The sequence below is a fragment of the Cryobacterium algoritolerans genome (genome assembly GCF_004402785.1).
In the GTDB taxonomy this organism is placed as follows: Bacteria; Actinomycetota; Actinomycetes; order Actinomycetales; family Microbacteriaceae; genus Cryobacterium; species Cryobacterium algoritolerans.
In genome coordinates this window covers 1-49,484 of the sequence record NZ_SOFP01000008.1, presented here as the reverse complement: position 1 = coordinate 49,484, position 49,484 = coordinate 1, and the positions used below count along the sequence as shown (strand labels likewise).

The following is a 49,484-nucleotide window of genomic DNA, read 5'->3' as shown; positions in this document are numbered from 1 at the left end:
CGCGTTGTCCTTCCACAGCACAGCAGTTCACCAGCGCCAGCGCTACCGTGTTCCCGGAATTCTGCTACCGGGTCGCCGGACTAGCGCTACCATCAGGGGCTACTCGTCAGCGGATGTTCGGCCTATTTTTATGGCTCTCCTGACGTAACGGTGGGTGGTTTCCGAGCGCCTTAACGAGTCGACAAAACCATTGTCGAAGCGGTCGATCTTGACGTGGAAACAGGCATTCTGGTCGCGTCGGTGCGTCCAACGGCATCGATGCGCAACCGCTGCGGGTCCTGCTGGAAGCGATGTCCCCGCCACGACGCTGGTGACGGGCGTCGCCGCTGGCGGTCCCTGGATGCGGGCTCGGTGCAAATCCAGGAAGCAATACGACCAGTTCGCCGACCTCACCCGGATCGGAATCGACGAGATCAGCTACAAGCGCGGCCACAAGTATTTGACCTGCGTCGTCGACCACGATTCTGGCCGCCTCGTCCGGGCGGCGCCGGGCCAAGACAAAGCCACCCTCGCGACGTTCTTCGACGCGTTAGGCCCGGAGCGTTCGGCGCAGATCACTCAGGTGTCCACGGACGGTGCGGCCTGGATCGCCAGCGTCGTCGAAGGAAGGCCTCCGCGTGATCTTCAAACTGCCTCTCGACGAAGCGACCGAAGCGCTCAACAAATGGGTCGGTCGGGCCCGCCGCTGCCGCATCGCTTCCTTCGTCAAACTCCAAAAAAGCATCGTGAAGCACCGCACCGCGATCCTCGCCTCTATCGAGCACAGCCTCTCCAACGGCCACGTCGAATCCATGAACACCAAGATCCGACTCATCACCCACATCGCCTTCGGCTTCAAAACACCCGACACCCTCATCGCCCTCGCGATGCTCAACCTCGGCGGGCATAAACCAGTACTCCCCGGCCGGGTTTAACCCACGGTTACGTCAGGAGAGCCAGATAAATCAGCAGTCTCCCAGCCCGTGCCACGACCGCCACCATTAGACGAAAACTCGTCCAGATTCCGGCACGGATCGCATCGTCCGCCCGCCGTATCACCCTGCACTTACCCGAAAAGTGGCCGTGGGAAGCCGGCTGGACCTACCTCTTCGATCACAACTTGGGACCCCTGGAGTAGCCGCCCTCTGACCGTCAGCCAAAAACCGGCACGACTCGGACACTCCGTGGAACTACTGGGCAGCGAGGCCCGCAGATCAAACGCGCCACAACGAGCGACCGCGCTCAAAATCCGAAACCGCCACCCACCCCCAGCGGGTCGGTGCATCGAGGGTGAATGGCCATCGACCAGACCTCGACCATCAGGGTCGACAAGTCGATGACGGTCGCCGAATACCTCCACCCCGACCCGGTCATTGGAACGACAGCTTGAGTGGCCCAGAACCTGACCGAAGCTGCCTCAGCCGACGAACAGGGCGATTAGCAGGGCAACGTAGACGACGACGAACACGGCCGGCGTCACGAACCGCACTACGTTCACCCAGGGTGCCGCCGACAGGATGCGCCGCGTGACGGCGGACATGCCACCGATGGCCCGTAGATCGGCAATGACCGCCAGAGCTTCATTGGCGGCGTTGATCTGCACCAGCGCGCCGAGGACACCAGAGGCCAGCAGCACGCCGGCGGCAGCGACCCGCACGCTCGGGTCTGCTGTCGCCAGGCCCAGGGCCAGGAAGCCCACCAGCGCCGTGAGCAGGAAGGTGGGGGCGACCTGGGACACGATAATGTGCCAGCGGGTCCTGATCCACAGGTTGACGAGCTCGGATTCAGTCATGCGGTGCTCCACTTCGGTCGCCGCGGACGGACGACATGCCTCCCATTCTTGCGCGGCCTCGCCCAATCGACCTGGCGACGGCAACTGCGAGCAGGTGTGGGTGTCGTGGCATCATGTCCGCCGGTCTGCCACTCGACGTCGAGCGAGGGATCGATACGCGCCACCCGGTGCGGCGGACGGCCAAAGGGCGGCTGTTCCAGCTGATCCGAAGTTGTGGTCGAAGAGGTGGGTCCAGCCGGTTTTCGAGGACTATTTTCGGGAAAGTGCAGCGGGGAACGGTCTCACTCAGGTCGGAAAAGTGCCGCGCTTTCGCCATCAGCTAGGCTGCAACCGAAGAGGTGGGTCTGTTGAGTCGAGTGCCTGGGCGCGGTGCATTTCTCCGTCGAACTGCGAGCGCGTTTCGTTCCGTCGCACGGGCGGGTCTGACAGTCATGCTGGTTCTTTTTGATGCCTTCAACACTGGGCCAGGCGGAGGAAGCTTCCCGCCCGTCGTCCTGCCCGGTCCGGAGCGGGAGTCCCCGTCGGGACCACCATCGCCAAAGAGAAGGCCCTCTGCCAAGCGCCGGTTTGCCAAGCGTAGATCATGACCGCGCCGAGGTGTGCTTTGATCGCCGATCCTGCCGTTGGGCAGAGGATTCGCTCACGCTTCCCGAGTGAAATCGATCAGGTCTCCGTGAACCGCCGGACGTCTCACCCCGGCGAGGTTCGATAGCGTGGGCTGATGAACGAAGAAGCCCTTACCGGCGGCAATTCACACTCGGTGGTACGCGTGGGAGACACCGTGCGGCGGCCGACGGGTATGTGGACGCCCGCCGTTCACCGGTTCCTCACCACCCTCCGGGATGCCGGCATCGTCGAAGTGCCGGAGCTGTTAGGACTCGACGAACACGGACGCGAGGTCCTGGCGTTCCTGCCCGGCGAAGTCGGCAACTACCCGATACCCGCGTGGATGTGGTCGCCGACGATCCTGCAGGAAGCCGGTGCACTTCTGCGCCGCGTGCACGACGCGAGCGTACCCATCGCGCACCTGCCCGCGCACTGGCAATTGCCCACACACCATCCCGTTGAAGTTGTCTGCCTGAACGACGTGGCTCCCTACAACATGGTTTTCCAGGCAGGTCACCTCACCGGTCTGATCGATTTCGACACCGCCTCGCCAGGCCCTCGCATCTGGGATTTTGCATACCTGGCCTACCGGCTCGTCCCGCTTGGCGAGTACGCTGACGATCACTCGCCAAGGGCCGACGCGCGGACTGATCGGCTCGAGGCGCTCATCCGTGCCTACGGTCACCCTTTTGAGCCGGAGGCTGTGCTACGGGTGGCAGCGGAGCGTTTGGATGACCTGGCCGAGTTCACTGATCGTCGAGCGGCCGATACGGGCCGCACCGAGTTCATCGGGCATGCGGCGTTGTATCGCCGCGACCGCGACTTCCTCCGTGGCCTTGTGTCGGAAGGTCACTGAAACCCTGCACTCATTCCGCTGGAGATTGCACCCCGGACACGGCGGTCCGGGGATGCGACGAACGAGTGGTCAGGGCCATCGAATGGATGGGAGCGAACCGGGCCGCGGCCGCCCGGTCCTGGCTGGTTGTGGTCAGTGGCCGAGCTGTGGATCACTCGTGAGCGGACGCCCATCCTCGAGACGGCCTGCGAGGACGCGGAGGAGCGCGGGGTCCGCCGCGGACGTGACGGTGAGGTCATACCAGCCTCCCGACGTCGGGATGACGACCGTTTTGCCCTGGCCGGTGTTGAGCGCGAGGCTCTGCGATTCGCTTCCATAGGCGTCCGACAGTGTGAGGGAGACCGGTGCGGTTCCGGCGTTCGTGATCTGGAGCTGGGCATGGGAGGCAGCCCCATCCCCGGCGACCGAAACGCGGACATCGCCTCCTCCCGTCCTCCCCGCGAGTCGGCGGTACCAGCCGGCGGGGCCGTGCATCTGCACCTCGTACTTCTCCCCGAGTGCCCAGGTCGCCTCCAGCGAGGCCCCTGCCCCGATTGTGTATGAGTACGGCGCGGCCGGGAGCAGGTTGGAGCGAACCTGGACGTGCGCGCCCAGGGTGCCCCGGTTCGCCCAGCGAGCGGTCAGTTTGCCGCCGTCGACCTTCGCATCGACCTCCAGCGCATAGCCGAGCGGGCGGGACGGGCGCGTGCCCGGCTCTTGCTTGGGCATACTGTTCGCTGGCGGCGGGAAGGGGATGTAGCTGGGGTGGCGTTCATGGTCGACCGGCTTGTATGCCGAGGTGTCGGGCAGGGCCGTGTTCCCGACGCCCGTTCCGGAGAAGTCGAACGCACTGGTGAGGTCTCCGCTGACCGCCCGGCGCCACGGGGAGATATTCGGCGACTTCACGCCGAAGCGTGCCTCGAGGAAGCGGATGATCGAGGTGTGGTCGAACGTTTCCGAGCAGACCCACCCGCCCATGCTCCACGGCGACGCCACGACCATGGGAACCCGCATACCAAGGCCGAAATGGCCCGGAACGTCGTTGCGGCCAGACGGCGTCATTCGTCCGTCGTACCACTCGCCTGCCGTGGAGACCGTTGACGCGCCCGGAACCTGCGGCGTGTTGGGGTGAGGAGGGACGATGTGGTCGTAGAACCCGTCGTTCTCGTCGTACATGTGCAGCACAGCCGTCTTGCTCCACACCTCTGGGTTCGAGGTCAGGATATTGAGGATATTGGCCGCGTACCACGCGCCGAAGTTCGGCGGCCAGTTGGAGTGCTCGGTGTACGCCTCGGGGCCAACAACGTAGGAGACCGAAGGGAGCGTCCCCTTGGCGACGTCCTCGCGGAAGATCCGGAACAGGTCGTCCCCGGCCTTCGCGCTCGTACCCGTACGCGCCTTGTCGTACAAGGGACTGCCCGGCGCCGAGTTCTGGAATTGCTTGAAGTATAGGAGCGAGTTGTCGCCATAGTTACCGATATGCGCGTCACTGGTCCAACCCCAATTGCCGACGGCATCAAGGCCATCCCCGATGTCCTGGTAAACCTTCCAGCTCACCCCTGCCTTTTCAAGCTCCTCAGGATATGTGCTCCACGAGTAGCCCACCTCGGCATTCCAAAGATCCGGCCCCCCACCCGTGCCATCATTTCCGTCCCAGCCCGTGAACATGAAGTATCGGTTCGGGTCCGTCGGGCCAAGGAAGGAACAGTGATACTGGTCGCAGACCGTGAACGCGTCCGCGAGGGCGAAGTGGAACGGGATGTCGTTTCGCTCGTAGAACGCCATCGTAGCTTCGGACTTCGCCGGCAGCCACCGATCGTACTTCCCGTTGTTAAAGGCCTCATGCGTGAGCTTCCAGGAGTGGTCAAGGTCCTCCATGAACTGCATGCCGAGGTTCGGAGCCTCCGGGTGGTACGGGAGGACGTCCCGGCTGCCGTTGTTCTGGTGCCACACGTCCTTGTCGCTGGGCAGGATCGCAGGATGCGGATCGCCGAAACCGCGAACACCCTTCAGCGTGCCGAAATAGTGATCGAAGGCGCGGTTCTCCTGCATGAAGATCACCACGTGCTCAACGTCCATGATGGAACCGGTGGCCCTGTTGGCCGGGATCGACGCAGCGCGCGCGACGCTTTGGCCGAGCATTTCGGCGAGCGCGGTGCTCGCGGCACCAGCACTCGCGAGCTGAAGAAAACGTCGACGATTCAGGCCTGGCATGAACTGCTCCTAATACTTCGTGTTGCTGGCGAACCCCCCGACGGAGTTTTCCAGCACCACGTGAAGAACAGGTATCGACGAGGCAAACCTTCGGTGACACGCTCGCCCAACCGCTTCTGAAGGTTGCAACCATGGATGTTACATTTCTCCGTTCGAGCGGCTGGTGCGCGACGGCGCCGCCGACGGCACCCTGGCCGAACAGCCGTGCCCGACACGGTCGATGCGAACTCGAGCGCCTCGGCACGCAGGGCCCGAAAGATCGCGTGATGCTCAGGATCACCTCCGCCTGACGCCCCACCGCGCCGATCTTCGGCCGGGAGCGTGATCATCACGATCTCGTTCGGCTTGGCGAGTCTGCCCGATCTCGGCGTGTGGAGATTCAACCCCTTGCCTCTGCAGAGACTGATCCGCAGGAGGTTCTTTTCAGATGATGTTGCGGCGGGCTCTCGGCGCTGCCAGCATGAACTTGATGACCTACCCCGCGGAATACCTTCAGGCCTACGACGATCAACTTCGAACCGACGCGGAGACGCCGAGCGCGCTCAGTGTGACCCGACGAGGCCCGTTGCGTCTCGTGACGTTCGCCGGAGGCCGCGGCTTCGTCACGTACCGGGATCTTGGCCAGGCAGACCACCGCACGATAGCCGAGTTGGTCGCTGGCGCACTCGATCATTTCCGTGCCGACCCGCAGACCACCCGCGTCGAATGGAAAACCCGCGGCCATGACCACGCGCCAGGATTGCACGGGATACTGCTGGAGAACGGGTTCGAGCCTGAGGACCCTGAATCGATCATGATCGGGTCGCTTGAGGCCCTATGTAAGGGCGTCCCCACCCCGGACGGTGTCACTGTGCGACGCGTCACCTCCGAGGACGAGGTGCGTGCCATGAGTGCAATGGTCGACGAGGCGTTCGGTGACGCTGTCGACACTCGCCTCGCTGACGCGTTGCTCATGCGCGTCGCCAGCGACGACGGCATGGAACTGTGGGTGGGCGAAGCGGATGGCCGCATGGTTTGCGGGGGTCGACTCGAGCCGGTGCCGGGCACCGATTTCGCCGGCATCTGGGGCGGTGCCACCCTCAAGGCATATCGCGGCCGAGGCATCTATCGTGCGGTGACAGCCGCTCGGGCCCACTCGGCACTCGCCCAGGGTAAGCGCCTCGTGCACAGCGACTCCACGGAGTATTCGCGCCCCATTCTTGAACGTTCCGGCCTTCTCAAGGTATCGACGACCACGCCGTACAATTGGATACGCTAGTTCTTGGATGGGGCATGTGCTCGGCCCATCTGGCGAGTCAGGGCGTCCACCACGGCCGTAGCGGCAGGTCGCCGACCCTGCCGCCGCCATCGGGCTTGACGGCCAGCACCTGGTGCAACTGGATGCCACCGGTCTCGAACGCGAGCCGTGACCCGGCCATGTACAGGCCCCATACCTTCGCGGTGGGCAACCCCGCCTCGCCGACCGCCTCGTCCCAGTGCTCGACGAGGTTGGCGCACCAGTCACGCAGCGTCATCGCGTAGTGCTCGCGCAGGTTTTCCTCGTGCAGAACCTCCAGACCGACATCCTGTGCAGCGCTGATGATGCGACCCGAGCTGGTGAGCTCCCCGTCAGGGAAGACATATCGGTCGATGAACCCACGAATGAAGGGTTCGGATCTGTTGTCCGGCCGAGTGATGCAGTGGTTGAGCAGCAGCCCGGCGGGGCGCATCCGGGATTGCAGGAAGGCGAAGTACGCTGGATAGTTGTGCACTCCGATGTGCTCGAGCAGCCCGATCGACGACACGGCGTCGAAGCCGGTCTCCGCGATGTCGCGGTAGTCGCCGTAGCGCACCTCGGCCAGATCGGCCAGGCCCGCGTCGGCAATTGCCCGCTGCGCCCACGCGGCCTGCTGTTCCGACAATGTCACGCCGGTGGCTGTGACCCCGCGGCGGGCGGCGTAGCGCACCATGCCGCCCCAGCCGCACCCGACGTCGAGCAGCCGGTCGCCGGGCTTCAGCCGCAGCTTTTCGAACACCAGCCGGTACTTGTTCTCCTGCGCCTCGTCCAGCGATGTGTCGGGGCGCGGATAGCATGCGCAGGTGTAGGTCATCGACGGCCCGAGCACCCACTCGTAGAAGGTGTTCGAAACGTCGTAGTGGTGATGGATCGCTTCGGCGTCTCGGGTTTTGCTGTGCCGGAGTCCCCCGGAGACGCGGCGCCAGCGCGGCGGTGCCTCCTGCGGTGGTGGTGCGATCGGGCGCAGGTGCAGGGCTCCGATGGAGCGGATGATACTGATCGTCACTCGTGGCGGTGGCAGCGTGAAGACCAGCTGGTCGGCGAGCGCCTTGAGGAGTTCGTAGGGGTCGCCGGGGTGCACCCCGTGTACGTCGAGGTCACCGGCGATGTATGCACGTGCAAGGCCCAGATCGCCGCGGCCGGTGGCCAGGTAGGTAGTGCCCCGCGGCGTCTTCAGCTCCAGCCCGAGCGGGGCGTCGGACGGACCGGCCGAACTCCCGTCGTAGGCGGTGAATCTCAGTGGGAGCCGCCCACCGGCGAGGATCTCCAGTATTTCGGCGAGGGTGAGCTTCCTGCCCGTGTCCGCCTTCGCTGCCGCTTCTGCAAACTCCGCCGAACGTTCCTTGAATGTGGTCATCGTCGTTGCACCGCCTTCGCATAGAGATCGAGCAGACGAGAATTAGGGTCGTACCGCTTCTTCACGTTTCGGTACGATTCTCCGCCATAGAGTTCCCCGAATTCCTCCGGGCTGTAGTAGGAGTCGGAATATAGCGACTTGTGGCCCTGCAGCTCGCTGACCTTGCGTTCGATCAGACGGTTCGTCTCCCCTTCGGTCGACCCCACCGGCACCGTGGACCAGAAGCCGACGTTGACGTAGGGCTGCTGCGGCGGGATCGGGTAAAGCGGCCAGCCGCCGCCCTGCAACCGCAGTGGGCACAGCCAGATCGGCGCGATCGGCACGTTGGCAAGGAACCAGTCCAGGAACTCCGCACACCGCCAGATCGGCACCTCGACGTCCTGCACGACCCGTTCGCGCGGCGGACGACCGTTTCGTCGCTCGATGCGATCGCCGATCTGGAATCGCTGCTCGTAGCGCATCAGCTTCGAGTAGAAGCTGCTGCGGCGGTAACGACGCGGCCAGAGCCGGCGGATCCGCGGACGTTGCGCGCCGAATGCCTCCGAACACCAGAACCAGTCCGTGTCCCACCGCCACAGGTAGTCGTGAATCGTGAGCCGGTCGTGCGTGATGCCTTCCTCGTGCTGGATGGAGCGGTAGTAGATCTGCCGGCCGGTATAGTCGCTCACCGGGCCGGATGTCGCGGTCTGCGTTCCCACGCAGAGGTAACTCTCGTCGGCGCTGAACACCACGCCGTCGAGGTAATCGACGCGGTCACCGTCCAGATGACCGGACGCGATGATCTGGTCCATAGCCGCGACCAGATCGGTAAGCGTGTGGAAGCGCAGATGCCCGAGGGCGACGAACGCACTGACCGGCTCCAGTTTGATCCGCAGGCGCACCGCGTAACCGAGCGTTCCGTACGAGTTGGGGAAGGCACGGTAAAGGTCTTCGTGCTCGGTGGGCGAGGCGGTCACCACTTCCCCCGCCCCGGTGAGGATGTCCATCTCCAGCACCGATTCGTGCGGCAGGCCGTTGCGAAAGGATGCGGACTCGATGCCGAGGCCGGTGACCGCGCCGCCCAGGGTGATCGACTTCAGTTGTGGCACCACGAGCGGCGCCAACCCGTGTGGCAGCGTCGCGGCGACAAGATTCTCGTAGGTGCACATGCCGCCCACGTCGGCCGTTCGCGCTTTCGGGTCGACAGCGATGACGCTCGTCAATCCCGTCGTTTCGAGGCCCCGGGCGTTCGGCTTCGCTCGTGACCGGAATAGGTTTGACGTGGGCTTGGCAAGCCGAACGGAGGTCCCGGGCGGCACCGCTCGATAGCTCTCAAGGAGGCGCTTCACGCCGGCGGCGTGAGCGCTGCGTGCGTCGAACGCGGGAGGGGACACGCCTCCAAGCTAGTCCTCGGTCGCCGCGACCGCACCGAGGAAGGCTAAGAATTGACGTTCGATACGTTGACTTCCCAGACTTAACCACATAGCGTCCGTGTAGCCAGTTGAGTCATCATCGATGTTGCAGACGACTGGTCCATAACCCCAGCCGAGATCGGGCAACTCATGAATACAGAATCATCACCCCTTGCGAGTGACTCGGTGCACGCCGATCACCATGACGCCAGCGACCTGATCGACGAGTTCCGGCGGCGCCAGCTCAACCTGTTCCGTGAACGGCAGAACGACCTTGACGCGGACGAATCGACTTCAGCTCACTAGGAGTCAGCTCCGGGCGCGCCCGACCACCTGGCTCAACCTGGTTGAAGCCGCGGCGGAAGCGGCCCGGATTCCACCTCGCAATTCCACACCGAAGGATTCGCCTGGTTACGCACGCCTGCCATGAATGGCCTGTGATCGGTAAGGAACCTGTACTCTGAAAACAGACTTCCGGGAGCAGCTCTGCTGTGACCGGACGGGCGCTGGTTGAGACAGTGCATGAGGCCCCGGCGTTCGTCGCCGGGGTCTTTCTCGTACCTGTGCCGCGCCCTGCCTGCTTGCAGTGTGTTGCACGATGTCCGCGGAATCGGCGTCGATGGGAATGCCGGGGTGGATCCGCAGCTTGCAGTGAAGGTGGTCGCTTGACCAGAGGGAAAGGGTTCCTGTGAGCGAGAACGACGTGGGATTCCGCTCCGAACGCGGCCCTGTGTTGATCGCGTTGATGATGACCACCGGGCTGGTCGCGATCGATGCGACCATCCTGGCCACGGCGGTGCCGACGATCGTGAAAGACCTCGGCGGATTCGCACAATTCCCGTGGCTGTTCTCGAGCTATCTACTCGCCCAGGCCGTGTCCGTTCCGGTGTACGCGAAACTCGCCGACACACTCGGGCGAAAACCGATAGTGCTCGTGGGAATCGGTCTGTTCCTGCTCGGATCCGTGCTGTGCGGGCTGGCCTGGAGCATGCCGGTGCTGATCGCCTTCCGCGCGATTCAGGGCCTCGGCGCCGGGGCCGTGCAGCCGATGGCCGTAACCATCGCCGGGGACATCTACACCGTCATCGAGCGTGCCAAGGTACAGGGCTACCTGGCCAGTGTGTGGGCCGTCTCATCCGTCGTCGGGCCCACCCTCGGCGGGCTGTTCTCCCAGTTCCTGTCCTGGCGTTGGATCTTCTTCGTCAACATCCCCTTGTGCATCCTGGCAGCGGCGATGCTGCTGCGCACCTTCCACGAGACCGTCGCGCCCAGGCGCCACCGGATCGACTACCTCGGCGCCGGCCTGCTCACCGGCGCACTCAGCCTCCTGATCCTGGCCGTACTCGAGGGCGGCCAGACCTGGGCTTGGAACTCACCGGCGAGCGTCGGCGCCTTTGGCCTGGGTGCTGTTCTGCTCATCGGTTTCGGGTTCGCCGAGCGACGGGCCGCCGAGCCGGTCCTGCCGCTCTGGGTGTTCGGTCGGCACCTCCTGCTCAGCAGCGCCCTCGTCTCGGTCGGTGTCGGCGCGATTCTGACTGGGCTCACCTCCTTCGTGCCGACCTATCTGGAGGGGGCACTCGGCACCACGCCGCTCGTTGCCGGCCTGGCCCTTGCCGCACTGACCATCGGCTGGCCGATTTCAGCGTCGCTGTCCGGGCGGCTCTACCTTCGGATCGGCTTCCGCAACACCGCGCTCAGAGGGATGGTGCTCGTGATGCTCGGGGCTGTCGCGTTGGCCGTAACAGCGGGTGCACCGTCGGTGTCCGTAGTGGCGACCAGCTGTTTCACCGTCGGGCTGGGGCTCGGACTGGTGGCGACGCCCACGCTCATCGCAGCCCAGTCGAGCGTGGAGTGGGACGAACGCGCAGTGGTGACCGGGGCCAACCTGTTCTCCCGGTCGGTGGGCAGCGCGGTCGGCGTCGCGATCTTCGGCGCTGTCGCCAACGGCATCTTCCTGGCCGCGGGGCCGACCGCCGGGCGCTCCTCAGCAGAATACCCGGCCACGGTTGAGATGGCATCCGGCGCAGTCTTCCTCGCCGTGGTGGTCACCGCGGCGTTCACCATTGCGGCGGCCGTATCGATGCCGCGCACGCCCCGGCGGAACCGCCCGGCCTAGTCGCGCAGCCCGAACCGGGCGTGCAACGGATGCATCCACCGCGGCGCCCACCACAGGATCCGTTCCAGCGATGTCATCACCGAGGGCACGAGCACGGCGCGTACCAGGGTGGCGTCGAGGAGCACCGCGACCGCCAGCGCGGTTCCGATCTGTTTCAACTGCAGCAGGTCCCCCGTGGCGAACCCGGCGAATACGAGCACGATGATCAGCCCGGCCGAGGTGATGATCCGGCCGGAACTCTGCAGGCCGGTCTCGATCGCAAGCCGGGTGCTTTCACCCCGGTCATAGTGCTCCTTGATCCGGGACAGCAGGAACATCTCGTAGTCCATGGCCAGGCCGAAACCGAAGGTGAGCACGAGGGTCAGCACGAGCGGGTCCACACCTGAGATGGTCGCTGGTTCGAAGTTGAGCACGCCGGAGAGGTTGCCCTCTTGGAAGCCCCAGACCAGCACCCCCACCGAGGCACCGAGAGAGATCGTGCTGATGACCAGGGCCGTGACCGGAATGACCACCGACCCGGTCATCAGGAACAGGAGCAGGAAGGTGGCGACGGCGACGATGAGCGCCGCCCACGGCGCCCCACGGAGGAGCGAGTCGGTGTAGTCGACCGACGCCGCGTCTGACCCGCCCACCCAGTTGGCGAAGCCGGGACGGTCCGCCCGGACCTCCCTCACAACCGCCGGACCTTCGTGGGTATCGACGCTGACCCGGGAGACCCAGTGGCCGTTCACCTCGGCGGGCGGTGTGACGTCGGTGACATAAGGCCGCGCCGCGACCTGGTCGGCCCAGGCCGCTGCGGAGGTCTCGTCCGTGTCGGCGACCAGTTGAACCTTCGCCCCGGTCGCGAGCGGGAAGTGCGCGTTCAGGGCGGTCACGAAGCCGTACTGGCTGGACGACCTCGGGATGGCGTCCGAGCCGCTGTTCGTGACATTCATGCCGAGCACGGGGCTGCCGAGCAGGAGCAGGGCGGTGATCCCGACGAGGGCGATCAGCGTCGGCGCGCGCTGGACGCTCCGGGTGAGTTTGGAGAAGACACCCTCCTGGGGCGCCACATCACCGAACCTGGTGAGGAGGCTGCCCAGGCCGGGGATGAGGGTCAGCAGGCCGGGCTGCAGCAACCGCTCACCGAAGTACCCGAGCAGCGCCGGCACGAGCACGAGCGCGGTCAGGATCGCGATCAGCACGACCGAGACGGCGCCGACGGCGATGGCACGGATGATCGTGGGCTCGAAGACGAGCAGGCCGACGGTGGCGTTGGCGAAGGTCAGGCCGGAAAAGAGCACGGTTCGCCCCGCCGTGTCGATGGTGATCCCCACCGCCTGAAGCATGAGTTCGTGGCGGTCGTGCCGGCCCCGGCGGTCGTGCTCATCCCGGCCGTGGTGCGCCGTGGCATTCTGCGCATCGTGGGCAGACGGGGGTGTTGCCGGCGTGCGGAGAACGAGCGCGCGGAACTCCTCGCGGAAGCGGCTGACGATGAGCAGGCCGTAGTCGATGGACAGGCCGAGGCCGATAACCGTGATGACGTTGAGCACTGTCGTGTCGATGTCCATCAGGAAACTGAAGCCGTAGAGCGTGCCGAGGGCTCCGACGATGGAGGCGATCGCGCCGATCAGCGGGATTCCGGCCGCGAGGAAGCCGCCGAAGATCAGGAGCATGACCAACAGGGCGATGGGGAGGGAAATCAGCTCGCCCTTCTGCAGGTCGGCTTCGGCGACGGCGACGAGGGAGTCCACGAGCAAGGGGGTGCCGCCCACCTCGACGGTCGCATCGGGTGTGGTCTTTCGCAGCTCGACGGCGGCCGCGTCGAGCCTGGCCCGGACGGGCGCGAGCACCGCGTCGCCCAGCCGCCCGTTGCTAGTTGTCATGGCGACGTTCAGGAGCAGCCCCCTGCCGTCCTTGGCGAACAGCGCCGCTGCGGCCGGGCTGGGCTGGCCGTTCGACTGCGGAGGGAGCTCCAGCGGGTTGACCACCTCGCTCACGCCGTCGAGTTTCCGCAGGTCGGCCGCGGCCTTGGCCAGGATTGTGGCGGGCCCGGCCTCGCGAGCCCGGGCCGGGGAGAGCACAACGCCATAGATCAGCAGGGACAACGATTCGGTGTCCTGGTTCCGGCTGCCCCGCAGCAGCTGCTTCGCCTCGCTGGCCTCGCCCTTCACTGTGGGGCCGGCGCTGGAGAGCCGCTGGAACAGGGTCTCCCCTGCGACTCCGCCGAGCGCCGTCGCGACGAAGGTGGCGAGCAGGATCGCCCAGGCGATGAGCACGATGAAGCGGTGGCGGGCGATGAAGACGCCAAGGGTGTGCAACATGGTCAGTCGTCCTTCTGGCTGTGAGCGTCTGACGCCAAAGTACTCCCCCCGGGGCGCCAGGCACGAGGCGCACTGACCTGGCTCGGGATCGATGCCGTCGCGGAATCGCCGCCGCGCCTACTTGAAAGCGGCCTGGAGCGCCGTGACCGCGACCTTCGGGTCGCGCAGACCCCTATAGATCGGCGGGATTGGCCGCTCCACACCGAACAACGTGTACACGGCGTGCATCGCTCCGTGGATCGAGTACTCCACGGTGAACACGACATCCCGCGGGAGCTCGGTGAACTGACCGAGGAACGCAAAGTTCTGCGATCCTTCGGGAACCACCTTGGGGCGGTCTCCCGGCACTCGGCGGCTGAACAGGGCCGACGCGTATGGCATCATCACGGTGGTGACATCAGTGGTGCTGAGGACCTCGTCCAGGAGGTCCTCGAAGCCGAGTTGGTGGACAAGCTCGGTGAGGATCTCCGTGCCGGTCGCCTGAGACATCTTCTTCTGGACGTAGTCCCCCACGTTGTCGATCTCGAAGCCATAACCCCACAGGGTGTAGGTGTTCTCGGGCAGGTTGGGGAAGTGCGGCTGCGCCGGTACGACCATCGACAGGTGCCAGCCCGACTCGATGAACGTGGTCAGTGCTCCGGTGCCTGGTTCGTTGCCGGTGTACTCGGTGATGCGTTTGAGTAGCACGTCGCTGTGCATCGTCAGCGTGAAGGACTCCCACTTGTTCTCGTCGATATTGCCGAAGAAGGTGTTGGGTCGGCCGAAGTCCGGCGCCTTTTTGGCAATCTCCTCCCACAGCGACCAGCCGTGGTCGACGCGGTCACGAACCAGCGGCGGCACGGTGTCATTGCTCCCATAGGTGCTGTCGGCCGTGATGGAGCCGATGGTGATGAACGTGAAGTCGTTACCGCCCAGTTTGATGGTCGAACTGCCCCGTGGGTCCTCGAGATGCAGGCGGGTGGCGCGGCGTTCCGGGCGGCCGGTGAAGTCGACATCAGTGACCCGGGTGCCGAAGCGAACGTCGACGCCCTGATCCACCAGCCAGCGCTGCAGCGGCAAGATCATCGAGTCGTACTGGTTGTACTTCGTGCGGCAGATCCCACCGACGGTGTCGAGGAGGTCGAACTCCTGAACGAAGCGCAGGAAGTATCGGCGCAGCTCAGTGGCCGAGTGCCACTTCTGGAAGGCGAACATGGTCCGCCACATCTGCCAGAAGTTGGTCTCGAAGAAGTGCTCGCCGAATATCTCGTCGATACGGCGAGCCCCGAGGGTGTTCTCGCTCATGGCCAGCATGCGGGTCATCGCGAACCGGTCGCGGTTGCTGAGGCCGTAGCTCGAGGCGTCCAGGATACGGTGCTGCCCGTCGACCAGGCGCGCACGGGCCCGGGTCTTGAACGTCGAGTTGAAATCGAGGATCTCCTCCCGGACCGTGACGTCCGGGTCCTCCAGGGACGGGATCGTAGCGAAGAGGTCCCAGGTGGTCTGGTAAGCCTGCTCCTCGAACATCCGGCCGCCGCGAGTCACGAGGGCGTCGGGCACGTCGGGGAACTTACTCCCGTCCATGGCACCGCCCGTGATCTGGAGCTCCTCCAGGATGTGGATGTTTTCGCCGGGGACCCCGGCGTCTCGGATGGCGAAGGCCGCGGTCGCCATGCCCGCGATGCCCCCACCCACGATCCACAGGTGTGCCTGCTTCGGGTCAACGGTCATGGCTGTTCCTCTTTTCGTTGTGGTGCGGGTGCGGCCGGCAGTGAGCTGCCTGTGTGCCGTCGGATGGATCTGTCAGCGGAAGGCCGGACTGGAGCGCCCTGACCACGACCTTCGGGTCATGCAGGCCCCGGTAGATGCGGTGCCGCGCATCGGCCAGTCGTGTGTTGCCATGGGTCTCGTGCATGTCGTTCCAGTCCAGCATCTCCTGCCGAACGGTGACATCCGGATCCTCGAGCGAGGGGATCGTGGAGAACAGGTTCCACGTGAGCTGGTACGCCTCGTCGTCGAACATCCGAGCGCCGCGCGTCACCATTACGCCGCGAATTGCGGGGGCTGCGGTCGCCATACCGGCGATGCCACCTCCGACGATCCATAGGTGAGCCTGTTTCGGATCGATGGTCATGGACGTTCCTCCCGCCTCGGCTTGCCGTATCGATTATTCGGAGTGGACTCATTTAGGAGCGTACTCCGTATGATAGTTTTACAACAAGTCGGGGAAGAACAAGGTCTTCCGTGATGGAACAAGACGTGGAAGGACGACCTGCCGTGGAATCCAGTGCCGTTCCCCGCGTGCTCGCCCTCAGCGGTCTGCGAGCACGAAACAAGCACGACAAGCACCAGCGGATCTTCGAAGCCGCCTCCGCGCTTTTCACCGGGCAGGGCTACTCATCGGTGACCACACAGATGGTCGCCGACCGGGCTGATGTCGGCACTGGCACCTTGTTCAGGTACGCCAGCTCAAAGGCGGAACTGCTGATGATGGTGATGAACGAACAGATGCGACTCACCACACGCCAGGGCGTCGCCGAGTCCACGGCCGCAGACTCACCGGACGACGCGATCATGGCACTGCTGGAACCCCAGATCCACCTGAGTCTGGCCTTCCCGGAGAACACCGCGGTCTACCAGCGGGAGATCCTCTTCGGCACCGAGCAGGGCAAGTACCGCACCGAAGCGCTGGCCCGCATCTCCGAGCTCGAGGACGCGGTCGGCAACATCCTGACGCGGTTCGCGCAGGCGCACCGGATCCGGGACGACATCGACCTCAACGGGGCGGCGCGAACGGTCTTTTCCACGCTGCACATGGAACTGATACGCGTCAGCCTTGGCCGCCAGGACCCACAGACCTTGACCGCGACCCTCGGCTCCCACATCGACGTGCTTCTTTTCGGGATACTCGATCCAGAGTAGGAGTGTGCAGCCGACCAAGCGGGCGGCGCCCGCCTGGTCGCCTGGACCATAACGATGGACCTACTCGGTATCGCGCCGACGGACCTGATGAAGAACGTCGAACTCGGCGGGATCGCGGCCTTCCACGGCTAAGCCGCGGAGTCCGACACAACCCTGTTCGTTTGAGCAGACTCTCCTCTTCGACGTGAGGGGCGGTCGCGGACCAGCGGCGCGCCCGTCAGGTCAGGGTCAAACCACGATCAGGGAGCCTCGTCGACGATGCCGATGAACCGGCTTCCGATCCCGTCGACCTCGGTGCGGCTCATGCCGTCGGCGGGATCGGGCAGTTCATCCGAACCGTGGTAGTCGCAGGTCAGATAGGTGAAGGCCGGCCACCACTTCTTCGGGCGTGCCGCCTCGGAGAAACCGCAGACGTCACAGTGAAGCTCCACCCAAACCGGCTTCTTGCCGGTGCGATTGGCACGCGACTGCACCAGCCAAGCCGGCGGATTGCGCTCGATCGCGCTCAGCTCGGCCTCGGTCATCCGCGATGGGAGCTCGTGCCGCTGCGCCATTTCCAGCGGAATATCCAACCGCAGGGCGGCCATACGTCTCGTAATCATCAGGGTTAAGGATAGGCGCTGCGTCGCCGGCGTGTGGTCCGGTGTGCTGTCCGAGTCGCCCCGGCGGCACGTGGAAGAATGGGGTCATGCCCGAACCTCTCTCCCCGCTTGGACTTCTGCTCGACGTGGACGGGCCGATTGCCAGCCCGGTGACCCGCACCATCGCCACCCCGAGCATCATCACCGACCTGATCACCCTGGCCGGAGCCAACGTTCCAATCGCCTTCGTCACCGGCCGGTCGGTCGCGTTCATCCGGGACGAAGTCGTTGTTCCCCTCCGTACCGCGGGGCTGCCCGAGACGATGCGCATGTACGGCGTCTGCGAAAAGGGCGCGGTCTGGTTTCCGATCACCGTGGACGGCATCGGCGAGGTCGTCGTCGATGACTCCGTCGCCCTCCCGGCTGCGGCCGTCGACGCGGTGCGCCGACTGGTGGTCGATCGGTTCGCCGACACCATGTTCTTCGACGAGACCAAACAAGCAATGGTGTCCGTGGAGCAGCGCACGGATGCCGACCACGGCGCCTACCAGGCCGCCGCAGCCGAGTTCAACGAGGCCGCGTTCTCGGCGCTCACCGGCCTCGGCCTGGGCGTGCGTTTCGGCGATCGCGTCGCCGCCGACACGGACGGCGCGGTACCGTTCAGGATCGACCCGACGATCATCTCGACCGACATTGAGTCGGTCACCCTCGACAAGGACCGGGGCGCCGAACGTGCGCTCGCATTCTTCGCCGAATCCGGACCGCTCCCCAACGTCTGGCGCTCGGTCGGCGACTCCCGCAGCGACTATCTGATGGCCGACCACCTGCACGCGGCAGGCTATGACGTCTCGCACGTCGACGTGCGCCCCGCCGACGGCATCCTCGACCGGCCGTACCCGATCATCGTCGAGGGCGACCTGATCCACGACGAGGCCGGGGCGCAGTTCCTCGGCTTCTGGGTGGACAAACTGGGCCTGCGCTAATCCGCGATGAAGTGGATGCCCTCCTGCAGGCGGCTGCGTAGCTCGAACACCTTCTCGAAGCTGCCTCGCTCCATCCCCGGCAGGCCATCGCGCAGCAGCCCAACCAGCCGTGACCGCGGAACGGTGATCATCGTGGGGCGCCGCCCGCGACCCGGAACCGTCAACGGCTCCGAGACGGCGTCGTCGGGCAGCACGATGACGATGGCGGTGAATCGCACCCGGAGCGACCTGGCGAGCGCGCGCGCGGCATCCGTGAAGTTGTCGACGGGGTGGTCCTCGTCGTGAAGGGCCTCGCCGACGAGCTCGCCCCGCCGGAGCTGGACGGGCGAGCCCCAGTCCTCGGAGAGCACGCCGAACAACCCGGCCGGTCCCAGGACGACATGGTCGATCTTGTCGACCTGTCCCCCGGCCGCGACGTCGTGCCAGGCCGTGAAGCCGATTCCGAGGCCGCTGATCTGCTGGGCTGTTGCCTCCTCGGCTAGGGCCTTGGCCAGGCAATGGCGGATCTCACGCGGCGCGGAGCGCACCAGCGCCGGCGCGTAGGGGTCGTCGAGCGTGGTGCCGCGGCCGGCCCACTCGCGCAGGAGGTCAAGGTAGCGTTGCCGGGCCAGCCCACCCGGGTGGCCATACATCCGCGCCTTGAGCCCGGTGCGGGTGGTCTGCCCGGCTGCCTGCGCCGAAGCGTGGGCGGCATGCACCGGCTGCTCCGTGGATTCCGGGTACCGCCGGCGGTCGTAAGCGGCCCGGTTGTCGGGAGTGCCCACCCGCTCCCAGGCTACCTGCACCGCGTGGAACTGCACGGCGCTGCCGCCGACATCGGGGTGGGTCTGACGGAGCAGTCGTCGGTAGGCGCGACGAAGTTCGTCGTCGCTCACCGATGCGGTGACTCCCAACACCTCATACGGTGAAGCCGCGGCCGGGCTTTCTGACATCCTCGCGGTCACTTTCAGGTTCAACGATCGGGTTCTCTTTCTTCACCCTACCGATCCTTGCTGGAATCTCGCCGGACGCGCCACGCCGGCCGCGCCCTCTCAAGGCGCATTCTGTGCAACGATCAGCGTGTGAAGCCGATCATGCCCCTGACCATCCACCGTTCGAGCACGCGCCTGACCGTGATGGCAGCGGTCGGGCTCTCTGCCGCCGTGCTCACCGGGGTCACTGCCGGCTGGGAACTCGCGCCGATCCTCGGTTGGGCGGCCGCCTGCGTGATCTACGTCACCTGGGTGTGGCTGACGGTCGGCCCAATGGACGCCGCAACGACCGCCGGCCACGCCACCCGGGAGGACCCCTCCCGCGGCGTGGCCGATCTTCTCATCCTCCTCACCAGCCTGGCCAGCCTGGGTGCCCTGGGCGTGTTGCTGATCGGGACCCGAACCCCCGCCGGTGGCCAACAGGGCGTCCTGGCCGGCATCGTCGTGCTGAGCGTTGCCCTGTCCTGGGCTCTGCTGCACACTCTCTTCACCCTCCGCTACGCCTCGCTCTACTACTCGGGCGACGACGGCGGGATCGACTTCAACCAGGCCGAGCCGCCGAGCTATGGGGACTTCGCCTACCTGGCGTTCACCCTGGGCATGACCTTCCAGGTCTCCGATACCAATCTGCAGGACCACGCGATCCGGATGACGGCGCTGCGCCACAGCCTGCTGTCTTACCTGTTCGGTTCGGTCATTCTGGCGACCCTGATCAACCTCGTCGCCGGGCTGCTGCACTGAGTCAGCCGGCGAACTCCCGCACGGCCCGCCCGGTCACTCCGACATCGGCCACGAACAGGGACCCGGCCAGTGGGTCTTCACCGGGCACGAGGTCTTCCCTGGACGTGGTGATGAACAGCCGGTCCAGGCGGGGACCGCCGAATGTGCAGGCCGTCACCCGGTGGGCGCCGACCTCCACCACACCGTCGAGGGTGCCGTCCGGCGTGTAACGCCGCACGGCACCGCCGGCGTAGAGCGCCACCCAGACGCAGCCTTCGCTGTCGACGGTCAGTCCATCGGGGTATCCGGCCTCGGCGGGGATCTCGGCGAAGGTGCGCAGTCCGGTCAGCCCGAATTCTTCGTCGTAGTCGAAGACCGCGACTCGGCCGGTGCGGGTGTCGTTATAGTAGGCGAGCGAACCGTCCGGGCTCCACTCGAGCCCGTTGGAGATGGTCAGGTCATCCTGGACGACGGTGACCCGGCCGTCGCCGTCGAGCCGGTAGAGCGATCCGGCGCGCGCTCGTTGGTCCCAGGCCATCGAGCCGCAGTAGAACCGGCCGTGCGGGTCGCAGCCGCCCTCGTTCATCCGCATGCCGGCGATGTTCCAGAGCTGGTCCAGCCGGGTCAGTTCACCGGCGGCATCCTCGAGGGCGAACCCGCGTTCGAGGGCGATAACCGCGCCGCCCGACTGGCGGGGGCGCAGCGTCGCGACGAACGGGCCGACATTGCGGCGGTTGACCGTGTCGCCGTCGAGGGAGAGAATGTCGCCGGCGAACATGTCCACCCAGCGCAAGCCGCCCCAGGAATCCGACCAGACCGGGCCCTCGCCGTGGAAGGCGACCGGGTCGGTGAATTGTTCGGCGAGCATGACGGTCTAGTCGCGCAGCAGCTGGACGGGGATGAAGACGGCCAGGGCGACGCAGAGGATTCCACCGAAGAAGATCGGCAGCTGGCCGGCGGTCACCGCGAAGGCGAGCCCGAAAAGCCAGAATCCAAGGACAAAAATCGCCATTGCGACGATGAAGGCGACGACATTCATGGGGTGGTCCTCTCGAGCGGTGCCCGCACAGGTTCGCCGGGCCAATGAGTCGAGCGTACCTGTTGGATGTCCCCCGGACGCAACAGCGGCCGGTCAGCGAGCGGCGTGCTCACCGACCGGTTCGATCAGCTCGGGGCCGTTGCCGGTCACCGGGGCAACCTCATGGAAGCGCAGGGCGGCGCTCGCCCCCCGGGACGCTTCGACCGCCGCGTCGACAAGGGCCTGGTCGCCGACCGTGTGCGGGTCGAGCCACTGGTCCCACCATTCCTCCGGCAGCACCACCGGCATCCGCTCGTGCAGACCGCGCAGCAGACCATCCGCGTCGGTGGTGAGGATAGTGGCCGTCAGCACCCAGCGCGCCGGATCGTCGGCGGCGAGAACGGGATTACGCCACCAGGAATAGAGGCCGGCGAACGCGAGCGGAAGGCCGTCATCGGAGTGGACGAAATAGGACGTCTTCTCCGTGCCGACAGTGTGCCACTCGAAGTAGCCGGTCGCGGGGACGAGCGCGCGCGTGGCCACGACCGAGGCGCGGAAGGTGGCCCTCTCCGCCGCCGTCTCCGCCCGTGCGTTGAAGGTGGGGTAACCGAGGGCGAGTTCGGTGGAGGCGGACGGTACGAGGGACCAACGGGCGGATTCGAGGCGACGCACGACGGACCCTGACTTGGCCGATTCGAGCACGATCGGTATCTGCTCGGTCGGTTTGATGTTCCACGAGGGCTCGGGAAGGTTCTCGCCTTCGTGCTCGACGTCGAACATGGCGGCGAGGTCAGGCGCCGTATCCGTGATGATGAATCGCCCGCACATAGCGACAGGCTACTACGGCCGACCGGCGGTTCTCTCGGCACCGGGGCACTGGCGGGCGGGCGTCGGCGGGAGCAGAATCGGGGTATCGGCACTTCCGTGCCGCGGAAGCGAGTTCTACATGTTCCTGTTCTTCCTGGTTCTGGCGGTCGTGCTCATACTTGCTGTCATCGCCGCCTCGAATTCGATCCGAGTGATCAAACAGTACGAGCAGGGTGTGGTGTTCCGGTTCGGCCGTCTGATCGGCACGCGCGCGCCGGGCCTGACCTTCATCATCCCGTTTGTCGATGTGCTGCATCGGGTGGCCCTGCGGATCGTGACCCTGCCGATCCAATCCCAGGGGATCATCACCCGGGACAATGTCAGCGTGGGGGTGTCTGCCGTCGCCTACTTCCGGATCGTCGACCCGGTGAAGTCCGTGATCGCGATCGAGAACGTGCATGCTGCGATCGACCAGATCGCCCAGACCACCCTGCGGAAGGTCGTCGGCCAGCACACCCTGGATGAGACGCTCGCCGAGACGGACATCCTCAACATCAACATTCGCGAGATCCTCGACGTGCAGACGCTCGACTGGGGCGTGGAGGTCACCCTGGTCGAGCTCAAGGACATCCTGCTCCCCGACACGATGAAGCGGGCCATGGCCAGGCAGGCGGAGGCAGAACGCGAGAAACGGGCGAAGATCATCAACGCCGAGGGTGAGTCCCTCGCCGCCGCCGCCCTCGGTGAGGCGTCGGACACGATGATGGCGCATCCGCTCGCGCTGCAACTGCGGAACTTGCAGAGCCTGGTGGAGATCGGGGTGGACAAGAACACCGTGGTCGTATTCCCGGCGCCCCTGATGAGCACCATCGGTGAACTCGGGGCCTTCCTCGCCCGCGAGGCCGCATCGGCGACCGGAAAGGGAGCCGAGAAGGACTCGTGACTTAATCGGAGATAAATTCGATAATAGAGCTGTGTCCAGCGCGCAGCCACGGCGTCGCCCTCTTCCCGGCGGGTCTGCGCCCGGGCTGCGGGAGCAGATCGATATCGTGCAGGCGCCCGGGCTCTGACCGGGATCGGCCAGGATCTCGCGCGCCGACTGGTCGCCGAATGCGCCGAGAACGGGCCGGACCGGTCGATGGCGGATGGCATTCCTCGCCGCCCGGGGGGCGATCCCGATCGACGCCCTGCGGGAGCGTGAAAGCGGCCGCCGCACCGAAGTGGGCGGCGGCGTGACGCACCGGCAATGCCCGGCAACCGCGGGCGGGGTCACCTTCATCAATCTGGAAGACAAAACCGGAACCCTCAATGTGATCGCCGGTCTCGGGGTCTGGAATCGATTCCGCCGGGTCGCCCGGGAGTCACCGGTCCTCATCGTCCGGGGCATCCTCGAGCGCTCCCCCGAGGGTGTGACCAACCTGATCGCGGACCGGTTCGAGCCACTCACGGTTTCGCGACCACGGGCTCACGCGACTTCCGCTAGCGTCGATCGAGGCGGAATCCGGCGCCGGGGTCGATGCGCCCCTGGACCGACGATCAGGAATGGACGACCGAGACATGCACGATGAAAACCCAAAGTACCGGTACGGCGCGGACGTGCTCACACCAGGCTGGCGGGACGTCGGCCGCACCGTCATTGCCTCCCAGGAAGCCACCGTCGGCCTTGTTGTCGAAGAGATCGCCACGGGCTTCTGCGGCGCCGTGGTGCGGATCGAGAAGAACATCGTGACGCTCGAAGACCGCCACGGCAAGCTGCGTCTGTTCCCGCTCGGCGGCGGCTTCCTGATCGACGGCCGGCCCGTCGTGCTCGGCGTTCCCGCCCGTGCGGCATCTCGGAAGCCCGCCCGCACCGCCTCCGGCTCTCTGGCCATCCCGGCTGCCCCGGCCAGGGTCGCGCGCGGCAGCCGGATCTTCGTCGAAGGGCGCCATGATGCCGAGCTGGTCGAGAAGGTCTGGGGCGCCGACCTGCGGATCGAGGGTGTCGTCGTCGAGTACATCGAGGGTGTGGACAACCTCGAGAAGCTCCTGGCCGAATTCAGGCCGGGACCGACCCGCAAGGTCGGGATGCTGGTGGACCACCTCGTCGCCGGCTCCAAGGAGAGCCGGATCGCCGATGCTGTGGCGCGCGGACCGTACGGCCGGCACGTGCTCATGGTCGGCCATCCGTACGTGGACGTTTGGCAGTCCGTGAAGCCCGAGCGCCTCGGACTGGCGGAATGGCCGACCATTCCCCGCAGCATCGAGTGGAAACACGGGATCTGTGAGGCGCTGGGTTGGCCCCATGACGACCAGGCCGACATCGCGAGGGCCTGGCAGCGGATCCTCGCTCGAGTGCGGACCTTCGCCGACCTGGAGCCGCAACTCCTCGGCCGGGTCGAGCATCTCATTGACTTCGTGACCGTGGATTAGTGCCGGCAGCGCCGACTTTGTGCGTGACTTTCAGGAAACGTAACGCTTTAGCCTCAAATTCTCAGAGAATTCAGTTTGCGCGGGGCGACGTGAGCTAGTGTTATCTCAGTAGTTGTAGTGCTTGCACGTCTTAAAACGCGGTAATCTCGGTTCCCGCGGCGTATTCCTTTCGGAAGCGGACGACGAATACCGCGACGAACGGCCTCGAAAGTCGAGGTCCTTCTAACACTCCTGGAGGAGTTTCAAAAATGGCAACAGGTACCGTGAAATGGTTCAACGCTGAAAAGGGCTTCGGCTTCATCGCTCCCGACGACGGAAGCGCCGATGTTTTCGCGCACTACTCCGCGATCGCATCGAACGGCTACAAGTCGCTCGACGAGAACCAGAAGGTCGAGTTCGAGGTAACCCAGGGCCCCAAGGGTCCCCAGGCCGAGAACATCCGCGCCCTCTAAATAACAGCCACATAAGCTGCTTCAACGCTCCCCCGCTTCGGCGGGGGAGCGTTGTTTTTTTCGCCTGACCTGAGACCGCGCGTCGGCGCCGCTGTCTCCCCCGCACACTCCCCCGCGGCGCAGCAACGAACCCCTCGGCCCGGCCCAGCTGCCGCGAGTCTGCTCTTGTTCATGCCGTATCCGCACTGGCGACACAGTCATCGGGCTGGCGACTCCTCGCCCGGCTGGGCCCTACTTCACCAGGTCCTGCCAGCCGTCACCGTCGACGTACTCGAAGATCAGGTTGGTCTCAGTGTGGGCGACGGCCGGATGCTCCGCGAGGTGCTCCAGCACGAAGTCGCGCAGGTCGGAGGCATCCGCAGCGGCCACGTGCAAGAGGTAGTCGTCGGCGCCGGCCGTGTGGAACAGGCCGATCACACCGGGCCAGTGCGGCGCCGCGTTGCGGAAGTCGTCGATCTGCACCCTGGCGTGTTTGACCAGCCGGACCGAGATCAACGCCTGCAGCGAGGCGCCGAGCGCCGCCAGGTCGATGTTCGCCCGGTAGCCGCGGATGTGCCCGAGCTGCTGCAGTCGGCGCAGCCGGAGCGACACGGTCGACTCGGCGACGCCGATCTCCGCAGCAAGGGCCGCGCCGGAGGCCCTCGCGTTGACAGACAATGCTCGGAGGAGCGCACGGTCGACCCGGTCGATTTCGGATTTCTTCGGTTCCATGGACCCACTCTTTCCCTCTCGAGAAGTTTATGCGATATTCCCCGTGCACACGGAAGACTCTGCAGGAGCTCTTGCGTGCGGGAACAGAATCTGTTTTGGTCTGAGGATGATGCCAACAACGCCGCACCTGGAAACCATTGCCGTTCATGCCGGGATGGACGGACTGACCGAGTCGGGGGTGCACGTTCCAGGGATAGACCTGTCGACAACGAACCCGCTCACCGGGGTCGAGTCCGGTGGTGATTCGTATGAGAATCTCGCGACGGGCGGCACGCTCGTGCCGGGCGAGTCCGCCGTCTACCAGCGGCTCTGGCAGCCGGGCGTCGCCCGGTTCGAGACGGCGCTGTCCGCCCTCGAAGGCGCGGAGGGCACCGTCGCTTTTGCCAGCGGGATGGCCGCCCTCGCGGCTGTGCTGATCGCGACGGTGGCGGCCGGCAAACCGCACGTGGTGGCGCTGCGGCCGGTCTACGGCGGAACGGACCACGTGCTGGCCACGGGGCTGCTTGGCACGACCGTGACCTGGGTCGACGTGGCCGGCGTGCACGCGGCGATCCAGGCAGATACTGGGCTCGTGATCCTCGAGACGCCCGCGAACCCTACCCTGGAGCTGACCGACATCCGGGCGGTGGCGGATGCCGCCGGCACGGTCCCCGTGCTGGTCGACAACACCTTTGCGACCCCGGTACTACAGCGGCCGCTCGAGTCCGGGGCGACCCTGGTGCTGCACAGTGCGACGAAATTCCTCGGCGGCCACGGCGACGCGATGGGAGGGACTGTGTCCGGTGCGGCCGACTGGATCGTGCGCCTGCGCCAGGTGCGCGCGCTGACGGGCGGGATCCTGCATCCGTTCGGAGCGTACCTGCTGCACCGGGGGCTTCGCACTCTGCCCGTGCGGGTTCTCGCCCAGCAGGCCACGGCGGCAGAGATCGCCGGGCGGCTCGTTGGCCACCCGGCCCTCGCCCGCGTGCACTACCCCGGCCTGCCCGGCCAGGACCCGCTGGGGATGCTGGGCCGACAGTGCAGTGGCGCCGGGTCGATCATCGCCCTCGAACTGGCCGGCGGCTTCGACGACGCCGTTCGATTTACGCAGGCCTGCCGCCTGATCACCCACGCGGTCTCGCTCGGCGGGGTCGACTCGCTCGTGCAGCACCCGGCGTCGCTGACGCACCGTCCGGTCGAGGCCGGTGCCCGGCCGGCCGCCGCGGTCGTGCGGCTGTCGATCGGGCTGGAGCACGTCGACGACCTGATGGCGGACATCGTGGCCGCCCTGGACCAAGCCGCCCCGGGGATGGATCCCGTGTCGATAAACGAGCTTGTCGTGGCCCTGAAAAGCTGAGCGGGCCGCCGGACGAAGGGGGCACGCCGGGTGGAGCCGGTACCCGAATTCAGCTGCGGCCGAGGCGGCGGCGGAGCAGGTCGATCCGTTTCTGCAACTGGGTGACGCTGGCCTGGGCGACGGCCGGACCGCCGCATTCACGCCGCAGTTCGGCGTGCACAAGGCCGTGGGGCTCGCTGGCAAGCTTTGACCACATGCCGACCAGGCTGGCGAGCAGGGTGCGCTGTTCCTTCAGTGTGCGGTAGAGCGGCGGCGGTTCCTCCGGCGCGATCTCACCGGTCACCGGGTCCTTGCGCCGGTCCGTTGAGCGCTTGGCCTGTCGGGTCTGCCGCTGGCGGAGAAGTTCGGAAACCTGCTCGGGTTCGAGCAGGCCCGGGATGCCGATGAAGTCGAATTCCTCGTCAGTGCCGGGCTCAGCGAGTTCGCCGAACTCGTCGCCGTTGAACATGACCATGTCGAACGTGGCCTGGGAGTCGATGGCCTGCCAGAGGAACTCCTCGCCAAGCTCATCGGATCCCTTCTCCTCCTTGTTCGCGGCGGAGACCATGGCGTCTTCGGGGTTGTACATCCCGTCGTCGCCGTCGTCGCGGTTGCTGCGGTCGAGGGCGTGGTCCCGCTCGAGTTCGAGCGCGTTGGCGAGGCTGAGCAGGCCGGGCACGTTCGGCAGGAAGATCGAGGCGGTCTCACCGCGGCGCCTGGCCCGCACGAACCGGCCGATCGCCTGGGCGAAGAACAGCGGGGTGGACGCGCTCGTCGCGTAGACGCCGACGGCCAGGCGGGGCACGTCAACGCCCTCGGACACCATCCGCACGGCCACCATCCAGCGCCGGGTGTTGTGCGAGAACTCGTCGATCCGGTCGCTGGATTCCTTCTCGTCGGAGAGCACGACGGTGACCGGCTCCCCCGAGATCTCCTCGAGGATCGTGGCGTAGGCGCGCGCCGTGGTCTGGTCGGTCGCGATCACCAATCCTCCGGCGTCGGGGATGCCGTGGCGCACCTGGGTGAGCCGGGAGTCGGCCGCGCGCAGCACCGCCGGGATCCACTGCCCGGTGGGCTCGAGGGCGGTGCGCCACGCCTGCGAGGTGATGTCCTTTGTGTTGCCCTCGCCGAGCTTGGCCTCCATCTCGTCGCCGGCCCTGGTGCGCCACTTCATGTGTCCCGCGTAGACCATGAACATGACGGGACGAACCACGCCGTCCTCGAGGGCGCGGCCGTAGCCGTAGTTGTAGTCGCTTTGGGAGAGCCGGATTCCGTGCTCGTCAGGCAGGTAGCTCACGAACGGGATCGGGGAAGTGTCGGAGCGGAACGGGGTGCCGGTCAGGGACAGCCGGCGGGTGGCCGGCTCGAAGGCCTCCCGGATCGCGTCGCCCCAGCTCAGTGCGTCGCCGCCGTGGTGCACCTCGTCGAGGATGACCAGGGTGCGACTCGACTGGGTGAGTTCTCGGTGTAGCGCCGCCCGACTGGCCACCTGCGCATAGGTGACGGCGACGCCGTGGAAATGGCTCCCGTAACGCCCGTTCGCGTTCTTGAAGCTCGGGTCGAGCCGGATACCCGCCCGGGCCGCGGCATCCGCCCACTGGCGTTTGAGGTGCTCAGTCGGGGCGACCACGGTGATCCGGTCGATCAGCCGTCGTGCCTTCAGCTCAGCCGCCAGTCGCAACGCGAAGGTCGTCTTCCCGGCACCCGGCGTGGCCGCGGCCAGGAAATCGCGGGGCTGGTGCACGAAATACGCCTCGAGCGCCTCGGCCTGCCAGGCCCGGAGCTTGTTCGCCGTACCCCAGGCTGCTCGCTCAGGGAAGGACGGGGACAGGTGTTCGGCTGCACTCGTTCCCTGGATTGGTCCGAAGGCAGGCAATGTAGTCACTCCCTAAAATGTAGCAAGGTGCGCCGACAGTTTGGTGCGAACGGGGACAATGGGAGCATGACGACGCCGATGCACCCCTGGTCCCGCTACGTCGCCCTCGGCGATTCCTTCACGGAGGGTGTGGGAGATCCTGAGCCGGCAAGCCCCGGCGGACACCGCGGCTGGACGGACCGGATCGCCGAGGTTCTCAGCCAGGGCACTGAGGATTTCGCCTACGCGAACCTCGCGGTCCGCGGAAAACTGATCGGCCAGATCATCGACGAGCAGATCGAGCCGGCGCTCGCCCTGCACCCCGACCTGATCACCATCTCCGCGGGCGGCAACGATGTGCTCCGTCCCGGCTCCGACCCTGACCTCATCGCGGCCCGGTGTGAGGTGGCCGTGCGCCGCCTCGCCGCCGACGGCGCGACCATCGTGCTGTTCACGGGCGCCGACGTCGGTTTCTCCCCGGTCTTCCGCAGCATCAGGGGCAAGGTCGCCATCTACAACGAGAACATCCGGGCCATCGCGGCGAATTACGACTGCGTGGTGGCCGATCTCTGGTCGCTGACCGAGATCCAGGCGGCCGGAATGTGGGCTCCCGACCGGTTGCACCTGAACGCGCTCGGCCACCACACCGTGGCACGAATGGTGCTGGACGTGCTGAACGTGCCGAACACCCTCGAAGCGCTGGTGCCGGAGCCGATGCCGGGCACCACCTGGCGCAAGGCGCGCAGTGAGGACATCCTCTGGGCGAGGGAGTACCTCATGCCGTGGGTGCTGAGGCGCATCCGACACCAGTCCTCCGGCGACCACGTGCTGCCCAAGCGTCCTGAGGCAGGGCCGTTCAGCCACACTCCTGCCTAACGGGCCGGCCCGGTGGCCGGGCTTCTACTGCTCGGCGGCGGCGAGCTCGCCCGGATGGCTGAATCGCCACTCGGGGCCCGGATCGCTGATGGTCTTATCGAGCACGAGGGGCACGGTGACAATCTTGCCGCCCACGGCGAAGTCGATCGCGCCGACCGTGTCGCCGACGTCGCCGAGGGTGATCGGACGTGCAGTGGCCACGGCGGTGACCGGGGTGTCAGACCACACGAGAACGGATGCCGCCTGTGCGGCGACCGCGCGGCTTTCCTGGCCCCATTTGGTGCCGTAGGTGGCGTACGCGGCCCCTTTGTCGGTCAAGGTGACCTCACGGAACCCGGGCTTCACGCTCTCGATCAGAGCGGAGATGGAGGCGTTGAGCTCGGTGTGGTCCCTGCCACCGAGCACAACGCCGACCAGGGTGACGGTCTCGGAACCGACCACGAATTCCGCGGAAAAAAGCAGGCAGGCCCCGGCCTCGTCGGTGGTGCCGGTCTTCAACCCGGTGACGCCGTACTTGCCCAGGAGCTTGTTGGTGTTGGTGACCGTTCCGATGGTTGGCAGGTCGGCCGTGCGTTCGGAGACGATCGAGGCGAGGGCCGGCTCGGCGACGACGAGTTTGCCGATCTCGATCAGGTCGGATGGGCTGCTCCTGCTCCCCGGGGAGAGCCCGCTCGTGTCCGCCACGGCCGTGTGGGCCAGTTCGTGTGCTGCAAGCCAGTCGTGTGCCGCGGCAAGGTAGGCGTCGACCGAACCGAATGCCCAGACCGCGAGGGAAATGCTGTAGTTGTTCGCCGAAGGAAGCAGCATCGCCTCCATGGTCTGGCGCTGGCTGAGCACCATCCCTGCGGAGACGGGTGCGACGGAGCCGTTCTCGGCGATCACGTTGTAGTAGATGTCGACGTCCTTGTCGGTGAACGTGATCTCGGGGCCGGCCTCCTTGCCGGTCAGGGGCTTCTTGTCGAGCACGACGAGCGAGGTGATCATCTTGGTGATGCTCGCGATCGGTACGGTGCCCTGTTCTCCGCCGGAGCCGAGCAGGCCGGGATAGCCGATGGCGCCGATGGCGCCGGAGCCTTTTCCCGGCCAGGTCAATTGGACGGCGGGTTGGGTCAGGGCGGCCGGCTGGCTGAGGCTCGCGGCGGCCTCGGGTACCGGGGCCAGACCGGTGCCGGCGAGGTAGCCGAGGCCGCCCAGGACGACGGCGAGAACCCCGATCACGGCGAGGCGACGACGGCGGAAGGTTTGGCGTCGGGTCAGCGGCATCCGTCGATTCTACCGTCGGCCGGCGCCCGGACGCGCAGTGCGTAGAGGGCGACGGCACTGGCAGAGGCGACGTTGAGCGAATCGACGCCGTGCAGCATCGGGATCGTGACGACCGTATCGGCGGCAGCGATGGCCCGGGCACTGAGACCGTCGCCCTCGGTACCGAGAATGAGGGCGAGCCGCTCTGGCGGGTTGACGGCGAACCGGTCCAGGCTCACCGCATCGTCCGACAGAGCCAGGGCCGCGAGGTGGAAACCGGCGTCGCGGAGCAGCGCTGCGGCGTCTCCCCACTCGGGCAGCCGCGTCCACGGCACCTGCAGCACGGTTCCCATGCTGACCCTGACGCTGCGTCGGTAGAGCGGATCGGCGCAGCGTGGGGTGATCAGCACCGCGTCGGCGCCGAGCCCGGCGACCGAGCGAAAGATCGCCCCCACGTTGGTGTGATCGACGATGTCTTCAAGGATGACGATGCGCCGAGCGTCCCGGATCAGGTCGGCGACCGCGGCCAGGGGCGGGCGATGCATCGCGGCCAGGGCGCCCCGGTGCAGGTTGTACCCGGTCAGCTTCTCGAGGACGGCCGCGTCGCCGACATAGACGGGCACGTCGGGCCACTCCTCCAGCAACGGGAGCACATCCGGGAGCCACTGCTCCTGGACGAGCACGGAACGCGGTTGATGCCCGGCCGCCAGGGCCCGCACGATGACCTTGCTCGACTCGGCGATGTACAGGCCCCCCGCCGGTTCGGCGACACGCCGCAGCGCGACATCCGTGAGTCGTGCGTAGTCGGCAAGACCTGGTAGTCCGAGGTCGGTGATGTGAACGATCTGCACAGCGATGGCGCCTTTCGAGGGAATGAGCGCCTCCAGCCTGTCAGGTCTCTCACCCGGATCTGTCACCCACATCAAAACCCGCGAGTTTAGACTCGAAGGTACAGAGGATGGAGCACCATGACCACCGAGACGATTCCGGTCTCCGACGCGGTCGCCGCCGAGGCACTGGACACCGTCGCGGAACTCTTGCGCGGCAAGCAGACCGCGGTGCTCACTGGCGCCGGGATGAGCACCGATTCCGGCATCCCCGACTACCGGGGCAAGGGTGCTCCGGTGCGCACCCCGATGAACTTCCAGACCTTCGTCGATGACGAGCGGGCGCGGAAACGTTATTGGGCGGGCAGCCATCTCGGCTGGCGTCGGTTCCGGGCGGCCGAACCGAACCTCGGCCACCGGTCGCTGGCGCGGCTGGAGCAGCACGGCGCCATCTCAGGGGTGATCACGCAGAACGTCGACGGCCTGCACACGAGGGCCGGATCCCGGCATGTCGTCGACCTGCACGGGTCGATGGACCTTGTCGTGTGCCTCGCCTGCGGCCAGGCATTCGGCCGGGACAGTGTCGCGGCCCGCCTCGAAGAAGACAATCCGTTACTCGGCACACCCGAGGCCCTGAGGGTGGCGCCCGACGGCGACGTCGAGGTCGCCGATGCGGAGGGATTTATCATCCCGGCCTGCACGGTGTGCGGTGGCATGCTCAAGCCCAACGTCGTCTTCTTCGGAGAGCTGGTGCCGACCGTCAAGTTCACCGAGGCCACCGCGCTGGTGGCCGGGGCGGAAGCCCTCGTGATTGCCGGGTCCTCCCTGGTGGTGAATTCGGGCATCCGCCTGCTCGAACAGGCCAGGCGTCGCAAGCTGCCGATCGTCGTCATCAACCGCGGGGTCACCAAGGGCGACGGCCGGGCGCTGATTAAACTGGAGGCCGGGACGTCGGAGACGCTCGCGGGCCTCGCGGCCCGACTTGTCGACTGATCCCCGGTCCATGCACGATGACGGAACGGCGGCAATGACCAGACTCTCGATAGTGCGCCACGGGCAGACCGAGTGGAACCTGCGCACCAGGATCCAGGGCAGCACGGATATCCCGCTCAACTCGACCGGACGAGCCCAGGCCGCGGAGACGGGCCTGCGGCTGCGAAGCCGACACTGGGACGCGATCGTGACGAGCCCTCTTGACCGGGCGCACGAGACCGCGCGGATCATCGCCGGTGAGCTCGAACTGGCGCAGCCGGAGGTGTTCGAGGCGCTCACCGAGCGACACCATGGCCAGATCGAGGGACTCACCTTCGCCGAGCGGCAGTCCCGTTTCCCCAACGGCGTGGCCGTGCCCGGACTGGAGACGCGCCAGGAGGTACTGGACCGGGTGCTGCCGGCCCTCGGCCGTGTCGCCGCGGCCAGGCCCGGCCAGTCCGTCCTTGTCGTCTGTCACGGCGGCGTGATCGGCACCTTGATCCGCAACAGTACGGGCGGCGAGCGACCCCGCCACGACGAGATCATCGCCAACGGGTCGGTGCACGATTTCGTCTGGCGTGACGGGGGGCTCGAACTCGAGTACTTCGATGCGACCGTGCGCACCTTCGCCGAGAACACGCACTACACCGGCTGAGCGCCGAAGGACACCGGCCGAGCGCCGAAGGACACCGGCCGAGCGCCACAGGACACCGGCCGAGCGCCGAAGGACACCGGCCGAGCGCCACAGGACACCGGCCGAGCGCCGAAGGACACCGGCCGAGCGCCACAGGACACCGGCCGAGCGCCACAGAGACCGGCCGGGTCAGTGCGGCGCTGCCGTGGCGGTGATCAGGTCCAGGAGCTTCCGGGCCGAAGCCGCCCAGGTGAACCGGGCCGCCAGGGTGACGGAGAGCCGTGAACGTTCGGCCCACTCCCCCGGCTGGTCGAGCCGGGTGATCGCCGCGGCAAGGGCCTCCGGGCTGGACGGGTCGAAGTAGAGTGCCGCGTCCCCCCCGATCTCGCGGAAGATCGGTATGTCGCTGACGACGATGGGGATCCCCTGGCTCATCGCCTCGACCAGGGGAATTCCGAAGCCCTCGTCCAGGGAGGCGGTGACCAGCGCCGTCGCACCGCGGAGCACCGCGGCGTACTCGTCATCGCTGGCGCCGTCGTGGAAGACCAGCCTCGCCTGAGGGGCGAGCTTGACCAACCGTGCACGCTCGGACTCGCCGACCCTGCTCATCAGGTGCAGTTCGTGGCCCGGCAGCCCGGCAACGGCCCGAACGAGCGTGTCGACGTTCTTGTACGGCATGAACGAGCCCATGTAGACGAGCCGTCCCGTCTCGGGCGTCGTGCGCCGCACGGGAGCCGCGCTGAGAGCGCCGGCCGCGTTGGGGACCACGGTGACGGGCCGGTGGGTGAGGTGGTGGTCCCGGATCAGGTCGCCGGTGGTCGCCGAGACCGTGACGATCGCGTCGGCACGGTTCAGGAGCATCCGCTGCGGCCACCAGGCCAGGTGATAGAGGCGCCAAAGCAGGCGGACCGCGGCGGGGAAATCGCGCGGCGGGGTGCGGTTGCGGTAGTAGATCAGATCGTGCACGGTGAGGATCAGCCGGTACCGACGGCCCCAGGACCCCATGGTCTGCATGGGGCTGAAGACGACGTCGGGATGCAGCCGGTTGACCTGGCGGGCGACGAGCGGTTCACGGATGCCGGTGGGGCCGCTCACGAGCTGCCAGGGCAGGGCAGGCAGGAGAGGGAGCTGCCGGTGGTCGCTGATCAGCATGATCACGGGGTGCAGCTTGCCCAGTTCGGTGACCAGACCCGCGGTGTACCGGCTGATGCCGTCGTGTCGGTCGTACCGGGTATAACGGCAATCGAACACGATCTTCATTCCGGCGACTCCCGGGCGAGGAAACGGCGGATCTCCTCCGCGGCCTGGGCGGGAACCTCATAGTGGATCAGGTGGCCGACATCGGGGATCACCCGAAGGCTCGCATCCGGGAACAGCGCCTGCAGCCGGTGCTGGGCCGCGACCGGGGTGATGTCGTCCTTATCGGCTGCGACGAGCAGTGTGGGTTGCGAGATGGCGGCGGCGAACTCACTCACGTCGGAGCCCACCGACGCGGTGAACGCTTCTAGCACGACCGCGCGGTCGGCGAACGCGGAGAAGTACCGATCGTGCTGATTGTGGATCCAACGACGCAGGTCCCGGTCGCCGGTCTTGACCATCGTGATGCTCATCACCCGCACGATCACGCGGTTGCGGAGCAAGGCGAAACCGAGCCGCTCGGGCAGTTTCGCCGCCGCCCAGTAGTAGAACACGGCCAGGCGGGTCAGGATGCCGCGCGGCCCCGAGAGCGCAGGAGCGGCGATCGGGTTCACGAGCACGACCTCGTCGGCGGTGAGGCCGCCCGCGACCGCGGCGGCCACGATGATCGATCCGAACGAGTGCCCGAGGATGACCGTGCGCCCGGGGATCGCCAGGGCGTTGACGAGTTCGGACAGCCAGCGACCGTAACCGGCGATGTCGTGCCGGATCGGGGTAAGCGGGCCCGATTCCCCGAAGCCGGGAAGGTCCGGGGAGATGATCCGCAAGCCGGGGAGCTGGGCGACGACCGGCTCGAGGCCGTGATGGTCGCCCCGGAACCCGTGCACCATCAGGATCGTCGTGGTCGCTGCCTGGTCGCCATACTCCCAGTACCGGGTGTCGCTTCCGAGCACGGTCACGGTGTGCACGGTGACGGGAATCCCAGCGAGCAGTTCGTGATAAGGCGAAGGAACGTTCATTGGACCCAGTTTAGGGCTGACTTTCCAATCGGGCTGGACAGACCCGGTCCCGGTCCCGGCACCGACGTTCGGCCTGGGCGCCATTCGGGTGCCGGCCAGCGCCCACGAGTCAGTCCGAGCGTTCACCCGCGAATACAGGCGGTCCGGCACGAATTTCGGCGACCAGCCGGGGACGATGCTCCTCGGCAGGAGTGGCAGCCGAGCAGTGACGGTGGTCGCCCATAGGCTGTGTCCATGAGCAATTGGAGCGACACCCTGGCCGTATTCGACCTCGAGACGACCGGCATCGACGTGGAGACGAGCCGAATCGTCTCGGCGACCGTGGCCGTCATCGACCGGGCCGGGGAGGTACTCGAACGGGTGGACTGGCTGCTCGACCCCGGCATCGAGATTCCCGCCCAGGCCACGAATGTGCACGGCATCACGACCGAGTACGCGGCGGAGAACGGCCGCGGGGCCGCCGAAGGGGTTGCCGAGATCGTCGCGACCATCCGCGAGCACTTCGACCGTGGCCTTCCCTTGGTCGCCTACAACGCGCCCTACGACCTCACCCTGCTCAACCGGGAGTCGCTGCGTCACGGGGTCACTCCGCTCGTGGCGCCGTCGCCCGTGGTGGATCCGCTCGTGATCGACAAGGCCGTCGACCGGTACCGCAAGGGAAAGCGCACCCTGGAGGTCACCAGCGCCTTCTACGGCGTCTCCCTCGACGACGCGCACGATGCCGGTGCGGATGCGATCGCTGCCGGTCGGGTGGCGCAGGCAATCGCGCGCGCCCACGCGAGCAAGCTCCCGGTCACCGTGTCAGAGCTGCATGATCTGCAGGCAAAGTGGTCTCTCGAGCAGGCCGAGAGTTTTCAGGCCTACATGCGCCGGGAACGCGACCCGGAGTTCGTGGCATCCGGCGGCTGGCCGGAGCGCTGACCCGAACCTCACCGGGGTACAGTCCTCCCGGAGATACACAGAAGGCGGCCAGCCGAAGCTGGTCGCCTTCTGTGTTGCGTTGCGGCTTGCCGCCGCAAGGCTGGGGCCTGGTTACTTGCCGAAGCCCTTGTACCGCGAGTTGAACTTCTCGACCCGTCCGGCGGAGTCCATGATGCGCTGCTTGCCGGTGTAGAACGGGTGTGACTCGGAGGAAATTTCCACGTCGATGACCGGGTAGGTGGCGCCGTCTTCCCAGTCGATGGTCTTCGAGCTGGAGACCGTCGAACGGGTAAGGAACGTCGCACCCGACGCGAGGTCGCGGAAAACCACGGGAGCGTACGTGGGGTGAATGTCAGACTTCATGAAGACTTCCTTATTGCTGTTCGATTGGTGAGGTGCGCTTCGATTGGCGAGAACAGTCTCGCCAGATGCGGCAGAAAAACTATGCGGTCGTAGGACCGACTGTCAAGTTTAGCAGAACCCGACCGCTGCGACGGCCATTTCGTCGGGGGGTCGGGTTGGTCAGGCCGCCCGCGCGGTGAAGCGCCCGTCGGACTCTTGCAATTCGATCACAAGCCCGAAGGCCTCGGTGAGCGCCTCCGCGGTGAGCGCCTCGGCGAGGGGACCGGCACTGACCACGTGGCCGTCGGACAGGAGCAGCACGTGCGTGAAACCGACGGGGATCTCCTCGACATGGTGGGTGACCATGATGATGGCCGGTGACTTCGGTTCGCTCGCGAAGCCGCCGAGCAGGCGAAGTAGTTCTTCCCGGGCGCCGAGGTCGAGGCTGGCGGCCGGTTCGTCCAGGAGGAGAACCTCAGGGTCGGTCATGATCGAGCGTGCGATCTGCACGCGCTTCTGCTCGCCGTCGCTGAGCGTGCCGAATTTGCGGTCGGCGAGGTGGTCGAGGCGCCATTCGGCAAGAACACGCTGGGCGCGGCGCTCGTCGATCGTCTCGTACTCCTCGTTCCAGCGACCCGTCACCGAGTACGCGGCCGTCATGACGACATCGAGGACCTTCTCGTTGGCGGGAACCTTGCGGGCCATCGCGGTCGACGCGAAGCCGATCCGCGGACGAAGCTCGAACAGGTCGGTGCCGCCGATCGGCTCTTCGAGAACCTCGGCGCGACCGCTCGACGGGTGGATCAGGGCGGCAGCGATCTGCAGCAGCGTCGTCTTGCCCGCGCCGTTCGGGCCGAGGATCACCCAGCGCTGATTGTCTTCGACACTCCAATTCACTGAGTCGAGGATGGTTGTGCCAGCCCGGACGACGGAGACGTCGGTGAAGTGAAGAACGTTGACCATACAGCCATGTTATCTGCCGTCGCCGGGCGCCGGACACGCCACTGTCGGTCGCTAGAGCAGCGAGGCGTAGATCTCCCGGGTGCGGGTGGCGATCCGGCTCCAGCTGAACATTTCCTCAGCGCGGACCCGACCGGCGCGGCCCATCCGGGCTGCGAGTTCGGGATCGGACAGCACCTCGGCCAGGGTTCCGGCCAGGTCCGCGACGAACCGCTCAGGGTCGATCGGGGTGCCCGTGCCGTCAGTGGCCTGGTCGATCGGAACCAGCCGGCCGGTGACGCCGTCGGCGACGACCTCGGGGATTCCGCCGGTGGCGGTGCCGACAACGGGCAGCCCGCAGGCCATTGCCTCGAGATTGACGATTCCGAGCGGTTCGTACACCGACGGGCAGACGAAGACCGTCCCAGCGGTGAGGACGGCCGCGAGCTCGTGCTGCGGGAGCAACCGGTCGATCCAGACGACGCCGGTGCGCTCGCGCTGTAGCGCCCTCACCCCCGCGGTGACCTCGGCGAGGATCCCCGGTGTGTCGGGCGCCCCGGCGCAGAGAACCAACTGCACGTCGGCCGGCAGGGCCGCGGCCGCCCGCAACAGGTAGGGCAGGCCCTTCTGCCGGGTGATCCGGCCCACAAAGACCACGGCCGGCCGATCCGGGTCGATGCCGAGGTGACGCACGATGTCATGGTCGACGGTGGGTTTCCACCGTTCGAGATCGATGCCGTTGTAAACCGTCTGCACCCGGGCCTCGTTCAGCGCCGGATAGCTGCGGAGGATGTCGCGACGCATGCCGTCGCTGACGGCGATCACGGCATCCGCGGCCTCAAACGCGGTGCGTTCGATCCAACTCGACACCCGGTAGCCGCCGCCCAACTGTTCGGCCTTCCACGGCCGGAGAGGTTCGAGGCTGTGTGCCGTGACGACGTGCGGCACGCCGTGGAGAAGCTTGGCAAAGTGACCGGCCCCGTTCGCGTACCAGGTGTGGGAGTGCACGATATCGGCACCCTCGACGTCCTGGGCCATCTGCAGGTCTACGCCCAGGGTGGCCAGGGTCGCATTCGCGTCGGCGAGCTGAGCGGGGACGCCATAGGCGAACGTCTCGGCGGCGTCACGAGGTGCGCCGAAACAGCGAACGACCACCTCGATGTCCGTGCGCAGGGCACGAACCAGCTCGGCAACGTGAACACCGGCTCCGCCATAAATCTCCGGGGGGTACTCCTTGGTCAACAGATCCACTCGCATGCAGTAAAGCTAGCGCAGCCCGACCTTGGACACACCCATGCGTGCTGGTCCGGTGCCCCGGATGGTCCTACTGTAAGGGTATGGAGTCGAAGAAGATCTTTGGAATCGTGCTTGCCGGCGGCGAGGGAAAACGGCTGATGCCGTTGACCGAGGACCGTGCGAAGCCGGCAGTGCCGTTCGGCGGCCACTACCGGTTGATTGACTTCGCGCTGTCCAATCTCATCAACTCTGGGCTCACTCAGATCGTTGTGCTCACCCAGTACAAATCGCACAGCCTGGACCGTCACGTCTCGCAGACCTGGCATGTCTCCGGCGGTCTGTTCAACTCTTATATCGCCTCGGTGCCGGCTCAGCAGCGGCTCGGCAAGCGCTGGTTCAGTGGCTCGGCCGACGCCATCCTGCAGAGCCTGAACCTGATCCACGACGAGAAGCCGGACATCGTCGTCGTCGTCGGCGCCGACCACGTGTACCGCATGGACTTCAGCCAGATGATCGCCGCCCACATCGCCTCAGGGGCGGCGGCGACCGTTGCCGCCATTCGGCAGCCGATCGCGCTGGCCGACCAGTTCGGTGTCATCGAGGTCGACGCGGCCACGCCGGACCATATCCGCGACTTCCGTGAGAAGCCCAGGGATGCCGTCGGCCTGGCTGACGCCCCGCACGAGGTTTTCGCCTCGATGGGCAACTACGTCTTCAACGCCGACGCGCTGATCGAGGCAGTCCTCCGCGACGGAGAACGCACCGATTCCAGCCACGACATGGGCGGCGATATCATTCCGGACTTCGTGTCCCGCGGCGAGGCCGGCGTCTACGACCTGCAGCGCAACGTGGTGCCCGGCTCGACCGACCGCGACCGGGATTACTGGCGCGATGTGGGAACGATGGACTCGTTCTTCGAGGCTCACCAGGACCTGATCAGCGCCCTCCCCGTCTTCAACCTCTACAACCAGAAGTGGCCGATCTTCAGCCAGCAGCTGAACTCGCCGCCGGCGAAGTTCGTGCGCGACGCCCAGGGCGCCCTCGGCACCATGATCGACTCGATCGTCTCCCTCGGCTGTGTCATCTCCGGGGCGCATATCGAACGCAGCGTGCTCGGACCGTGGGCCGCGATCGACTCCGGCGCCAAGGTTGTGGACTCGATCATCTTCGACCGGGTGCAGATCAAGCCGGGTGCGGTCGTGCACCGGGCGATCCTCGACAAGGACGTCATCGTCGGTGCCGGGGCTGAGATCGGCGTCGACCGCGACCGCGACCTGGCCCGGGGCTTCAGCGTCACCGATTCCGGCATCACAGTGGTCGGCAAGGGCGTGCACGTCCACCCGTGACCGTTCCCGCTAGATTCCTCGTTGTCCTTGATGCCGATTCCACCCTCATCGAAAACGAGGTGATCGAGTTGCTGGCGGATGCCGCCGGTTCTCTGACGCTCGTCGCGGAGGTCACCGAGCAGGCCATGCGTGGGGAGATCGACTTCGCCGAGAGCCTCCGGGCGCGGGTGAAGACCCTCGCCGGGTTGTCAACCGGGGTCTTTACGGAGGTCGGCCGGTTGATCCGGCCGACGCCGGGGGTGCACGACCTGATCGCGGGCCTGCACGCGCACGGCTGCAGCGTTGGCGTGGTGTCGGGCGGCTTCCATGAGGTCCTCGACCCGCTCGCGGTCGCGTTCGGACTCGACCACTGGCGGGCCAACCGGCTTGAAGCCGTCGACGGCCGGCTGACCGGCGGCCTGGTAGGTCCGATCATCGACGCCAGGGCCAAGGCCGCCGCACTCACCGAATGGGCCGCGGCGGAATCGCTGCCGCTTCGGCAGACCGTCGCCGTCGGGGACGGCGCGAACGACCTGCTGATGATGCACGCGGCGGGCCTGGGCATCGCCTTCAACGCCAGACCCGTGGTGCGTGCCCAGGCTGACCTGTCGATTGACGTCTGCGATCTCAGCCAGGTGCTGCCCGTGCTGGGCCTGCGCGGTTAGTGCCCCATGCCCAATCCGCCGTCGACGGGGATGACCGCTCCGGAGATGTAGGCGGCGTCTTCGCCGGCCAGCCAGGTGACTACCCGGGCGACCTCGCCGGGGGTGGCGAACCGGCCGGCCGGGATGCTCTTCCTGTAGTCGGCCTGCTGGGCCTCCGACAGTTGCGCGGTCATGTCGGTCTCGATGAAACCGGGCGCGACGACATTCGCGGTGATCCCCCTGGCCCCGAGCTCCCGGGTGACCGACCTGGCGAGCCCGATCAGGCCGCTCTTGGAAGCGGAGTAGTTGACCTGACCGGCTGAACCGTACAGGCCGACCACACTGGAGATCAGGACGATCCGGCCGAAGCGAGCCTTGAGCATTCCCTTCGACGCTCTTTTCACCACCCGGAATGCACCGCTGAGGTTGGTGTCGATCACCGATGTGAAGTCGTCCTCGGTCATCCGCATCAGCAGGGTGTCGCGAGTGATGCCCGCGTTGGCGATGACGACCTCGATCGGGCCGAGCGCGGCCTCGATCTCGATGAACGCGGCGTCGATCGACGCCGCGTCCGTCACGTCCGCGCGCACGGTCAGGCTGCCCTCAGGTCCCTGGCCGGAGCGGGCGGTCACCGCCACCCGGTGGCCCTGCCTGACGAATTCCTCGGCGATGGAAAACCCGATTCCGCGGTTTCCTCCGGTCACGAGAACGGTCCTGGCAATCGTCATGGGGTGGTCCTATCTTTTCCCAGCGAACGAACAGCCGCGCGCACGTAGATTTCAGTTTAGGACGTACTCGTCGTCGGACGGCGAGACGTAGACTTACTAGGCGAATATTCAGCCGGCTGACCGGAGCGATGGCATTCATGAAACAGCAGTCGATCACGTCTTTACCTCCGTCACCGGAGGCCGCGCGACGCGCCAGGATGATCAAGTACTCGGTGGCCATGGGCATCCGCATGGTCTGCATCGTGCTTTTGCTGTTCGTCCACGACTGGTGGCTGCTGGTCTGCGCCGCCGGGGCGATCGTCCTTCCCTACTTCGCCGTCGTCGTGGCGAACGTGCACGGTGGCGCCCCCGCCGGCACCGTGCTTAGGCCCGGCGCGATCGAGGTCTACCGCAAGCCGGACGACAAAGACCAGAAATGATCGGTCTCGGCACCGATCTCGACTCGGCAACCTGCTCCCGGGCCGGTTGCCGGTTGGATGCGCTCTGGCGAGTGGACTGGCGCAATCCGCGCATCCATACGGGTGAACGGTTCAAGACCTGGCTCGCCTGCGACCTCCACGTCGACTACCTCAGGGATTTCCTGGCGGCGCGCGACTTCCCACTCACGGTTTCCGCCCTGTCTGCCGAAAAGGACCAGGCGTGATCGGCTGGAAATTCGCGTTCACCCGGCGCTGGGCCGGCTACCTCGCGGTGACCGTCCTGTTCGCGGTGGTCTGCGCGGGACTCGGAACCTGGCAACTCGCCCGCCGCGCTGAGGCCCTCGCCGAGATCGTCAAGGTGGATGCCAACTTCGACTCCGAGCCGATCCCGCTGACCGAGGCCCTGCCCGAACGGCACTCCTTCGTCGAGTCCCAGAAATGGCTCCCTGTCGTCATGACCGGAACGTACCTGAAGGCCAACCAACTGATCGTGCGGAACCGTCCACTCAACATCCACCCCGGCTTCGAAGTGCTCACGCCGCTTCGCCTCGACGACGGCACGGTCTTCATCGTCGATCGCGGCTGGCTGCCCACCGGTGAGACCCCGGACGCACCGGCGTCGGTCCCGGAGGCACCCGACGGTGAGGTTTCTGTCGTCGCCCGGCTGAAGGCCGGCGAACCATCCCTGGCCGGTCGCTCGGCGCTCGGGAATCAGATCGCCACGATCAACCTCACCGAGGCGCAGGGCAGGCTCGACCTCCCGACGTACACCGGCGCGTACGGCCTGATGAAGTCGGAGGACCCATCGCCGGGCGAACGCCCGGTGGCGGTCACCCGGCCGGTACGGGACGAGGGCCCGCATCTGTCCTACGCCTTCCAATGGTTCGTCTTCGCACTGCTCGCGTTCGTCGGACTCGGCTGGTCGATTCGGCAGGAATTCCGGTCGGTCAACGCCGACGACCCGCAGGAGCGCGCCAGGGCCACCGAGCGGGCCAGGCGGCAGGCAGCGAAACCGCGCAGCGACGCTGAGGTCGAGGACGAACTGATCGACTCCCCGCGCTGAGCCCGGAACACGGAGCCCGGAACACTGAGCCCTGAACACTGAGCCCGGAAGGTTGAGCCCGAAACGCGTCGACGGTGGTTCAGGCCAGGGTGATCAGGTCGAGGTAGTCCTTGTTCCAGTGGTCCTCTGTACCGTCGGGCATGATCAACACCCGCTCGGGGTTGAGGGCTTCGACGGCGCCCTCGTCGTGGCTGACGAGCACCACGGCGCCACTGTAGTGGGCGAGGGCGTCGAGAATCTCCTCGCGGCTGGCGGGATCCAGGTTGTTGGTCGGTTCGTCGAGGAGCAGAACGTTTGCACCCGACACGACAATCATGGCCAGGGCGAGCCTGGTCTTCTCGCCACCGGAGAGCACCCCGGCCGGCTTGTGCGAATCGTCGCCGGTGAACAGGAACGAGCCGAGCACCCGCCGCGCCTCCATCTCGGTGATGTTGGGCGAGGAGGACACCATGTTCTCGAGCACACTGCGCTTGACGTCGATCGTCTCGTGTTCCTGCGCGTAGTACCCGATCCGCAGGCCATGGCCGGGTTCGATCCGTCCGGTGTCCGGCTTGTCCACGCCCGCGAGCATCCGCAGCAAGGTGGTCTTGCCGGCGCCGTTGAGGCCGAGGATGACGACCTTGGAGCCGCGGTCGATGGCGAGGTCGACGGCGGCGAAGATCTCCAGGGACCCGTAGCTCTTGGACAGGTCGGTCGCCATCAGAGGGGTACGGCCGCACGGGGCAGGCTCGGGGAACCGCAGCTTGGCGACGCGGTCGACTGCGCGCACGGCGTCCAGTCCGGAGAGCAGCTTCTCCGCGCGGGCCACCATCTGGTGGGCGGCGGCGGCCTTGCTCGCCTTGGCGCCGAACTTGGCGGCCTGCAGCTGCAGCGTGGAGGCCTTCTTCTCGGCGTTGGCGCGTTCCTTCTTGCGGCGGTCGGCATCCGCTACCCGCTGGCGCTGGTAGTTCTTCCAGTTCATGTTGTAGATGTCGATGACCATGCGGTTGGCATCGAGGTAGAAGACCCGGTTGACGGTGTCGCCGACCAATTCGATGTCGTGGCTGATGATGATGCAGCCACCGCGGTAGCTCTTGACGAATTCGCGCAGCCAGACCACGGAGTCGGCGTCGAGGTGGTTGGTCGGTTCGTCGAGGATCATCGTCTCGGCGGCTGAGAAGAGGATGCGCGCCAACTCGATTCGGCGCCGCTGCCCACCGGAGAGGGTCTTCAGCTGCTGGTCCAGGATGCGGTCGGGAAGATTGAGGTTGCTGGCGATCGAGGCGGCTTCCGCCTCGGCCGCGTACCCGCCGAGGGCGTTGAACTGGTCGGTCAGCGAGCCATAGGTGCGCATCGCCTTCGCTGAGACCTTGGGGTCGGTGCTGCCCATGTCGAGTCCGGCCTGGTACAGCCCCAAGGAGATTGTGCCGAGGCCGCGAGCGTCGAGGATCCGGGTGCGGGCAAGCATCTCCGGGTCGCCGGAGCGGGGGTCCTGGGGCAGGTAGCCGATCTCGCCGCTGCGGTCGATCTGGCCCTTCGTCGGCATGGTCTCCCCCGCCAGCGTCTTGGTCAGGGTGGTCTTGCCCGCGCCGTTGCGACCGACCAAGCCGATCTTGTCACCGGCTGAGACCCGGAAACTGACGTCTTCCATGAGTACGCGCGCCCCAACTCGGATCTCGAGATTTTGCACACTGAGCACAGCAATAGTCCGTTCACGGGGGTTGTGGGAGTCTCCGGCCCAACCGGGCCAACTATCAAGTATATTTGCTCGCTCGTGTCCGCGCGCGCAGGGAGCTAAGTCAGTGATCCGCTGAGCGTCTTGAGCACCCACTCCCGGTAGGCCGGGACAGACCAGCCCAGGTCGATGACCAACGACCGGTAGACCTGCGGATGACCGATCGCCCAGATCGCGGCGGCCGCCTCATGATCGCTCAGGCCCGAGCGAAGTCCGCGCAAAGTCCGCAGGGCGGATGCGGCCTCACCGTAGTTGTGCAGACGCTGCGCCGCCCGACGCAGTTCGAGCTTCGCCACCTCCGGGTCGACGCCCGCGGCCTGGGTGATCACCCGGTGCACGCCCGCGGTGCGGGCGTTGGCCTCGACGAACCAGTCGGCGAGGATGCCGACCACCTCGGCCGCCGACCCGGCTGCCGACACCCGGTTCCGCATGACGATCGGCACAAGCGCCGGCGCATCGGGGCCGGCAGCGGAGCGATCGAGGACAGCCGAGAGCACGTCGGCCTTGCCGCCGATGGAGTTGTAGATGGTCTGCACGGCGACGCCGGCGTTCTCCGCGATGGCGGCGATCGAGGTGGGGATATAGCCGCGTTCAAGCATGAGGCGCGCGGCAGCCTCAACGATCACCTCTCGCGTGGCCTCGCTCTGCTTTGTGCGCCGCGTCGCCGGTGTTTCAGGGCTGGATCTCATCTAATTAGCATAGCTTTCCAGTCAATGTAAGCGTACTCCAATCACTTAATCGGACCGAATGTCGAGAAGGATCGGAGACTCAGGTGGCCAGGACGGAAGTATCAACGAATGTATGCATCATCGGTGCGGGCCAGGCCGGCCTGGCAATGGCCCGCGAGCTCGCCACGCGGTCACGCGATTTCCTCGTGCTCGAGCGGGCGGAGCGGGTGGGCCAGTCGTGGCGGGAGCGCTGGGATTCCCTCCGGCTGTCCACTCCGTCCGAACACGATGGCCTGCCGGGACTGCCCTTCCCCGATGCTCGAGGAAGCTTTCCCACCAAAGACGAAATGGCCGCCTATCTGGTCGTCGCTGCGGCGGACGTCGCCGAACGACTTCGGCTCGGCTGCAACGTCCGGGCCATTGAACGCCATGGTGAGACCTGGCGCGTCGAAACCGAGACCGGGACCGTCACCGCCCGGTGTGTCGTGGTTGCGACGGGTGCGCACGACCGTCCGAACGTGCCCGACCTTGCCGGTCGGCTCGCGCCGGAGATCCGCCAACTGCACTCTTCGGAGTACCGGAACCCGTCGTCGGCGAAGGACGGCACCGTCATCGTGGTCGGGGCGGGTGCCTCGGGCACGCAGATTCCGATCGAGCTGGCCGCTACCGTCCCGTCTTCCTCGCGGGGCGACCGACCCCCGAGATTCCCGCGGTGTTGCTGAGGCATGCCGGATGGTTGTACTGGCGTTTCGTGAACACCGTGCTGACCAGAAGCACGCCGATCGGGCGCCGTGTCGCCGCGGGGTTCCACGACCGGGGTGCCCCCCTGATCGGCGTCGGCTCGAAGCAGGTGAACGCGGCCGGAGTGCGGCGGCTCCCCAGGCTCTCCTCGGTACGTAACGGCCGTCCGGTCACGCCCGAGGCCCCGGCGGCTGGTCAGAGTGTCGCCACGGTCATCTGGGCGACGGGCTACAGCCCCGATTTCGGGTGGGTACCCGATCTCCCGTGTGACAGCGCGGGGTGGCCGGTTCACGAGCGAGGCGTCGTGACGGCCATACCCGGACTTTATCTCCTCGGCCTGCCGTTTCAATACGCCCTCACCAGTGGTCTGATCGGCGGGATCGGCCGCGATGCGCGCTACCTCGCCGACCGGACGACACAGCGGATGCCCACGCGAGTGTGACCGCGCGGGCATCCGCTGGTGGAACGTGATGGCGTCGGTCGGTTCGTGGCCGGCCGGTGCCAGAGAGTCGGCTAGATCGAGAAGCCGAGGGCGCGCATCATGTCGCGCCCGTCGTCGGTGATCTTCTCCGGACCCCACGGCGGCATCCAGACCCAGTTGATGCGGAACTGGTCGACGACGCCGTCCAAGGCCTCCGCAGTCTGCTCCTCGAGCACATCGGTCAGCGGGCAGCCCGCGGACGTCAGGGTCATGTGGATGATCAGGGCGTCGTTCTCGTCGTCCCAGCCCAGGTCGTAGATCAGGCCGAGGTCGACGACATTGATGCCCAGTTCGGGATCCATGACATCTTTGAGCGCTTCTTCGATTTCGTCGAATCTTGCCGGTGTCAGCGATGAAACCATGCTTTTAGCCTACGTTCGATTCGGTCAGAAAGCGATCGTAGCCCTCGTCTTCGAGCCGGTCGGCGAGCTCGGGGCCACCCTGTTCGGCGATCCGTCCGTCGACGAAGACGTGCACGAAGTCCGGCGTGATGTAGCGCAGGATGCGGGTGTAGTGGGTGATCAGGAGCAGACCCAGGCCGGTGTTCTCCTTGGCCCGGTTGACGCCCTCCGACACGATCTTGAGCGCGTCGACGTCGAGGCCGGAGTCGGTCTCGTCGAGCACGGCGAACCGGGGCCTCAGCAGTTCGAGCTGGAGGATCTCGTTGCGCTTCTTCTCTCCGCCCGAGAAGCCCTCGTTCACGTTGCGCTCGGCGAAGCTCTTGTCCATCCGGAGCTGCTTCATGGAGTCGCGCACCTCCTTGATCCAGGTGCGGATGGGCGGCGCGACTCCATCGATCGCGGTCTTGGCGGTGCGGAGGAAGTTCGTCACGGTCACGCCGGGGATCTCGACCGGGTACTGCATGGCCAGGAACAGCCCGGCGCGGGCGCGCTGGTCCACGGTCATCGTGGTGACCTCTTCGCCATCGAGCAGGATCGAACCGCTGTCGACGGTGTACTTGGGGTGGCCCGCGATCGTATAGGCGAGGGTGGACTTGCCGGAGCCGTTGGGGCCCATGATGGCGTGGATCTCGCCCTCGTTGATGGTCAGGTTCACCCCGTGCAGGATCTGCTTGGTGCCCTGGTCGGTCTCGACACTGACGTGCAGGTCTTTGATCTCAAGAACGGACATAGATTCGCTATCTCTTTCATTTTCCGGCGCTGGCGCCGGGACGTTGGGTGGCTGTGCGGCCAGTGGGTCGGATGTCGACCAGATCGGATGTCAGCCAGATCGGATGTCAGCCAGATCGGATGTCAGCCAGATCAGACCGGCACGATGACGGAAGGGTCGATGTAGACGTCACCGTCGATCAACGCGACCTTGAAGACGGGTACCGGCTCGTATGCCGGGAGGTTCAGGGGTTTGCCTGTCTTCAGGGAGAACTTTGAACCGTGGGCCCAGCATTCGACGGTGTCGTCTTCGACGAACCCCTCGGACAGAGAGATGTCCCCGTGGGTGCAGGTGTCGCCGATGGCGAACACGTCGCCGGCTGCGTCGCGGACAACCACGATGGGCACCCCGTCGATTTCGACCTTGACGGCCTCATTCGGTTCGAGCTCGTCGAACGCGCAGATTTTTGTGGACGCCATGGTTACTTTTCCTCTGTTCCGCGGAGTTCCGCTTCGATCGCTGCCTGGAGCCGGTCCTCGAGTGGTTTGGACCCGATGTGCTGCACGATTTCGCTGAGGAAGCCGCGCACGACGAGCCGGCGGGCCTCCTCTTCGGTGATGCCTCGGGACTGCAGATAGAAGAGTTGCTCGTCGTCGAAGCGGCCGGTCGCGCTGGCATGGCCGGCACCCTTGATGTCGCCGGTCTCGATCTCCAAGTTCGGGATCGAGTCGGCGCGGGTTCCTTCGGTGAGCACGAGGTTCCGGTTCTGCTCGTAGCTGTCGGTGCCGGCCGCCTTCCGGCCGATCAGTACGTCGCCGATCCAGACCGTGCGTGCGCCCTTGCCCTGCAACGCGCCCTTATAGGTCACCCGGCTGCGGCTGTTCGGCGCGTCGTGGTTGACATAGACCTGCTGTTCGAGGTGCTGCCCGGCATCGGCGAAGTAGAGGCCGAGGAGTTCCGTGTCAGAACCCGGTCCGGCCAGGCGCACGGACGGGTTGACGCGCACGATGCTGCCGCCGAGCGAAACCACGATGTGCTTGAGGCGCGCGTCGCGTCCGACCGACGCGAAGTGGTTCGCGAGGTGCACTGCGCCGTCGTTCCATTCCTGGAGGGTCACCACGGTGAGGTTCGCGGATTCGCCGAGGACAATCTCGACGTTCTCGGTGAGGCGCGCATCCCCGATGTTCTCGAGGATGACCACGGCCCGGCTGAACGGCTTCGCTTCGATGATCGTGTGGGCTCCGCGCGGTGCGGAGCCGAGGTCGGCACGGGTGACCGTGATCTCCTTCGCCTCCTCGCCGCTCACGGTGATCGCGAGTGCCTGGTCGAAACTGGTCCAGGCGTTTGCTGCGGCGCGTTCCTCCGGGGCTCCGGCGGAGCCGATCCGGGAGTCGTCCCGGTCGACCCAGCCGACGGTGATGTCAGCGGTCGGGGCGGATTCCACCTGGTAGGTGGAGCCGTCGAGTACGCCGGCCGTGAGGTCCGTGAACTTGGCAACCGGGGAGAATTTCCAGACTGCTTCGCGCCCGGTCACCGGCGCGAAGTCCGTGACGTTGACGCTCTTGAATCGGTCGGATCGGGTCTGCACCGGTACGAAACCGAACCGCCCGTCCGAGTGTTCCTTGATTCCGTGCTGGTCTTCGGTGGGCATTGCTTCGGTTGTAGGCACCGTGGGGGTCACTGCCGATTCTTGAGTGGGTGGGACGTGTGTAGGTGTGGGGGCGACGGACATTTAGCCGACGGATCCTTCCATGCCCATTTCAATGAGCTTGTTGAGTTCGAGGGCATACTCCATGGGGAGTTCCCGGGCGATCGGTTCGATGAAGCCGCGCACGATCATGGCCATCGCCTCGT

The 49,484-nt window shown here is 66.3% G+C and carries 50 protein-coding genes and 3 pseudogenes; 25 read left to right on the top strand and 28 right to left on the bottom strand.

All coding sequences use genetic code 11. The annotated features are described in order from the left end of the window. The first annotated feature begins 189 nt into the window (after window positions 1-189). Window positions 190-914 (top strand): annotated as a pseudogene (locus E3O19_RS01050) (ISL3 family transposase). Window positions 915-961: 47 nt separating this feature from the next. Next, window positions 962-1,117 (top strand): annotated as a pseudogene (locus E3O19_RS01045) (IS1380 family transposase); the annotation flags it as partial. A gap of 279 nt (window positions 1,118-1,396) precedes the next feature. Here E3O19_RS01045 and E3O19_RS01040 read toward each other — a convergent pair. Continuing rightward, window positions 1,397-1,771 carry a hypothetical protein gene (locus tag E3O19_RS01040; RefSeq protein WP_134564775.1) on the bottom strand — a complete coding sequence of 125 codons (375 nt, stop codon included), beginning with the start codon at window positions 1,769-1,771 and terminating at the stop codon, window positions 1,397-1,399. Between the two features lie 721 nt (window positions 1,772-2,492). On the opposite strand from E3O19_RS01040, the gene E3O19_RS01035 reads away from it, so the two are divergent. Then, window positions 2,493-3,233, top strand: a complete 741-nt coding sequence (locus E3O19_RS01035) for an aminoglycoside phosphotransferase family protein (RefSeq protein WP_166804408.1) — start codon at window positions 2,493-2,495, stop codon at window positions 3,231-3,233. Between the two features lie 132 nt (window positions 3,234-3,365). On the opposite strand, the gene E3O19_RS01030 is transcribed toward E3O19_RS01035, so the two are convergent. Beyond that, on the bottom strand, window positions 3,366-5,426 hold the full coding sequence (locus E3O19_RS01030; RefSeq protein WP_134564773.1) for a phosphocholine-specific phospholipase C: 2,061 nt from the start codon (window positions 5,424-5,426) through the stop codon (window positions 3,366-3,368). Between the two features lie 469 nt (window positions 5,427-5,895). Here E3O19_RS01030 and E3O19_RS01025 point away from each other — a divergent pair, with 469 nt between their 5' ends. After that, window positions 5,896-6,684 (top strand): GNAT family N-acetyltransferase, encoded by a 789-nt coding sequence (locus E3O19_RS01025; RefSeq protein ID WP_134564772.1) that lies wholly within the window; start codon window positions 5,896-5,898, stop codon window positions 6,682-6,684. A 37-nt stretch (window positions 6,685-6,721) separates the two neighbouring features. Here the strand turns inward: E3O19_RS01025 and E3O19_RS01020 are convergent, their stop codons facing one another. Together E3O19_RS01020 and E3O19_RS01015 are read right to left on the bottom strand one after the other, a co-directional pair. Beyond that, entirely contained in the window at window positions 6,722-8,059 is a 1,338-nt protein-coding gene (locus E3O19_RS01020) for a class I SAM-dependent methyltransferase (RefSeq protein WP_134564771.1), read from the bottom strand. Next, window positions 8,056-9,357, bottom strand: coding sequence for an FAD-binding oxidoreductase (locus tag E3O19_RS01015; protein ID WP_277612999.1), 1,302 nt, complete (start codon window positions 9,355-9,357; stop codon window positions 8,056-8,058). The genes E3O19_RS01020 and E3O19_RS01015 overlap by 4 nt, the downstream gene beginning before the upstream one ends. 243 nt (window positions 9,358-9,600) lie before the next feature. Here E3O19_RS01015 and E3O19_RS17585 point away from each other — a divergent pair, with 243 nt between their 5' ends. After that, window positions 9,601-9,756: a hypothetical protein gene (locus E3O19_RS17585; protein WP_166804407.1), complete on the top strand. Its 156-nt coding sequence runs from the start codon at window positions 9,601-9,603 to the stop codon at window positions 9,754-9,756. A gap of 439 nt (window positions 9,757-10,195) precedes the next feature. After that, window positions 10,196-11,566 (top strand): MFS transporter, encoded by a 1,371-nt coding sequence (locus E3O19_RS01010; RefSeq protein WP_134564779.1) that lies wholly within the window; start codon window positions 10,196-10,198, stop codon window positions 11,564-11,566. Here E3O19_RS01010 and E3O19_RS01005 read toward each other — a convergent pair. The 3 genes from E3O19_RS01005 to E3O19_RS00995 form a co-directional block, all read right to left on the bottom strand. Further along, on the bottom strand, window positions 11,563-13,869 hold the full coding sequence (locus tag E3O19_RS01005) for an MMPL family transporter (RefSeq protein ID WP_134564769.1): 2,307 nt from the start codon (window positions 13,867-13,869) through the stop codon (window positions 11,563-11,565). The genes E3O19_RS01010 and E3O19_RS01005 overlap by 4 nt on opposite strands. A gap of 117 nt (window positions 13,870-13,986) precedes the next feature. Beyond that, a complete protein-coding gene (locus E3O19_RS01000; protein ID WP_134564768.1) occupies window positions 13,987-15,579 on the bottom strand; it encodes an oleate hydratase in 1,593 nt (530 codons plus the stop codon). Beyond that, window positions 15,569-15,982, bottom strand: a complete 414-nt coding sequence (locus tag E3O19_RS00995; protein WP_134564767.1) for an oleate hydratase — start codon at window positions 15,980-15,982, stop codon at window positions 15,569-15,571. Before E3O19_RS00995 ends, E3O19_RS01000 begins: the two co-directional genes overlap by 11 nt. 143 nt (window positions 15,983-16,125) lie before the next feature. Here E3O19_RS00995 and E3O19_RS00990 point away from each other — a divergent pair, with 143 nt between their 5' ends. Next, window positions 16,126-16,770 carry a TetR/AcrR family transcriptional regulator gene (locus E3O19_RS00990; protein WP_166804406.1) on the top strand — a complete coding sequence of 215 codons (645 nt, stop codon included), beginning with the start codon at window positions 16,126-16,128 and terminating at the stop codon, window positions 16,768-16,770. A 239-nt stretch (window positions 16,771-17,009) separates the two neighbouring features. Here the strand turns inward: E3O19_RS00990 and E3O19_RS00985 are convergent, their stop codons facing one another. Continuing rightward, window positions 17,010-17,372 carry a hypothetical protein gene (locus E3O19_RS00985; protein ID WP_134564765.1) on the bottom strand — a complete coding sequence of 121 codons (363 nt, stop codon included), beginning with the start codon at window positions 17,370-17,372 and terminating at the stop codon, window positions 17,010-17,012. Between the two features lie 86 nt (window positions 17,373-17,458). On the opposite strand from E3O19_RS00985, the gene E3O19_RS00980 reads away from it, so the two are divergent. Next, window positions 17,459-18,334 carry a hypothetical protein gene (locus E3O19_RS00980; RefSeq protein WP_134564764.1) on the top strand — a complete coding sequence of 292 codons (876 nt, stop codon included), beginning with the start codon at window positions 17,459-17,461 and terminating at the stop codon, window positions 18,332-18,334. On the opposite strand, the gene E3O19_RS00975 is transcribed toward E3O19_RS00980, so the two are convergent. Beyond that, window positions 18,331-19,266: a DnaJ domain-containing protein gene (locus tag E3O19_RS00975; protein WP_134564763.1), complete on the bottom strand. Its 936-nt coding sequence runs from the start codon at window positions 19,264-19,266 to the stop codon at window positions 18,331-18,333. The genes E3O19_RS00980 and E3O19_RS00975 overlap by 4 nt on opposite strands. 129 nt (window positions 19,267-19,395) lie before the next feature. Between E3O19_RS00975 and E3O19_RS00970 the strand changes: the two genes are divergently transcribed. Further along, window positions 19,396-20,046, top strand: coding sequence for a DUF1345 domain-containing protein (locus tag E3O19_RS00970; protein ID WP_241981116.1), 651 nt, complete (start codon window positions 19,396-19,398; stop codon window positions 20,044-20,046). 1 nt (window position 20,047) lies between these two features. Here E3O19_RS00970 and E3O19_RS00965 read toward each other — a convergent pair whose 3' ends face one another. The 3 genes from E3O19_RS00965 to E3O19_RS00960 all read right to left on the bottom strand — a co-directional run bounded on the left by E3O19_RS00965 (window position 20,048) and on the right by E3O19_RS00960 (window position 21,871). Then, on the bottom strand, window positions 20,048-20,893 hold the full coding sequence (locus E3O19_RS00965; protein ID WP_134564762.1) for an SMP-30/gluconolactonase/LRE family protein: 846 nt from the start codon (window positions 20,891-20,893) through the stop codon (window positions 20,048-20,050). 6 nt (window positions 20,894-20,899) lie between these two features. Next, on the bottom strand, window positions 20,900-21,064 hold the full coding sequence (locus E3O19_RS17580; RefSeq protein ID WP_166804405.1) for a hypothetical protein: 165 nt from the start codon (window positions 21,062-21,064) through the stop codon (window positions 20,900-20,902). Between the two features lie 93 nt (window positions 21,065-21,157). Continuing rightward, on the bottom strand, window positions 21,158-21,871 hold the full coding sequence (locus E3O19_RS00960) for an SOS response-associated peptidase (RefSeq protein ID WP_134564761.1): 714 nt from the start codon (window positions 21,869-21,871) through the stop codon (window positions 21,158-21,160). A gap of 118 nt (window positions 21,872-21,989) precedes the next feature. Here E3O19_RS00960 and E3O19_RS00955 point away from each other — a divergent pair, with 118 nt between their 5' ends. The 4 genes and pseudogenes from E3O19_RS00955 (at window position 21,990) to cspE (ending at window position 24,711) form a co-directional block, all read left to right on the top strand. Further along, window positions 21,990-22,793: a slipin family protein gene (locus E3O19_RS00955; protein ID WP_174776874.1), complete on the top strand. Its 804-nt coding sequence runs from the start codon at window positions 21,990-21,992 to the stop codon at window positions 22,791-22,793. A gap of 211 nt (window positions 22,794-23,004) precedes the next feature. Further along, window positions 23,005-23,333, top strand: a pseudogene (locus E3O19_RS18170) (OB-fold nucleic acid binding domain-containing protein); the annotation flags it as partial. 74 nt (window positions 23,334-23,407) lie between these two features. Further along, window positions 23,408-24,259, top strand: coding sequence for a DUF3097 domain-containing protein (locus E3O19_RS00945; RefSeq protein ID WP_134564760.1), 852 nt, complete (start codon window positions 23,408-23,410; stop codon window positions 24,257-24,259). A 248-nt stretch (window positions 24,260-24,507) separates the two neighbouring features. After that, the gene (gene cspE / locus E3O19_RS00940) at window positions 24,508-24,711 is read left to right on the top strand and encodes a transcription antiterminator/RNA stability regulator CspE (protein WP_035840308.1); all 204 of its coding nucleotides are present in this window, start codon (window positions 24,508-24,510) and stop codon (window positions 24,709-24,711) included. 231 nt (window positions 24,712-24,942) lie between these two features. Here cspE and E3O19_RS00935 read toward each other — a convergent pair whose 3' ends face one another. Continuing rightward, window positions 24,943-25,422, bottom strand: coding sequence for an Lrp/AsnC family transcriptional regulator (locus tag E3O19_RS00935; protein ID WP_134506540.1), 480 nt, complete (start codon window positions 25,420-25,422; stop codon window positions 24,943-24,945). Between the two features lie 106 nt (window positions 25,423-25,528). On the opposite strand from E3O19_RS00935, the gene E3O19_RS00930 reads away from it, so the two are divergent. Further along, entirely contained in the window at window positions 25,529-26,758 is a 1,230-nt protein-coding gene (locus tag E3O19_RS00930; RefSeq protein WP_134564759.1) for a trans-sulfuration enzyme family protein, read from the top strand. Window positions 26,759-26,807: 49 nt separating this feature from the next. On the opposite strand, the gene E3O19_RS00925 is transcribed toward E3O19_RS00930, so the two are convergent. Then, the gene (locus E3O19_RS00925; protein ID WP_134564758.1) at window positions 26,808-28,622 is read right to left on the bottom strand and encodes a DEAD/DEAH box helicase; all 1,815 of its coding nucleotides are present in this window, start codon (window positions 28,620-28,622) and stop codon (window positions 26,808-26,810) included. A 57-nt stretch (window positions 28,623-28,679) separates the two neighbouring features. On the opposite strand from E3O19_RS00925, the gene E3O19_RS00920 reads away from it, so the two are divergent. Further along, window positions 28,680-29,468, top strand: a complete 789-nt coding sequence (locus E3O19_RS00920) for an SGNH/GDSL hydrolase family protein (RefSeq protein WP_134564757.1) — start codon at window positions 28,680-28,682, stop codon at window positions 29,466-29,468. A 24-nt stretch (window positions 29,469-29,492) separates the two neighbouring features. On the opposite strand, the gene E3O19_RS00915 is transcribed toward E3O19_RS00920, so the two are convergent. Both E3O19_RS00915 and E3O19_RS00910 read right to left on the bottom strand, forming a co-directional pair. After that, a complete protein-coding gene (locus E3O19_RS00915) occupies window positions 29,493-30,731 on the bottom strand; it encodes a D-alanyl-D-alanine carboxypeptidase family protein (protein ID WP_134564756.1) in 1,239 nt (412 codons plus the stop codon). Beyond that, entirely contained in the window at window positions 30,722-31,561 is an 840-nt protein-coding gene (locus tag E3O19_RS00910; RefSeq protein ID WP_134564755.1) for a TrmH family RNA methyltransferase, read from the bottom strand. Before E3O19_RS00910 ends, E3O19_RS00915 begins: the two co-directional genes overlap by 10 nt. A gap of 117 nt (window positions 31,562-31,678) precedes the next feature. Between E3O19_RS00910 and E3O19_RS00905 the strand changes: the two genes are divergently transcribed. Both E3O19_RS00905 and E3O19_RS00900 read left to right on the top strand, forming a co-directional pair. Next, window positions 31,679-32,530: a Sir2 family NAD-dependent protein deacetylase gene (locus E3O19_RS00905; RefSeq protein ID WP_134564754.1), complete on the top strand. Its 852-nt coding sequence runs from the start codon at window positions 31,679-31,681 to the stop codon at window positions 32,528-32,530. A 34-nt stretch (window positions 32,531-32,564) separates the two neighbouring features. Next, window positions 32,565-33,164, top strand: a complete 600-nt coding sequence (locus E3O19_RS00900; protein ID WP_134564753.1) for a histidine phosphatase family protein — start codon at window positions 32,565-32,567, stop codon at window positions 33,162-33,164. Between the two features lie 168 nt (window positions 33,165-33,332). Here the strand turns inward: E3O19_RS00900 and E3O19_RS00895 are convergent, their stop codons facing one another. Continuing rightward, window positions 33,333-34,403, bottom strand: a complete 1,071-nt coding sequence (locus E3O19_RS00895; RefSeq protein WP_134564752.1) for a glycosyltransferase family 4 protein — start codon at window positions 34,401-34,403, stop codon at window positions 33,333-33,335. After that, window positions 34,400-35,299, bottom strand: coding sequence for an alpha/beta fold hydrolase (locus E3O19_RS00890; RefSeq protein ID WP_134564751.1), 900 nt, complete (start codon window positions 35,297-35,299; stop codon window positions 34,400-34,402). The genes E3O19_RS00895 and E3O19_RS00890 overlap by 4 nt, the downstream gene beginning before the upstream one ends. A gap of 234 nt (window positions 35,300-35,533) precedes the next feature. Between E3O19_RS00890 and E3O19_RS00885 the strand changes: the two genes are divergently transcribed. Next, window positions 35,534-36,220: a 3'-5' exonuclease gene (locus E3O19_RS00885; RefSeq protein WP_134564750.1), complete on the top strand. Its 687-nt coding sequence runs from the start codon at window positions 35,534-35,536 to the stop codon at window positions 36,218-36,220. A 111-nt stretch (window positions 36,221-36,331) separates the two neighbouring features. Here E3O19_RS00885 and E3O19_RS00880 read toward each other — a convergent pair whose 3' ends face one another. The 3 genes from E3O19_RS00880 to glgA all read right to left on the bottom strand — a co-directional run bounded on the left by E3O19_RS00880 (window position 36,332) and on the right by glgA (window position 38,758). Next, window positions 36,332-36,583: a type B 50S ribosomal protein L31 gene (locus tag E3O19_RS00880; protein WP_134506572.1), complete on the bottom strand. Its 252-nt coding sequence runs from the start codon at window positions 36,581-36,583 to the stop codon at window positions 36,332-36,334. A 159-nt stretch (window positions 36,584-36,742) separates the two neighbouring features. Beyond that, a complete protein-coding gene (locus tag E3O19_RS00875) occupies window positions 36,743-37,525 on the bottom strand; it encodes an ABC transporter ATP-binding protein (RefSeq protein ID WP_134564749.1) in 783 nt (260 codons plus the stop codon). A 51-nt stretch (window positions 37,526-37,576) separates the two neighbouring features. Continuing rightward, window positions 37,577-38,758, bottom strand: coding sequence for a glycogen synthase (gene glgA / locus E3O19_RS00870; protein ID WP_134564748.1), 1,182 nt, complete (start codon window positions 38,756-38,758; stop codon window positions 37,577-37,579). A gap of 80 nt (window positions 38,759-38,838) precedes the next feature. On the opposite strand from glgA, the gene glgC reads away from it, so the two are divergent. Continuing rightward, window positions 38,839-40,083 carry a glucose-1-phosphate adenylyltransferase gene (gene glgC / locus E3O19_RS00865; RefSeq protein WP_134564747.1) on the top strand — a complete coding sequence of 415 codons (1,245 nt, stop codon included), beginning with the start codon at window positions 38,839-38,841 and terminating at the stop codon, window positions 40,081-40,083. Then, the gene (serB, locus tag E3O19_RS00860) at window positions 40,080-40,727 is read left to right on the top strand and encodes a phosphoserine phosphatase SerB (protein WP_134564746.1); all 648 of its coding nucleotides are present in this window, start codon (window positions 40,080-40,082) and stop codon (window positions 40,725-40,727) included. Before glgC ends, serB begins: the two co-directional genes overlap by 4 nt. Here the strand turns inward: serB and fabG are convergent. Beyond that, on the bottom strand, window positions 40,724-41,434 hold the full coding sequence (gene fabG / locus E3O19_RS00855) for a 3-oxoacyl-ACP reductase FabG (protein ID WP_134564745.1): 711 nt from the start codon (window positions 41,432-41,434) through the stop codon (window positions 40,724-40,726). The two genes, serB and fabG, sit on opposite strands and share 4 nt — an antisense overlap. Before the next feature lie 128 nt (window positions 41,435-41,562). On the opposite strand from fabG, the gene E3O19_RS00850 reads away from it, so the two are divergent. The 3 genes from E3O19_RS00850 to E3O19_RS00840 are packed head-to-tail and all read left to right on the top strand — an operon-like array spanning window position 41,563 to window position 42,916. Next, window positions 41,563-41,853, top strand: a complete 291-nt coding sequence (locus tag E3O19_RS00850; RefSeq protein ID WP_241981115.1) for a DUF3099 domain-containing protein — start codon at window positions 41,563-41,565, stop codon at window positions 41,851-41,853. Continuing rightward, complete coding sequence (locus E3O19_RS00845; RefSeq protein ID WP_134564744.1) at window positions 41,850-42,077, top strand: hypothetical protein; 228 nt, start codon at window positions 41,850-41,852, stop codon at window positions 42,075-42,077. The genes E3O19_RS00850 and E3O19_RS00845 overlap by 4 nt, the downstream gene beginning before the upstream one ends. Continuing rightward, window positions 42,074-42,916 (top strand): SURF1 family cytochrome oxidase biogenesis protein, encoded by an 843-nt coding sequence (locus tag E3O19_RS00840; protein WP_134564743.1) that lies wholly within the window; start codon window positions 42,074-42,076, stop codon window positions 42,914-42,916. Before E3O19_RS00845 ends, E3O19_RS00840 begins: the two co-directional genes overlap by 4 nt. 79 nt (window positions 42,917-42,995) lie before the next feature. Here E3O19_RS00840 and E3O19_RS00835 read toward each other — a convergent pair whose 3' ends face one another. Then, window positions 42,996-44,594 carry an ABC-F family ATP-binding cassette domain-containing protein gene (locus tag E3O19_RS00835; protein ID WP_134564742.1) on the bottom strand — a complete coding sequence of 533 codons (1,599 nt, stop codon included), beginning with the start codon at window positions 44,592-44,594 and terminating at the stop codon, window positions 42,996-42,998. A gap of 95 nt (window positions 44,595-44,689) precedes the next feature. Further along, a complete protein-coding gene (locus tag E3O19_RS00830; RefSeq protein ID WP_134564741.1) occupies window positions 44,690-45,319 on the bottom strand; it encodes a TetR/AcrR family transcriptional regulator in 630 nt (209 codons plus the stop codon). 83 nt (window positions 45,320-45,402) lie between these two features. Between E3O19_RS00830 and E3O19_RS00825 the strand changes: the two genes are divergently transcribed. Together E3O19_RS00825 and E3O19_RS00820 are read left to right on the top strand one after the other, a co-directional pair. Next, window positions 45,403-46,020, top strand: coding sequence for a flavin-containing monooxygenase (locus E3O19_RS00825; protein ID WP_134564740.1), 618 nt, complete (start codon window positions 45,403-45,405; stop codon window positions 46,018-46,020). Window positions 46,021-46,049: 29 nt separating this feature from the next. Next, complete coding sequence (locus E3O19_RS00820) at window positions 46,050-46,481, top strand: hypothetical protein (protein WP_134564739.1); 432 nt, start codon at window positions 46,050-46,052, stop codon at window positions 46,479-46,481. Between the two features lie 71 nt (window positions 46,482-46,552). Here the strand turns inward: E3O19_RS00820 and E3O19_RS00815 are convergent, their stop codons facing one another. The 4 genes from E3O19_RS00815 to sufD all read right to left on the bottom strand — a co-directional run bounded on the left by E3O19_RS00815 (window position 46,553) and on the right by sufD (window position 49,281). Beyond that, window positions 46,553-46,882 (bottom strand): metal-sulfur cluster assembly factor, encoded by a 330-nt coding sequence (locus E3O19_RS00815; protein WP_134506592.1) that lies wholly within the window; start codon window positions 46,880-46,882, stop codon window positions 46,553-46,555. 4 nt (window positions 46,883-46,886) lie between these two features. Next, on the bottom strand, window positions 46,887-47,651 hold the full coding sequence (gene sufC, locus E3O19_RS00810) for a Fe-S cluster assembly ATPase SufC (protein WP_134564738.1): 765 nt from the start codon (window positions 47,649-47,651) through the stop codon (window positions 46,887-46,889). Between the two features lie 131 nt (window positions 47,652-47,782). Next, entirely contained in the window at window positions 47,783-48,109 is a 327-nt protein-coding gene (locus tag E3O19_RS00805; RefSeq protein ID WP_134564737.1) for a non-heme iron oxygenase ferredoxin subunit, read from the bottom strand. Between the two features lie 2 nt (window positions 48,110-48,111). Beyond that, on the bottom strand, window positions 48,112-49,281 hold the full coding sequence (sufD, locus tag E3O19_RS00800; RefSeq protein ID WP_134564736.1) for a Fe-S cluster assembly protein SufD: 1,170 nt from the start codon (window positions 49,279-49,281) through the stop codon (window positions 48,112-48,114). Window positions 49,282-49,484 lie beyond the last annotated feature (203 nt).

Bases quoted from the DNA above. Each gene is read 5' to 3' on its own strand.
- E3O19_RS01040 (WP_134564775.1), bottom strand. From the start codon at position 1,771: ATGACTGAATCCGAGCTCGTCAACCTGTGGATCAGGACCCGCTGGCAC.
- E3O19_RS01035 (WP_166804408.1), top strand. From the start codon at position 2,493: ATGAACGAAGAAGCCCTTACCGGCGGCAATTCACACTCGGTGGTACGC.
- E3O19_RS01030 (WP_134564773.1), bottom strand. From the start codon at position 5,426: ATGCCAGGCCTGAATCGTCGACGTTTTCTTCAGCTCGCGAGTGCTGGT.
- E3O19_RS01025 (WP_134564772.1), top strand. From the start codon at position 5,896: ATGACCTACCCCGCGGAATACCTTCAGGCCTACGACGATCAACTTCGA.
- E3O19_RS01020 (WP_134564771.1), bottom strand. From the start codon at position 8,059: ATGACCACATTCAAGGAACGTTCGGCGGAGTTTGCAGAAGCGGCAGCG.
- E3O19_RS17585 (WP_166804407.1), top strand. From the start codon at position 9,601: ATGAATACAGAATCATCACCCCTTGCGAGTGACTCGGTGCACGCCGAT.
- E3O19_RS01010 (WP_134564779.1), top strand. From the start codon at position 10,196: ATGATGACCACCGGGCTGGTCGCGATCGATGCGACCATCCTGGCCACG.
- E3O19_RS01005 (WP_134564769.1), bottom strand. From the start codon at position 13,869: ATGTTGCACACCCTTGGCGTCTTCATCGCCCGCCACCGCTTCATCGTG.
- E3O19_RS01000 (WP_134564768.1), bottom strand. From the start codon at position 15,579: ATGACCGTTGACCCGAAGCAGGCACACCTGTGGATCGTGGGTGGGGGC.
- E3O19_RS00995 (WP_134564767.1), bottom strand. From the start codon at position 15,982: ATGACCATCGATCCGAAACAGGCTCACCTATGGATCGTCGGAGGTGGC.
- E3O19_RS00985 (WP_134564765.1), bottom strand. From the start codon at position 17,372: ATGATTACGAGACGTATGGCCGCCCTGCGGTTGGATATTCCGCTGGAA.
- E3O19_RS00980 (WP_134564764.1), top strand. From the start codon at position 17,459: ATGCCCGAACCTCTCTCCCCGCTTGGACTTCTGCTCGACGTGGACGGG.
- E3O19_RS00975 (WP_134564763.1), bottom strand. From the start codon at position 19,266: ATGTCAGAAAGCCCGGCCGCGGCTTCACCGTATGAGGTGTTGGGAGTC.
- E3O19_RS00965 (WP_134564762.1), bottom strand. From the start codon at position 20,893: ATGCTCGCCGAACAATTCACCGACCCGGTCGCCTTCCACGGCGAGGGC.
- E3O19_RS17580 (WP_166804405.1), bottom strand. From the start codon at position 21,064: ATGAATGTCGTCGCCTTCATCGTCGCAATGGCGATTTTTGTCCTTGGA.
- E3O19_RS00960 (WP_134564761.1), bottom strand. From the start codon at position 21,871: ATGTGCGGGCGATTCATCATCACGGATACGGCGCCTGACCTCGCCGCC.
- E3O19_RS00955 (WP_174776874.1), top strand. From the start codon at position 21,990: ATGTTCCTGTTCTTCCTGGTTCTGGCGGTCGTGCTCATACTTGCTGTC.
- E3O19_RS00945 (WP_134564760.1), top strand. From the start codon at position 23,408: ATGCACGATGAAAACCCAAAGTACCGGTACGGCGCGGACGTGCTCACA.
- cspE (WP_035840308.1), top strand. From the start codon at position 24,508: ATGGCAACAGGTACCGTGAAATGGTTCAACGCTGAAAAGGGCTTCGGC.
- E3O19_RS00935 (WP_134506540.1), bottom strand. From the start codon at position 25,422: ATGGAACCGAAGAAATCCGAAATCGACCGGGTCGACCGTGCGCTCCTC.
- E3O19_RS00930 (WP_134564759.1), top strand. From the start codon at position 25,529: ATGATGCCAACAACGCCGCACCTGGAAACCATTGCCGTTCATGCCGGG.
- E3O19_RS00920 (WP_134564757.1), top strand. From the start codon at position 28,680: ATGACGACGCCGATGCACCCCTGGTCCCGCTACGTCGCCCTCGGCGAT.
- E3O19_RS00915 (WP_134564756.1), bottom strand. From the start codon at position 30,731: ATGCCGCTGACCCGACGCCAAACCTTCCGCCGTCGTCGCCTCGCCGTG.
- E3O19_RS00905 (WP_134564754.1), top strand. From the start codon at position 31,679: ATGACCACCGAGACGATTCCGGTCTCCGACGCGGTCGCCGCCGAGGCA.
- E3O19_RS00900 (WP_134564753.1), top strand. From the start codon at position 32,565: ATGACCAGACTCTCGATAGTGCGCCACGGGCAGACCGAGTGGAACCTG.
- E3O19_RS00895 (WP_134564752.1), bottom strand. From the start codon at position 34,403: ATGAAGATCGTGTTCGATTGCCGTTATACCCGGTACGACCGACACGAC.
- E3O19_RS00890 (WP_134564751.1), bottom strand. From the start codon at position 35,299: ATGAACGTTCCTTCGCCTTATCACGAACTGCTCGCTGGGATTCCCGTC.
- E3O19_RS00885 (WP_134564750.1), top strand. From the start codon at position 35,534: ATGAGCAATTGGAGCGACACCCTGGCCGTATTCGACCTCGAGACGACC.
- E3O19_RS00880 (WP_134506572.1), bottom strand. From the start codon at position 36,583: ATGAAGTCTGACATTCACCCCACGTACGCTCCCGTGGTTTTCCGCGAC.
- E3O19_RS00875 (WP_134564749.1), bottom strand. From the start codon at position 37,525: ATGGTCAACGTTCTTCACTTCACCGACGTCTCCGTCGTCCGGGCTGGC.
- glgA (WP_134564748.1), bottom strand. From the start codon at position 38,758: ATGCGAGTGGATCTGTTGACCAAGGAGTACCCCCCGGAGATTTATGGC.
- glgC (WP_134564747.1), top strand. From the start codon at position 38,839: ATGGAGTCGAAGAAGATCTTTGGAATCGTGCTTGCCGGCGGCGAGGGA.
- fabG (WP_134564745.1), bottom strand. From the start codon at position 41,434: ATGACGATTGCCAGGACCGTTCTCGTGACCGGAGGAAACCGCGGAATC.
- E3O19_RS00850 (WP_241981115.1), top strand. From the start codon at position 41,563: ATGGCATTCATGAAACAGCAGTCGATCACGTCTTTACCTCCGTCACCG.
- E3O19_RS00845 (WP_134564744.1), top strand. From the start codon at position 41,850: ATGATCGGTCTCGGCACCGATCTCGACTCGGCAACCTGCTCCCGGGCC.
- E3O19_RS00830 (WP_134564741.1), bottom strand. From the start codon at position 45,319: ATGAGATCCAGCCCTGAAACACCGGCGACGCGGCGCACAAAGCAGAGC.
- E3O19_RS00815 (WP_134506592.1), bottom strand. From the start codon at position 46,882: ATGGTTTCATCGCTGACACCGGCAAGATTCGACGAAATCGAAGAAGCG.
- sufC (WP_134564738.1), bottom strand. From the start codon at position 47,651: ATGTCCGTTCTTGAGATCAAAGACCTGCACGTCAGTGTCGAGACCGAC.
- E3O19_RS00805 (WP_134564737.1), bottom strand. From the start codon at position 48,109: ATGGCGTCCACAAAAATCTGCGCGTTCGACGAGCTCGAACCGAATGAG.
- sufD (WP_134564736.1), bottom strand. From the start codon at position 49,281: ATGCCCACCGAAGACCAGCACGGAATCAAGGAACACTCGGACGGGCGG.